Source organism: Streptomyces sp. NPDC002566 (genome assembly GCF_042889585.1).
GTDB lineage: Bacteria > Actinomycetota > Actinomycetes > Streptomycetales > Streptomycetaceae > Streptomyces.
In genome coordinates, this window is record NZ_JBIARD010000008.1 from 197976 (window position 1) to 253072 (window position 55097).

The 55097-nt window shown below is 70.8% G+C and carries 53 protein-coding genes, 3 tRNA genes and 1 pseudogene (1 of these 57 only partly in view); 18 read left to right on the forward strand and 39 right to left on the reverse strand.

All coding sequences use genetic code 11. The features are described from left to right. Window positions 1-140 precede the first annotated feature (140 nt). Window positions 141-443, reverse strand: coding sequence for a co-chaperone GroES (locus tag ACFYXA_RS29795; protein ID WP_207228680.1), 303 nt, complete (start codon window positions 441-443; stop codon window positions 141-143). Window positions 444-541: 98 nt separating this feature from the next. Continuing rightward, a complete protein-coding gene (locus ACFYXA_RS29800; RefSeq protein ID WP_130436569.1) occupies window positions 542-871 on the reverse strand; it encodes a DUF3618 domain-containing protein in 330 nt (109 codons plus the stop codon). A gap of 100 nt (window positions 872-971) precedes the next feature. On the opposite strand from ACFYXA_RS29800, the gene bcp reads away from it, so the two are divergent. From bcp to ACFYXA_RS29815, 3 genes are all read left to right on the forward strand, one after another. After that, window positions 972-1439 carry a thioredoxin-dependent thiol peroxidase gene (bcp, locus tag ACFYXA_RS29805; RefSeq protein ID WP_351098856.1) on the forward strand — a complete coding sequence of 156 codons (468 nt, stop codon included), beginning with the start codon at window positions 972-974 and terminating at the stop codon, window positions 1437-1439. A 125-nt stretch (window positions 1440-1564) separates the two neighbouring features. Then, entirely contained in the window at window positions 1565-2626 is a 1062-nt protein-coding gene (locus tag ACFYXA_RS29810) for an HNH endonuclease (RefSeq protein ID WP_389038669.1), read from the forward strand. Between the two features lie 13 nt (window positions 2627-2639). Beyond that, a tRNA-Leu gene (locus ACFYXA_RS29815) sits at window positions 2640-2727 on the forward strand. Window positions 2728-2766: 39 nt separating this feature from the next. Here ACFYXA_RS29815 and rdgB read toward each other — a convergent pair. The 4 genes from rdgB to ACFYXA_RS29835 form a co-directional block, all read right to left on the reverse strand. Beyond that, window positions 2767-3369 (reverse strand): RdgB/HAM1 family non-canonical purine NTP pyrophosphatase, encoded by a 603-nt coding sequence (rdgB, locus tag ACFYXA_RS29820; RefSeq protein ID WP_352253082.1) that lies wholly within the window; start codon window positions 3367-3369, stop codon window positions 2767-2769. Window positions 3370-3550: 181 nt separating this feature from the next. After that, window positions 3551-3955 (reverse strand): hypothetical protein, encoded by a 405-nt coding sequence (locus ACFYXA_RS29825; protein WP_352253080.1) that lies wholly within the window; start codon window positions 3953-3955, stop codon window positions 3551-3553. Window positions 3956-4129: 174 nt separating this feature from the next. Next, on the reverse strand, window positions 4130-4867 hold the full coding sequence (rph, locus tag ACFYXA_RS29830; RefSeq protein ID WP_130436564.1) for a ribonuclease PH: 738 nt from the start codon (window positions 4865-4867) through the stop codon (window positions 4130-4132). 84 nt (window positions 4868-4951) lie between these two features. Then, the gene (locus tag ACFYXA_RS29835) at window positions 4952-5185 is read right to left on the reverse strand and encodes a glucose PTS transporter subunit EIIB (protein ID WP_130436563.1); all 234 of its coding nucleotides are present in this window, start codon (window positions 5183-5185) and stop codon (window positions 4952-4954) included. A 163-nt stretch (window positions 5186-5348) separates the two neighbouring features. Between ACFYXA_RS29835 and ACFYXA_RS29840 the strand changes: the two genes are divergently transcribed. Beyond that, a complete protein-coding gene (locus tag ACFYXA_RS29840; RefSeq protein ID WP_389038674.1) occupies window positions 5349-6662 on the forward strand; it encodes a PTS transporter subunit EIIC in 1314 nt (437 codons plus the stop codon). Window positions 6663-6915: 253 nt separating this feature from the next. After that, window positions 6916-8181 carry a PTS transporter subunit EIIC gene (locus tag ACFYXA_RS29845; RefSeq protein WP_389038677.1) on the forward strand — a complete coding sequence of 422 codons (1266 nt, stop codon included), beginning with the start codon at window positions 6916-6918 and terminating at the stop codon, window positions 8179-8181. A 71-nt stretch (window positions 8182-8252) separates the two neighbouring features. Here the strand turns inward: ACFYXA_RS29845 and ACFYXA_RS29850 are convergent, their stop codons facing one another. Further along, window positions 8253-9005 carry an MBL fold metallo-hydrolase gene (locus ACFYXA_RS29850; RefSeq protein WP_351098849.1) on the reverse strand — a complete coding sequence of 251 codons (753 nt, stop codon included), beginning with the start codon at window positions 9003-9005 and terminating at the stop codon, window positions 8253-8255. A 273-nt stretch (window positions 9006-9278) separates the two neighbouring features. Here ACFYXA_RS29850 and ACFYXA_RS29855 point away from each other — a divergent pair, with 273 nt between their 5' ends. Further along, on the forward strand, window positions 9279-9737 hold the full coding sequence (locus tag ACFYXA_RS29855) for a type II toxin-antitoxin system PemK/MazF family toxin (RefSeq protein WP_352253075.1): 459 nt from the start codon (window positions 9279-9281) through the stop codon (window positions 9735-9737). 33 nt (window positions 9738-9770) lie between these two features. Here the strand turns inward: ACFYXA_RS29855 and ACFYXA_RS29860 are convergent, their stop codons facing one another. From ACFYXA_RS29860 to clpS, 7 genes are all read right to left on the reverse strand, one after another. After that, window positions 9771-10721 (reverse strand): PLP-dependent cysteine synthase family protein, encoded by a 951-nt coding sequence (locus ACFYXA_RS29860; RefSeq protein WP_389038682.1) that lies wholly within the window; start codon window positions 10719-10721, stop codon window positions 9771-9773. A 5-nt stretch (window positions 10722-10726) separates the two neighbouring features. Further along, complete coding sequence (locus ACFYXA_RS29865) at window positions 10727-11005, reverse strand: MoaD/ThiS family protein (RefSeq protein ID WP_130436557.1); 279 nt, start codon at window positions 11003-11005, stop codon at window positions 10727-10729. A gap of 112 nt (window positions 11006-11117) precedes the next feature. Continuing rightward, window positions 11118-11213, reverse strand: a complete 96-nt coding sequence (locus ACFYXA_RS29870; RefSeq protein ID WP_389038686.1) for a putative leader peptide — start codon at window positions 11211-11213, stop codon at window positions 11118-11120. Between the two features lie 118 nt (window positions 11214-11331). Beyond that, on the reverse strand, window positions 11332-11754 hold the full coding sequence (locus ACFYXA_RS29875; RefSeq protein WP_389038689.1) for a Mov34/MPN/PAD-1 family protein: 423 nt from the start codon (window positions 11752-11754) through the stop codon (window positions 11332-11334). 154 nt (window positions 11755-11908) lie between these two features. After that, on the reverse strand, window positions 11909-13339 hold the full coding sequence (locus tag ACFYXA_RS29880) for an amino acid permease (RefSeq protein ID WP_351098844.1): 1431 nt from the start codon (window positions 13337-13339) through the stop codon (window positions 11909-11911). A 366-nt stretch (window positions 13340-13705) separates the two neighbouring features. Further along, on the reverse strand, window positions 13706-14308 hold the full coding sequence (locus ACFYXA_RS29885; RefSeq protein WP_389038693.1) for a DUF2017 domain-containing protein: 603 nt from the start codon (window positions 14306-14308) through the stop codon (window positions 13706-13708). An 11-nt stretch (window positions 14309-14319) separates the two neighbouring features. Then, the gene (gene clpS / locus ACFYXA_RS29890; protein WP_058925046.1) at window positions 14320-14637 is read right to left on the reverse strand and encodes an ATP-dependent Clp protease adapter ClpS; all 318 of its coding nucleotides are present in this window, start codon (window positions 14635-14637) and stop codon (window positions 14320-14322) included. Window positions 14638-14693: 56 nt separating this feature from the next. Here clpS and ACFYXA_RS29895 point away from each other — a divergent pair, with 56 nt between their 5' ends. Continuing rightward, window positions 14694-16040 carry a nicotinate phosphoribosyltransferase gene (locus ACFYXA_RS29895; protein WP_389038697.1) on the forward strand — a complete coding sequence of 449 codons (1347 nt, stop codon included), beginning with the start codon at window positions 14694-14696 and terminating at the stop codon, window positions 16038-16040. 124 nt (window positions 16041-16164) lie between these two features. Then, window positions 16165-16752: an isochorismatase family protein gene (locus ACFYXA_RS29900; protein ID WP_356688086.1), complete on the forward strand. Its 588-nt coding sequence runs from the start codon at window positions 16165-16167 to the stop codon at window positions 16750-16752. Between the two features lie 10 nt (window positions 16753-16762). On the opposite strand, the gene ACFYXA_RS29905 is transcribed toward ACFYXA_RS29900, so the two are convergent. Then, a complete protein-coding gene (locus ACFYXA_RS29905; RefSeq protein WP_352253064.1) occupies window positions 16763-17104 on the reverse strand; it encodes a hypothetical protein in 342 nt (113 codons plus the stop codon). A 157-nt stretch (window positions 17105-17261) separates the two neighbouring features. Next, entirely contained in the window at window positions 17262-19610 is a 2349-nt protein-coding gene (locus ACFYXA_RS29910; RefSeq protein WP_389038702.1) for an immune inhibitor A domain-containing protein, read from the reverse strand. 353 nt (window positions 19611-19963) lie between these two features. Between ACFYXA_RS29910 and ACFYXA_RS29915 the strand changes: the two genes are divergently transcribed. After that, a complete protein-coding gene (locus tag ACFYXA_RS29915; protein WP_130436547.1) occupies window positions 19964-20239 on the forward strand; it encodes a hypothetical protein in 276 nt (91 codons plus the stop codon). 37 nt (window positions 20240-20276) lie between these two features. Here ACFYXA_RS29915 and ACFYXA_RS29920 read toward each other — a convergent pair whose 3' ends face one another. Both ACFYXA_RS29920 and ACFYXA_RS29925 read right to left on the reverse strand, forming a co-directional pair. Continuing rightward, on the reverse strand, window positions 20277-21062 hold the full coding sequence (locus ACFYXA_RS29920) for an RDD family protein (RefSeq protein WP_389038705.1): 786 nt from the start codon (window positions 21060-21062) through the stop codon (window positions 20277-20279). Window positions 21063-21168: 106 nt separating this feature from the next. After that, the gene (locus ACFYXA_RS29925; RefSeq protein WP_389038708.1) at window positions 21169-22905 is read right to left on the reverse strand and encodes an RDD family protein; all 1737 of its coding nucleotides are present in this window, start codon (window positions 22903-22905) and stop codon (window positions 21169-21171) included. Between the two features lie 226 nt (window positions 22906-23131). Here ACFYXA_RS29925 and ACFYXA_RS29930 point away from each other — a divergent pair, with 226 nt between their 5' ends. Further along, entirely contained in the window at window positions 23132-23641 is a 510-nt protein-coding gene (locus tag ACFYXA_RS29930) for an SsgA family sporulation/cell division regulator (protein WP_389038711.1), read from the forward strand. A 39-nt stretch (window positions 23642-23680) separates the two neighbouring features. Here the strand turns inward: ACFYXA_RS29930 and ACFYXA_RS29935 are convergent, their stop codons facing one another. Further along, a complete protein-coding gene (locus tag ACFYXA_RS29935) occupies window positions 23681-25087 on the reverse strand; it encodes an FAD-binding oxidoreductase (protein ID WP_389038714.1) in 1407 nt (468 codons plus the stop codon). A 92-nt stretch (window positions 25088-25179) separates the two neighbouring features. On the opposite strand from ACFYXA_RS29935, the gene ACFYXA_RS29940 reads away from it, so the two are divergent. Then, window positions 25180-26715 carry a tetratricopeptide repeat protein gene (locus tag ACFYXA_RS29940; RefSeq protein WP_389038717.1) on the forward strand — a complete coding sequence of 512 codons (1536 nt, stop codon included), beginning with the start codon at window positions 25180-25182 and terminating at the stop codon, window positions 26713-26715. A gap of 20 nt (window positions 26716-26735) precedes the next feature. On the opposite strand, the gene hppD is transcribed toward ACFYXA_RS29940, so the two are convergent. Beyond that, window positions 26736-27881: a 4-hydroxyphenylpyruvate dioxygenase gene (gene hppD, locus ACFYXA_RS29945; RefSeq protein ID WP_130436542.1), complete on the reverse strand. Its 1146-nt coding sequence runs from the start codon at window positions 27879-27881 to the stop codon at window positions 26736-26738. Window positions 27882-28003: 122 nt separating this feature from the next. Between hppD and ACFYXA_RS29950 the strand changes: the two genes are divergently transcribed. After that, complete coding sequence (locus ACFYXA_RS29950) at window positions 28004-28480, forward strand: Lrp/AsnC family transcriptional regulator (protein WP_351098829.1); 477 nt, start codon at window positions 28004-28006, stop codon at window positions 28478-28480. 14 nt (window positions 28481-28494) lie between these two features. Here ACFYXA_RS29950 and ACFYXA_RS29955 read toward each other — a convergent pair whose 3' ends face one another. The 6 genes from ACFYXA_RS29955 to ACFYXA_RS29980 all read right to left on the reverse strand — a co-directional run bounded on the left by ACFYXA_RS29955 (window position 28495) and on the right by ACFYXA_RS29980 (window position 34554). Further along, window positions 28495-29286 carry a PDZ domain-containing protein gene (locus ACFYXA_RS29955; protein WP_389038721.1) on the reverse strand — a complete coding sequence of 264 codons (792 nt, stop codon included), beginning with the start codon at window positions 29284-29286 and terminating at the stop codon, window positions 28495-28497. A gap of 291 nt (window positions 29287-29577) precedes the next feature. After that, window positions 29578-30225: a helix-turn-helix domain-containing protein gene (locus ACFYXA_RS29960; protein WP_352252624.1), complete on the reverse strand. Its 648-nt coding sequence runs from the start codon at window positions 30223-30225 to the stop codon at window positions 29578-29580. Between the two features lie 290 nt (window positions 30226-30515). Continuing rightward, entirely contained in the window at window positions 30516-32312 is a 1797-nt protein-coding gene (locus ACFYXA_RS29965) for a DEAD/DEAH box helicase (protein WP_352252626.1), read from the reverse strand. Window positions 32313-32505: 193 nt separating this feature from the next. Then, window positions 32506-32886, reverse strand: a complete 381-nt coding sequence (locus tag ACFYXA_RS29970) for a type II toxin-antitoxin system death-on-curing family toxin (RefSeq protein WP_389038724.1) — start codon at window positions 32884-32886, stop codon at window positions 32506-32508. Then, entirely contained in the window at window positions 32883-33083 is a 201-nt protein-coding gene (locus ACFYXA_RS29975) for a ribbon-helix-helix protein, CopG family (protein ID WP_389038727.1), read from the reverse strand. The genes ACFYXA_RS29970 and ACFYXA_RS29975 overlap by 4 nt, the downstream gene beginning before the upstream one ends. A 40-nt stretch (window positions 33084-33123) precedes the next feature. Further along, a complete protein-coding gene (locus tag ACFYXA_RS29980; RefSeq protein ID WP_389038730.1) occupies window positions 33124-34554 on the reverse strand; it encodes an MFS transporter in 1431 nt (476 codons plus the stop codon). 212 nt (window positions 34555-34766) lie between these two features. Here ACFYXA_RS29980 and ACFYXA_RS29985 point away from each other — a divergent pair. Continuing rightward, window positions 34767-34865: transfer RNA gene (locus tag ACFYXA_RS29985), tRNA-OTHER, on the forward strand. A 22-nt stretch (window positions 34866-34887) separates the two neighbouring features. Further along, a tRNA-Cys gene (locus ACFYXA_RS29990) sits at window positions 34888-34959 on the forward strand. Between the two features lie 148 nt (window positions 34960-35107). On the opposite strand, the gene ACFYXA_RS29995 is transcribed toward ACFYXA_RS29990, so the two are convergent. After that, a complete protein-coding gene (locus tag ACFYXA_RS29995) occupies window positions 35108-35281 on the reverse strand; it encodes a hypothetical protein (protein WP_389038733.1) in 174 nt (57 codons plus the stop codon). Between the two features lie 374 nt (window positions 35282-35655). Here ACFYXA_RS29995 and ACFYXA_RS30000 point away from each other — a divergent pair, with 374 nt between their 5' ends. Both ACFYXA_RS30000 and ACFYXA_RS30005 read left to right on the forward strand, forming a co-directional pair. Then, a complete protein-coding gene (locus ACFYXA_RS30000; protein WP_389038915.1) occupies window positions 35656-36246 on the forward strand; it encodes a sigma-70 family RNA polymerase sigma factor in 591 nt (196 codons plus the stop codon). A gap of 2 nt (window positions 36247-36248) precedes the next feature. After that, window positions 36249-37055: a hypothetical protein gene (locus ACFYXA_RS30005; RefSeq protein WP_389038735.1), complete on the forward strand. Its 807-nt coding sequence runs from the start codon at window positions 36249-36251 to the stop codon at window positions 37053-37055. A gap of 883 nt (window positions 37056-37938) precedes the next feature. Here the strand turns inward: ACFYXA_RS30005 and ACFYXA_RS30010 are convergent. The 3 genes from ACFYXA_RS30010 to ACFYXA_RS30020 all read right to left on the reverse strand — a co-directional run bounded on the left by ACFYXA_RS30010 (window position 37939) and on the right by ACFYXA_RS30020 (window position 41865). After that, window positions 37939-38478 carry a hypothetical protein gene (locus ACFYXA_RS30010; protein WP_389038738.1) on the reverse strand — a complete coding sequence of 180 codons (540 nt, stop codon included), beginning with the start codon at window positions 38476-38478 and terminating at the stop codon, window positions 37939-37941. 578 nt (window positions 38479-39056) lie between these two features. After that, the gene (locus ACFYXA_RS30015) at window positions 39057-40766 is read right to left on the reverse strand and encodes a hypothetical protein (RefSeq protein ID WP_389038741.1); all 1710 of its coding nucleotides are present in this window, start codon (window positions 40764-40766) and stop codon (window positions 39057-39059) included. Between the two features lie 445 nt (window positions 40767-41211). Beyond that, window positions 41212-41865, reverse strand: coding sequence for a tetratricopeptide repeat protein (locus tag ACFYXA_RS30020; RefSeq protein ID WP_389038744.1), 654 nt, complete (start codon window positions 41863-41865; stop codon window positions 41212-41214). Between the two features lie 108 nt (window positions 41866-41973). Here ACFYXA_RS30020 and ACFYXA_RS30025 point away from each other — a divergent pair. Continuing rightward, window positions 41974-42135, forward strand: a pseudogene (locus ACFYXA_RS30025) (TipAS antibiotic-recognition domain-containing protein); the annotation flags it as partial. A gap of 6 nt (window positions 42136-42141) precedes the next feature. Here the strand turns inward: ACFYXA_RS30025 and ACFYXA_RS30030 are convergent. The 6 genes from ACFYXA_RS30030 to ACFYXA_RS30055 form a co-directional block, all read right to left on the reverse strand. Continuing rightward, on the reverse strand, window positions 42142-43332 hold the full coding sequence (locus ACFYXA_RS30030; protein WP_389038747.1) for an SUKH-4 family immunity protein: 1191 nt from the start codon (window positions 43330-43332) through the stop codon (window positions 42142-42144). Between the two features lie 291 nt (window positions 43333-43623). Continuing rightward, entirely contained in the window at window positions 43624-45933 is a 2310-nt protein-coding gene (locus ACFYXA_RS30035; RefSeq protein ID WP_356680916.1) for a molybdopterin cofactor-binding domain-containing protein, read from the reverse strand. Then, on the reverse strand, window positions 45930-47747 hold the full coding sequence (locus tag ACFYXA_RS30040; protein WP_389038751.1) for a 2Fe-2S iron-sulfur cluster-binding protein: 1818 nt from the start codon (window positions 47745-47747) through the stop codon (window positions 45930-45932). The genes ACFYXA_RS30035 and ACFYXA_RS30040 overlap by 4 nt, the downstream gene beginning before the upstream one ends. After that, window positions 47744-48637, reverse strand: a complete 894-nt coding sequence (locus ACFYXA_RS30045) for a xanthine dehydrogenase family protein subunit M (RefSeq protein WP_130436532.1) — start codon at window positions 48635-48637, stop codon at window positions 47744-47746. The genes ACFYXA_RS30040 and ACFYXA_RS30045 overlap by 4 nt, the downstream gene beginning before the upstream one ends. A gap of 434 nt (window positions 48638-49071) precedes the next feature. Then, window positions 49072-49356 carry a DUF3039 domain-containing protein gene (locus ACFYXA_RS30050; RefSeq protein WP_130436531.1) on the reverse strand — a complete coding sequence of 95 codons (285 nt, stop codon included), beginning with the start codon at window positions 49354-49356 and terminating at the stop codon, window positions 49072-49074. Window positions 49357-49385: 29 nt separating this feature from the next. Continuing rightward, window positions 49386-49958 (reverse strand): YqgE/AlgH family protein, encoded by a 573-nt coding sequence (locus ACFYXA_RS30055; RefSeq protein WP_352252648.1) that lies wholly within the window; start codon window positions 49956-49958, stop codon window positions 49386-49388. Window positions 49959-50223: 265 nt separating this feature from the next. Between ACFYXA_RS30055 and murA the strand changes: the two genes are divergently transcribed. Next, on the forward strand, window positions 50224-51564 hold the full coding sequence (murA, locus tag ACFYXA_RS30060) for a UDP-N-acetylglucosamine 1-carboxyvinyltransferase (protein ID WP_352252650.1): 1341 nt from the start codon (window positions 50224-50226) through the stop codon (window positions 51562-51564). 353 nt (window positions 51565-51917) lie between these two features. On the opposite strand, the gene ACFYXA_RS30065 is transcribed toward murA, so the two are convergent. The 3 genes from ACFYXA_RS30065 to ACFYXA_RS30075 form a co-directional block, all read right to left on the reverse strand. Continuing rightward, complete coding sequence (locus ACFYXA_RS30065; protein ID WP_004000874.1) at window positions 51918-52199, reverse strand: HU family DNA-binding protein; 282 nt, start codon at window positions 52197-52199, stop codon at window positions 51918-51920. 306 nt (window positions 52200-52505) lie between these two features. Beyond that, entirely contained in the window at window positions 52506-53933 is a 1428-nt protein-coding gene (locus tag ACFYXA_RS30070) for an NAD-dependent malic enzyme (protein ID WP_351098796.1), read from the reverse strand. A 348-nt stretch (window positions 53934-54281) separates the two neighbouring features. Further along, a protein-coding gene (locus tag ACFYXA_RS30075; RefSeq protein WP_389038759.1) for a HelD family protein crosses the window boundary here: on the reverse strand, window positions 54282-55097 show its 3' portion. 1572 nt of this gene lie beyond the right edge of the window; 816 of the gene's 2388 nt are visible here — the last part of the coding sequence; its start codon lies beyond the right edge, outside the window; the stop codon is at window positions 54282-54284.

Here is a 55097-nt window from a genome sequence, read left to right on the forward strand (position 1 = left end):
GGTTTTGGGGGGGGCGGGGTGGTGGGCGGGCTCCCCCCGGGGGGGGGGGGGGGGGGGGGGGCCCCCCCCCCCCCGCCCGCCCGGGGGGGGGGGGGGGGGCCCCCCGGCCCCCCCCCCCCCTCCCGTCCGTCAGTTCCGCCTCAGAGGTACAGGCCCGTCGAGTCCTCCGAGCCCTCGAAGCGGTCCGCGGCCACCGCGTGCAGGTCGCGCTCACGCATCAGCGAGTACGCGATGCCCCGCACCTCCACCTCGGCCCGGTCCTCCGGGTCGAACAGGACCCGGTCGCCCGGCTCCACCGTGCGTACGTTCTGACCCACCGCGACGACCTCGGCCCACGCCAGCCGACGGCCCACCGCCGCCGTCGCCGGGATCAGGATCCCGCCGCCGGACCGGCGCTCGCCCTCGCCGGCGTCCTGCCGGACGAGGACACGGTCGTGCAGCATCCGGATGGGGAGCTTGTCGTGCTGGGTGCTGTGCTCGCTTCTGTTACCGCTCACGCCTTCGAACCTACCTGCCTCGGCCGGACGGGGACGCCCTCGGGTCAGCCCTTACGACGCCGGGTGCTCAGGGCCAGCAGCCCCACCACGCCGACCACGACCAGGGCGAGGGGCACGACCCGCTCCAGCCGCGGGGCGCCCTCCTCGTCCACCAACTGCGCCCGCACATCGCTCACAGCCCGGTTGACCTGCACATAGGCCCTTCCGAGCGTGTGGTCGACGTTGGCGACGACCTTGGCCTTGGCGTCCCCGACGATCGTCTTGGGATGCACCCGCACCCCGATCTCGTCGAGTGTCTCGGCCAGCGTTTCACGGCGGCGCCTGATGTCCGCCTCGATCTGCGCCGGGGTTCTGGTGTCCGACGTGTCCGCCACGGTGGGGCCTCCGAAGTGAGCCGACGTTCGTACGTGTCCTGGACAGTCTGTCAGCTCCGTCCACGGCCGCACGGTCAGGACCCCCGGTTACGCTGGTCCGATGAGCGAGCGACTCCAGCCCGGGGATGTGGCCCCCGCCTTCACCCTCCCCGACGCCGACGGCAACGAGGTGTCCCTGTCGGACCACAAGGGCCGCAAGGTCATCGTCTACTTCTACCCGGCCGCGCTGACGCCCGGCTGCACCAAGCAGGCCTGCGACTTCACCGACAACCTCGACGTGCTGGCCGGCGCGGGGTACGACGTCATCGGCGTCTCCCCGGACAGCCCCGAGAAGCTGGGCAAGTTCCGCGACAAGGAATCCCTCCGGGTCACCCTGCTGGCCGACCCCGAGAAGAAGGTCCTCGACGCGTACGGCGCCTACGGCGAGAAGAAGAACTACGGCAAGACGTACCTGGGCGTCATCCGCTCCACGATCGTGGTGGACGAGGAGGGCAAGGTGGAACGGGCCCTGTACAACGTCCGCGCCACGGGCCACGTCGCCAAGATCATCAAGGACCTCGGCATCTGATCCCCCCACCCCCGGCCCGCCCCGACACCCCCGGCGCGGGCCCCACCCCTCCCACGTGACCGTCCGACAATCGGTTCGTTACTCCGTACGAGACCACGAACAGGTGGCCGGGGACGGAGGGGGCCATGGGGGTGCGGAACGCGTCGCAACGATCGGACGTGTACAGCCGGGAACGGCTCGCGTCAGAGGTTGCCGAAGCTCGTAACTGGGCGGACTTGATGCGGCGGCTCGGTCTCCCCCCGAGTGGCGGCCGGCGGCGGGTGCTGCAAAGGGAAGTCACCCGCCACGGACTCGACACCAGCCACTTCGTCAAGCGCAACCCTTGGCGCAAGTACCCCGATGCCGCCATCACGGAGGCTGCCGCCTCGTCGTCGTCGCTCCGGGAAGTGGCTCTGAAGCTGGGTGCCGTCCCCGCGACGGGGACTCTCTCCCACATCCGACGCCGCATCGCCGCGGCGGGCATCGACATCAGTCATTTCCCCGGCATCGACCGCCCCGAGCCGGACCTGCCTTTCACAGCCGACGAACTCCGGGTCGCCGCGGCCGAGGCCACCAGCGTGCGTGGCGCAGCGCGCGCACTGGGCGTTCCCGACGACAGCCGCTCCCGGGCGGCGCTGGGCCGCATGCTGGCTGCCCACCGCATCGACGTCAGCCACTTCTCTCACCGGCGAACGGCCATCGACGAAGACGCGCTGCGCAGCCTGGTGGCGGATGCCGCCAGTTACGCGGACGTCATGCGTGGTCTCGGCATGGAGGTCAACGACACCAATCACCGTCGCGTGAGGCGGGCCGTTGCACGCCTCGACCTCGACACCAGCCACTTCAGGCGCAGGTCCTGGGGGCAGCCGGAACGCCCGGCTCCCGCACCGACCGCGCATCGAGTGCTGGTCATGCTGCCGGAGCAGGCCGGGCGGACGAACAGGACCCGCCTGCATCAGGCTCTGACCGAGATCGGGGTGCCGTACGCGTGTGCGGAGTGCGGCAACACCGGAGAGTGGCGAGGACGCCCGATCACCTTGCAGATCGACCACGTCGACGGGAACTGGCGGGACAATCGCCCGGCGAACCTGCGCTATCTCTGCCCCAACTGCCACGCGTTGACGGACACGTGGTGCCGCCGCAAAACTGGTGCGCCCTCGCCGGACGACACGACAGGCCCGTACACTGAGTGCCGCGGTCGAGCGTGATGACCGTTTTTGAGCGGCCGTGATGGAATTTGGCAGTCATGCTGGTTTTAGGTACCAGTGGGTTCACACCCGTGTGGGTTCGAGTCCCACCGGCCGCACCACAGAGGGGCCGCCCCAGGCGGCCCCTTCTTCGTGTCCGCTCAGCCCAGCAGCTCCCGTACCGCAGGTACCAGGGCTCGGAAGGCCTTTCCTCGGTGGCTGATCGCGTTTTTTTCGGCCGGGGACAGTTCCGCGCAGGTGCGGGTCTCGCCCTCGGGGGCGAGGATCGGGTCGTAGCCGAAGCCGTTCGTGCCGGTGGGGGTGTGGCGCAGGGTGCCCGTCAACCGGCCTTCCACCACTCGTTCCGTGCCGTCCGGCAGGGCCAGGGCCGCCGCGCAGGCGAAGTGGGCGCCGCGGTGCTCCTCGGCGATGTCGGAGAGCTGGGCCAGGAGGAGGTCCAGGTTGGCCTTGTCGTCGCCGTGGCGGCCGGACCAGCGGGCCGAGAAGATGCCGGGGGCGCCGCCCAGGACGTCGACGCAGAGGCCGGAGTCGTCGGCGACGGCGGGCAGGCCGGTGGCGCGGGCGAGGGCGTGGGCCTTGAGGAGGGCGTTCTCGGCGAAGGTGACGCCGGTCTCCTTGACGTCGGGGACGTCGGGGTAGGCCTCCGCGCCGACGAGGTCGTGGGGCAGTCCTGCGTCGGCGAGGATCGACCTGAGTTCGGTGATCTTTCCGGCGTTGCGGGTGGCGAGGATCAGGCGGGTCATGGCCCCCAGTATCGCGGGGCCGCCGCCCGGCGTGCGCGGCGGTGACCGGCCCGGCGTGCGCGGCCCTAACCGGCCGGGCGTGCGCGGCCCTAACCGGCCGGGCGTGCGCGGCCCTAACCGGCCGGGCGTGCGCGGCCCTAACCGGCCGGGCGTGCGCGGCCCTGACCGGCCCGGCCGGCTGCTAAGGCGTGCAGACCTTCGTCAGTTCGCCCGCCGCGTCGGTGACGGGGCTGAGGTCGGGTGTCGCGTCGCCGTTCTTGACGGAGGTGCGGACGTTGCGGACGGCCGTGGTCAGGTCGTCCACCGCCTTGTCGACGTCGGCGTCGTCGGTGGTGTCGCCGATCTTGGTGAGGTTCTTGTCGATGGAGTCGAGGGACTCCTCGAGCCGGGTGGGGTCGTCGGAGGCGTTCTGCACGGCCTGCTGGAGCTCGGTGACGCTGTCGGCGATGGCGTCGGCGGTCTGGACGCAGTCCAGCGCCTTGTTGACGGCGTCGCAGCCGGTGGTGAACGCGGCCGTGAGCCCGAAGGCCGCCACGGCGGCGGCGGTTGCGGCGATACGGCGACGGCGGCGTCGTCTCTCGGCCATGGTGTTGGTCCTCCCCTTGCACAGCCCCCGAGGGCCCCCGTGCGCTGACTGGCCGGGCGTGCGGCGTCGAGCCGTGCGCCCTTACCCCTAGACGCGAGCGCGGGCGGCCTGGTTGCCCGCCCCCGGCCGCCCGTCCCGGCCTGTCCTTCCCGGTGCGCCCCTGTGCGGGCCGCCCTACCGTTCGAGGACGGCGTCGAGTGCGGTGCGCTGGAGGGCGGTGAGTTCCTTGCAGCCCGAAACGGCGAGGTCGAGAAGGGAGTTGAGCTCGTCGCGGGCGAACGGCTCGGCTTCGGCGGTGCCCTGGACCTCGACGAAGCGGCCGTCGCCGGTGCAGACGACGTTCATGTCGGTCTCGGCGCGGACGTCCTCCTCGTAGCAGAGGTCGAGGAGGGGGATCTGGCCGACGATGCCGACGGAGACGGCGGAGACGGTGCCGGTGAGGGGCCGGCGGCCAGCCTTGATGAGCTTCTTGCCCTGGGCCCAGGTGATGGCGTCGGCGAGGGCGACGTACGCGCCGGTGATGGCGGCGGTGCGGGTGCCGCCGTCGGCCTGGAGGACGTCGCAGTCGAGGACGATGGTGTTCTCGCCGAGGGCCTTGTAGTCGATGACGGCGCGCAGGGAGCGGCCGATGAGGCGGCTGATCTCGTGGGTGCGGCCGCCGATCTTGCCGCGGACGGATTCGCGGTCGCCGCGGGTGTTGGTGGCGCGGGGCAGCATGGAGTATTCGGCGGTGACCCAGCCTTCGCCGCTTCCCTTGCGCCAGCGGGGAACGCCTTCGGTGACGGAGGCGGTGCAGAAGACCTTGGTGTCGCCGAAGGAGATGAGGACGGAGCCCTCGGCGTGCTTGCTCCAGCCGCGTTCGATGGTGACCGGGCGGAGCTGATCGGGCGTGCGGCCGTCGATTCGAGACATGGCGTCGAGCCTATCGGGAGGCGGGGAACGCCAAGGGCCCCTCCCCGTGGATGGGAGGGGCCCGTCAGCGGTGGACGGCGGGGTTCACATCATGTCTTCGATCTCGGTCGCGATCGGGTCGGCGTCGGTGCCGATGACGACCTGGATGGCGGTGCCCATCTTGACGACGCCGTGGGCGCCGGCGGCCTTGAGGGCGGCGTCGTCGACCAGAGAGGGGTCGGAGACCTCGGTGCGCAGGCGCGTGATGCAGCCTTCGATCTCCTCGATGTTGTCGATGCCGCCGAGCCCGGCGACGATCTTCTCAGCCTTGCTGGCCATGTTCGGTCTCCCTGAATTCCCTGGTGTGCGAACCGGTTTGTCGCAGTAACCCACAGTTGGCCCAACTTCGCGAGCGATCGCGTCGTGGATGCCGAAGGATGGCGGCACAGTGACGTAATCGTCGGTAGTTGGTCTACACCACCTGACAGGCGGTCGCCAAACCATGAGTGCCGAGAGTGCCGGAAGCGCCGCGCCGGGGCAGGTGAGCCCCGCGCGCGCTCGCTGGAACGGCGCGTTCCAGGGGCTGCAGAAGATGGGCCGCAGCCTTCAGCTGCCCATCGCGGTGCTGCCGGCCGCCGGCATCCTCAACCGGCTGGGGCAGCCGGACGTGTTCGGGGACGAGGGGCTGGGGTGGACGAACGTCTCCAAGGTGATGGTGGGGGCGGGCGGGGCGCTGCTGGACGGGCAGTTGGGGCTGCCGCTGCTGTTCTGCGTGGGTGTGGCGATCGGGATGGCGAGGAAGGCCGACGGTTCGACGGCGCTCGCGGCGGTGGTGGGTTTCCTCGTCTACTACAACGTGCTGCGGCAGTTCCCGGAGGACTGTCCCGGGGGGTCGAAGGCGGTGCCGGGGATCGGCTGCCAGGCGACGCTCGACGGGACGGTGACGGCGTTCACCTATCAGAACCCGGGCGTGTTCGGCGGCATCGTGATGGGTCTGACGGCCGCGTACTTCTGGCAGCGGTTCCATCGGACGCGGCTGGTGGACTGGCTGGGCTTCTTCAACGGGCGGCGGCTGGTGCCGATCATCATGGCGTTCGTGGCGATCGCGTTCGCGGCGCTGTGTCTGTGGGTGTGGCCGCCGATCGGCAGCGGGCTGGAGAGTTTCAGCGACTGGCTGGACGGTCTGGACGCCTGGGGTGCGGGCATCTTCGGTGTGGCGAACCGGGCGCTGCTGGTGATCGGGCTGCACCAGTTCCTGAACGTGCCCATCTGGTTCCAGTTCGGCAGTTACACCAAGCCGGACGGGACGGTGGTGCACGGTGACATCAACATGTTCCTTGCGGGGGATCCGGACGCGGGTCAGTTCACCTCGGGGTTCTTCCCGATCATGATGTTCGCGCTGCCGGCGGCGGCTCTGGCGATCACGCACACCGCGCGTCCCGAGCGTCGCAAGGAGGTCGGCGGGCTGATGCTGTCGGTGGCGCTGACGTCGTTCGTCACGGGGATCACGGAGCCGATCGAGTACTCGTTCCTGTTCGTGGCGCCGCTGCTGTACGCGCTGCACGCGGTGCTGACGGGTGTGTCGATGGCGGTGACCTGGGGGCTTGGGGTGCACGACGGGTTCAGTTTCTCGGCGGGTCTCATCGACTACGTCATCAACTGGAACCTGGCGACGAAGCCGTGGGCGATCGTCCCGATCGGTCTGTGCTTCGCGGCCGTGTACTACGTCGTCTTCCGGTTCGCGATCACGAGGTTCGACCTGAAGACTCCTGGGCGCGAGGCGGAGGAGGAGCGGGAGGACACCACCAAGGCCTGACGCGGCGCCTGCGCGGGGCCCCTGGACCGTCGGTCCGGGGGCCTTTTCGCGTGCCCGGCGGGGAGGGTCGGGGCGGGTGCCGGGCGTAGCGCTTCTGTGATGGTTCCGGCGGTTCCTTATCCCGCCTTCATCGTGCTACAACAGGTCTACACCACCCAGTGGTTTAGACCAGAGACGCTGCCGTCCCTTCCCCCCTTTCCCCGGACGGCGCCATGCCCTCCCGGCCTGCGTCCGGGGGTCTCAGGAGGAAAATGTGACCACGGCCAGCGCCGCTCCCGCGGCTGACAAGAACAAGGGCGCCGGTGTGATGGCCGTGCTCCAGCGCATCGGGCGCAGCCTCATGCTGCCCGTGGCCGTGCTGCCCGCCGCCGCCCTTCTGGTGCGCCTGGGCAACGACGACATGCTCGGGCGTTCGTCGTTCCCCACCTTCCTCACAAAGATCGCCGGGTTCATGGCGGCGGGCGGCAACGCGATCCTCGACAACATGGCGCTGCTGTTCGCCGTGGGCATCGCGATCGGCTTCGCCAAGAAGTCGGACGGCTCCACGGCGCTCGCCGCGGTCGTCGGCTACCTGGTCTTCAAGAACGTGCTCGCCACGTTCACCGACAAGAACCTGCCGAAGGTGGCGAAGGCCGTCGACGGCAAGGTCGTCATGGTGGACGCGCCGGTCGACGCGAAGGTGCTCGGCGGTGTGGTGATGGGCCTCGTGGTCGCGCTGCTGTACCAGCGGTTCTACCGTACGAAGCTGCCGGACTGGGCGGGCTTCTTCGGCGGCCGCCGGCTGGTGCCGATCCTGTCGGCGTTCGCGGGCCTGGTCATCGGCATCGTCTTCGGCTACATATGGCCCGTGCTGGGCACCGGTCTGCACAACTTCGGTGAGTGGCTGGTCGGTTCGGGCGCCGTGGGCGCCGGCGTCTTCGGTGTCGCCAACCGTGCGCTGATCCCGATCGGGATGCACCACCTGCTGAACTCGTTCCCGTGGTTCCAGGCGGGCGAGTACGAGGGCAAGAGCGGTGACATCGGGCGGTTCCTGGCCGGTGACCCGACGGCGGGCCAGTTCATGACGGGCTTCTTCCCGATCATGATGTTCGGTCTCCCGGCGGCCTGCCTCGCCATCTGGCACTGCGCGCGTCCGGAGCGCCGCAAGGTGGTCGGCGGCATGATGTTCTCGATCGCGCTGACGTCGTTCGTCACGGGTGTGACCGAGCCGATCGAGTTCACGTTCATGTTCATCGCGCCCGTGCTGTACGCCATCCACGCGGTGCTCACCGGTGTGTCGCTCGCGCTGACCTGGGCGCTGGGCATGAAGGACGGCTTCGGTTTCTCGGCCGGCGCGGTGGACTTCTTCCTGAACCTGGGCATCGCGACGAACCCGTGGGGTCTGATGCTGGTGGGCCTGTGCTTCGGCGCGGTCTACTACGCGGTCTTCCGCTTCGCGATCATCAAGTTCAACCTGCCCACTCCGGGCCGTGAGTCCGACGAGGAGCTGGCGGAGATCCAGAAGGCAGAAGCCAAGTAGGAGGCCTTCCGGCACCGGCCCGGCCCGCGCGCCCGTCCCGCAGGACGGACCTCGCGCGGGCCGGGCCTTCGTCAGATCTCGTACGACACCCTGGGCACGGCCAGTTCCACCGGGCCGGTGAAGGTCTCGCGGGCGTCGGCGAGGTTGGCCTCGGGGTCGGTCCACGGGGGGATGTGGGTGAGGACCAGGCGGCGGGCGCCCGCCCGGGTCGCCGTCTCTCCCGCCTCGCGGCCGTTGAGGTGCAGGTCCGGGATGCTTTCCTTGCCGTGCGTGAAGGCGGCCTCGCACAGGAACAGGTCGGCGTCGCGGGCCAGTTCGTCCAGGGCCGGGCTGACTCCCGTGTCGCCGGAGTAGGTCAGCGCCTTGCCGCCGTGTTCGACGCGGATGCCGTAGGCCTCCACCGGGTGGGCCACGCGTTCGGTGTGCACCGTGAAGGGGCCGATGTCGAAGGTGGACGGCTTGACCGTGTGGAAGTCGAACACCTCGCTCATGGAGGACGCGGAGGGGGTGTCGGCGTAGGCCGTGGTGAGGCGGTGCTCGGTGCCCTCCGGGCCGTAGACGGGGAGGGGGTCGCAGCGTCCGCCGTCGTGGCGGTAGTAGCGCGCCACGAAGTACGCGCACATGTCGATGCAGTGGTCGGCGTGCAGATGGCTCAGGAAGATCGCGTCGAGGTCGTACAGACCGCAGTGGCGCTGCAGCTCGCCCAGGGCGCCGTTGCCCATGTCGAGGAGCAGCCGGAAGCCGTCGGCCTCGACGAGGTAGCTCGAGCAGGCCGATTCCGCGGACGGGAACGACCCTGAGCAGCCGACGACGGTGAGCTTCATAAAGCAGAAACCTCCGCTGGCGGGGATCCGGGGATACGGGGACGGAAAGGGGCGCGCCGGGGTGGCGACAGGGGTTGTGCGGTCCGTCGAGCGTAAGGCGCGAAACCCTCGGTCGCTCCTCCGCCAGGGGCCGTTGTGGGCGAACTCACCTGTGCTGTCACCGGTATGGCTGGACGCCGGGCGCGTGAAGCGCGCGCGAAGGGGATCTTGCGCTATGGGCGTCCGGTCGGGGCGCGTGGTCCGGTGGCGTGCGCCCCGGTAACGTTCGTGTGCATGGACACGTCCTGGTGGCTGGCGCTCGCGGCGGTGGTACTGCTGGCGCTCGTCGCCACGCTCGTCGACGGCTGGGGGCGCGGGCGGCGGCCCGCGGGGCGGCGGACCCGGCCGCCGGGGCGGCCGGAGCGGGGGCGCGCCACGGCGGGGCGGCCGCAGCCGGCGGAGATCTGGTGGGCGAACGTGCCCTTCGAGGACGGGCCTGGCGCGAAGGACCGGCCGTGTCTGGTGCTGGTGGTGCGCGGGAACCGGGTGACCGTGGCGAAGATCACCAGCAAGTACCGCGACGAGCGGCCCGGGGTGATCCCGCTGCCGCCGGGCGCGGTGGGGGACGCCCAGGGCCGGCCGAGCTACCTGGAGACGGGCGAGCTGCGTCAGGTCCGGTTGTCGGACTTCAGGCGACGCGTCGGCGTCGTGGACCCGGCCCTGTGGGACCAGGTCCGTCATCTGACGAGTTAGCAGACACATCGCCCCGTATCCGCATCGTGTGGCTCACGCCCAGAGTTGGCCCTGGAGCGTCTTGATGGCTTCTTCCGTCGTCGCGGCGGTGTAGACGCCGGTGGAGAGGTACTTCCAGCCGCCGTCGGCCACCACGAACACGATGTCCGCGCTCTCGCCGGCCTTGAGCGCCTTCTTGCCGACGCCGATCGCGGCGTGCAGCGCGGCGCCGGTGGAGACGCCGGCGAAGATGCCTTCCTGCTGGAGCAGTTCGCGGGTGCGGGTGACGGCGTCGGCGGAGCCGACGGAGAAGCGGGTGGTCAGGACGGAGGCGTCGTACAGCTCGGGCACGAAGCCCTCGTCGAGGTTGCGCAGGCCGTAGACCAGGTCGTCGTAGCGCGGCTCGGCGGCGACGATCCGGACGTCGGGCTTGTGCTCGCGCAGGTAGCGGCCGACGCCCATGAGCGTCCCCGTGGTGCCGAGGCCTGCGACGAAGTGGGTGACGGAGGGGAGGTCGGCGAGGATCTCCGGGCCGGTGGTGGCGTAGTGGGCGCCCGCGTTGTCGGGGTTGCCGTACTGGTAGAGCATCACCCAGTCGGGGTGCTCGGCGGAGAGTTCCTTGGCGACGCGTACGGCGGTGTTGGAGCCGCCCGCGGCCGGGGAGGAGATGATCTCCGCGCCCCACATGGCGAGCAGGTCGCGGCGCTCCTGCGAGGTGTTCTCGGGCATCACGCAGACGATGCGGTAGCCCTTGAGCTTGGCCGCCATGGCGAGGGAGATGCCGGTGTTGCCGCTGGTCGGCTCCAGGATGGTGCAGCCGGGGGTGAGGCGGCCGTCCTTCTCCGCCTGCTCGATCATGTGCAGGGCGGGGCGGTCCTTGACGGAGCCGGTGGGGTTTCTGTCCTCCAGCTTCGCCCAGATGCGGACGTCGGCGGACGGCGACAGCCGCGGCAGGCGCACCAGAGGGGTGTTGCCCACCGCGGCCAGCGGGGAGTCGTAACGCATGCCCGTCAGGCCATGCCGCCGGCCACGGCCGGCAGGATCGTCACGGTGTCGCCGTCGGCGAGCTTGGTGTTGATGCCGTCGACGAAGCGGACGTCCTCGTCGTTGAGGTACACGTTGACGAAGCGGCGCAGCTGGCCGTCGTCCACGATGCGGGCCCGGATGCCCGAGTGCCGGCTCTCGAGGTCGGTGAACAGGTCGGCGAGGGTGTCACCGCTGCCCTCCACCGCCTTCTGACCGTCGGTGTACTGGCGGAGGATGGTGGGGATGCGGACCTCGATGGCCATGATGCGGCTCCTGTCGGAAGTGGTCGGGTCGGTGGGCGCACGGCAGCGCGGGGTACGGCAGGGTGATGCGTCGCGCCGCGGGCTCACGGGCCGTACGGCGGCAGGGCGTGCGTCAACAGATGGCGCTGGCGAGCCTGCACAGGTCGACGTGCAGCCGCGCCACGAGCGGCGCTCCGGGCGTCCTGTCGCTCACGTCGTTCACAACCATGGGCTCATCGTATCGATTCCCGGCCCGCCCCCCGGAGGGTGATCCCACATCGTGGACCGAATCGGGTCGGTGAGTGAGACCACCTCCGTCTTTCGGCCGGTGGGCGGGGCGGCGCCGGTCAGTACGCCTCGACGATCCGGACCTCTTCCTCGGTCACCTGGCCCTCGACGATGCGGAAGGAGCGGAACTGGAACTCGCCGGCGCCGTCGGTGTCGGCGGTGGAGACGAGGACGTAGTGGGCGCCGGGTTCGCCCGCGTAGGAGATGTCGGTGCGGGAGGGGTAGGCCTCGGTCGCGGTGTGGGAGTGGTAGACGATCACCGGCTCCTCGTCGCGGTCGTCCATCTCGCGGTAGAGCTTGAGCAGGTCCCCCGAGTCGAACTCGTAGAACGTGGGCGACATGGCCGCGTTGAGCATCGGGATGAACCGCTCGGGGCGGTCGGATCCGGCCGGCCCGGCGACGACGCCGCACGCCTCGTCGGGGTGGTCCTTGCGCGCGTGCGCGACGATCTTGTCGACGAGGTCCTGGGTGAGGGTCAGCATGTTCGCCAGGATAGACAAAGGGGCCTCCCCGTACCGAGGTGCGGTACGGGGAGGCCCACATGGTGGACGTCCCTCAGGGGTCCGGAGGGAGCGCCACGAGCGTTCCCTGCGGCCGGACGTCCTCTGCGGTGACCGGACGGCGGTCAGACGGTGGTCAGCCCACCTTCTCCGGCTCCGGGGCGCGGTCGGCGATCTGCGGGTTGCGCGACTTCAGCACGGCCCAGCCGATGCCGAGGGCGGCGGCCCAGCCGGCCATGACGTAGAGGCAGATGCGGGAGTCGGCGTCGAGGGCGATCAGGCCGGTGACGAAGAGGAGGAACGCGATGGCGACGTAGGAGCACTTCGCGCCGCCCGGCGCCGGGAAGGACGAGGCGGGCAGGCGGCCCGCGTCGACGGCGCGGCGGTACAGGACGTGGCTGACGAGGATCATCAGCCAGGTCCAGATGCCGGCGGCGGTGGCGACGGAGGTGACGTAGCCGAAGGCCTTCTCCGGGACGACGTAGTTCAGGACCACGCCGATGCCCATGAAGAGGACCGAGACGGTGATGCCGAAGGCCGGGGTCTTCGTCGAGGACAGCTTCTTGAAGGCCCGCGGGGCCTCACCGCTCTCGGCCAGGTTCCGCAGCATGCGGCCGGTGGAGTACATGCCCGAGTTGCAGGAGGACAGGGCGGCGGTGAGCACGACGAAGTTGACGATGCCGGCGCCGGCCGGGATGCCGATCTTGGCGAAGGCGGCGACGAACGGGCTGACGCCCTCGGCGAACTCGGTCCACTTCACCACGCACAGGATGACGGTGAGCGCGCCGACGTAGAACAGCGCGATACGCCACGGCAGGGTGTTGATCGCCTTGGGCAGGGTCTTCTCCGGGTCCTCCGACTCGCCGGCGGTGACGCCGACCAGCTCGACCGCGAGGTAGGCGAACATGACGCCCTGCAGGGTCATCAGGGACGAGCCGATGCCCTTGGGGAAGAAGCCGTCGAAGGCCCACAGGTTGGAGACGGCGGCGGTGTCGCCGGCGGAGCTGAAGCCGAAGGTCAGGACGCCGAGGCCGATGACGATCATGCCGATGAGGGCGGTGACCTTGACCATCGAGAACCAGAACTCCAGCTCACCGAAGAGCTTGACGGAGATCAGGTTGACTCCGAAGAGGACCACCAGGAAGACCAGGGCGGTCACCCATTGGGGGATCTGCGGGAACCAGTAGTTGACGTAGATCGCGGCCGCCGTGAGCTCGGCCATGCCGGTGACGACCCACATCAGCCAGTACGTCCAGCCGGTGAAGTAGCCGAAGAACGGGCCGAGGAACTCACGGGAGTACTCGGCGAAGGAGCCCGAGACGGGGCGGTAGAGCAGCAGCTCGCCGAGCGCCCGCATGATGAAGAAGATGATCACGCCTGCGAGGGCGTACATGAGGATGAGGCTCGGGCCCGCCTTGGCGATGTTCGCCCCGGCTCCCAGGAACAGGCCGACGCCGATGGCACCGCCGATGGCGATCATCTGGACCTGGCGGCTGCCGAGGCCGCGCTCGTACCCCTCTTCGGCCCCCTGCGGGGCCTTGTCCGTGCCGACCTGCGTGGAGGTCATGTGTGGTGCGCCTTTCTCCATGCCGACCCGGGCCTCTCGTCGGCCTCGGATCGGGTTTCGATCCCCCCGGATTGATGGAGTCTGGGCGGGGCCCGGAGGCCTGCCCGTGCCTGGCCGGCGATCAACCGGCTCGGTGGCGCACCCGGCGGAACATAAGGGTGGTGTTCGCCGGGCGGTCGTGAAGATTTATCACGGCCGCAACAGTGATCGCCCGAGGCGGCTGTGGCGCATCACACAAGAAGAAGCGGCCAAACAGGGCACAAAAGGGACACACTCGGCTGCGCCGGTAACGCGATCGTTATCCGGATTTGAGCGTCCGCTGAGCGAACACGGAATCGTCACATCGGCGGCGAAACCGCCACATGTTCAGGGCATGAGCGTGGAGACGAGGGTCTCCTGGAGCCCGCCCAGCCACAGATAGGCCATCACCATCGGCTTACGGGGATCGTCGTCCGGCAGCCGGTAGAGCAGATCGGTGTCGTCCTCGTCGGCGATGTCCAGCCGGGAGCCGATGGCGAGGCGCAGGTCGTTGAGCGCGCCGAGCCACTGCCGGGACATGTCGGGCGACAGCTGGAGCACCGCGCCGCCCTCGCTCCCGGCCGCCAGCTCGTCCAGCGAGCGCACCACCGCGAGGGCGTTCTCCCGCTTGCCGGCCCGCAGGTCGTTCTCGGTGTAGCGGCGGAACTCGGAGGAGTGGGCGCGCTGCTCCTCCGACTCGCGCGGCCCCGGGGTGGCCTCGGGGTCGGTGTAGGCGTCGGGGAAGAGCCGCCTGAGCACCGGGTCGGCGGGGGGCTCGCTCGGCCCTTCGGCGAACAGCTCGGCGAGCGGGTCGTCCGGGGTGTCCTCCGCGGGGCCGGGGCCGATCAGCTCCAGGAGCTGCACGGCCAGCGACCGGATGATGGAGATCTCGACGTCGTCGAGGGCGACGGCCGCGCCGCCGCCGGGGAGCGGTTCGAAGTGTCCTGGCATCAGTGAGGTGACTACTTCCGGTCCTGCTGGAGGGTGGCCCACAGACCGTAGCCGTGCATCGCCTGCACGTCGCGTTCCATCTCCTCGCGAGTGCCGCTGGAGACGACCGCCCGGCCCTTGTGGTGGACGTCGAGCATGAGCTTGGTGGCCTTGTCCTTGGAGTAGCCGAAGTACGTCTGGAAGACGTACGTCACGTAGCTCATCAGGTTGACCGGGTCGTTGTGGACGATCGTGACCCAGGGGACGTCCGGCTCGGGGACGGCGAAGACCTCCTCCGCCGACTCGGTGCGTTCGATCTCTACGGGCGCGGGTGACGTCACAGGGCCCATGCTGCCACGCCCCGCTGAAATCGTCACACCGACGAAAAGGGGGTACGATGCGCTTCATGAACACAGCGGACCTTGGGCTGCCGGTGGATGTTCCCTCGACGGCGCTTTTCACGGACCAGTACGAGTTGACGATGCTGCAGGCCGCGCTGAAGGCGGGCACCGCCGGGCGGCGCAGCGTGTTCGAGGTCTTCACCCGGCGACTGCCGGAGGGGCGGCGCTACGGCGTGGTCGCCGGCACCGGGCGGGTCCTGGACGCCGTCGAGAACTTCCGTTTCGATCCCGGCGTCCTCGGCTTCCTGCGCCAGCGGGGGATCGTCGACGAGGCGACCCTGGAATGGCTCTCCTCGTACCGCTTCTCGGGTGACGTGTGGGGCTACCCCGAGGGCGAGGTGTACTTCCCGGGCTCGCCGATCCTGCGGGTCGAGGGCACCTTCGCCGAGTGCGTGCTGCTGGAGACCGTGATCCTCTCCATCCTCAACCACGACTCCGCGATCGCGGCCGCCGCCTCCCGGATGGCCTCGGCCGCCGGGGGCCGCCCGCTGATCGAGATGGGCGCCCGCCGCACCCACGAGCTGGCCGCCGTCGCCGCCTCCCGCGCCGCCTACATCGGCGGCTTCGCCACCACCTCCGACCTCGCCGCCGGCTTCCGCTACGGCATCCCCACCGTGGGCACCAGCGCCCACGCCTTCACCCTGCTGCACGACACCGAGCGCGACGCCTTCCGGGCCCAGGTGGACACCCTGGGCCGGGGCACCACGCTCCTGGTGGACACCTACGACGTCACCGAGGCCGTCCGCACGGCGGTGGAGGTCGCCGGGCCCGAGCTGGGCGCGGTGCGCATCGACTCCGGCGACCTGCTGCTCGTCGCGCACCGGGTGCGCCAGCAGCTGGACGAGCTGGGCGCCACCCACACCAAGATCGTCGTGACCTCCGACCTAGACGAGTACGCCATCGCCTCGCTGGCGGCGGCCCCCGTGGACGCGTACGGCGTCGGCACCCAGCTGGTGACCGGGTCCGGGCACCCCACGGCCTCGATGGTCTACAAGCTGGTCGCCCGCGCGGAGTCCGACGACCCCGGGGCGCCGCTGGTGGCGGTGGCGAAGAAGTCCACCGGCGGCAAGACCTCGGTCGGCGGCCGCAAGTGGGCCGCGCGGCGCGTGGACGCGCACGGGGTGGCGGAGGCGGAGGTCGTCGGCACCGGCGCCGTGCCCGCGGAGCTGGCCGACCGGCAGCTGCTGGTGGAGCTGATCAAGGGCGGCGAGGTCGTCGGCCGCGAGCCGCTGGACGCCGTCCGCGACCGCCACGCGGCCGCCCGCTCCCGGCTCCCGCTGTCCGCGGCCCAGCTCTCGCGCGGGGAACCCGTCCTCGCGACGGAGTACGTCCAAGGACCCTCGGGTAGCTAAACCGCGGGACGGCCCGTGCGGGGCCGGCCCGCCGGCTCCCGCACCGGGGCGTCCACGCCCCCTCCCCTACCGCCGCCGAAGTCTCTAGGCTCATGACTTCACCGACAGTCGAAGGACACCCATCATGCGCCGCGCCTTGATCGTCGTCGACGTGCAGAACGACTTCTGCGAAGGGGGCAGCCTCGCCGTGGCCGGGGGCGCCGACGTGGCCGCCGCGATCACCGAGCTGATCGGGCAGGCCCCCGCCGGGTACCGGCACGTCGTGGCCACCCGGGACCACCACATCGCGCCCGGCGGCCACTTCGCCGACAACCCCGACTACGTCGAATCCTGGCCGGCGCACTGCGTCGCCGGCACCGAGGGCGTGGGCTTCCACCCGAACTTCGCCCCGGCGGTCGCCTCCGGCTCCATCGACGCCGTGTTCGACAAGGGCGCCTACTCGGCCGCGTACAGCGGTTTCGAGGGGACCGACGAGAACGGCGTGACGCTGGGCGACTGGCTGCGGGCGCGGGAGATCGACGAGGTGGACGTCGTCGGGATCGCCGCCGACCACTGTGTGAAGGCCACCGCGCTGGACGCGGCGCGTGAGGGTTTCCGCACCCAGGTGCTGCTGGACCTGACCGCCGGGGTGGCCCAGGAGACCACCGAGCGGGCGATCGAGGAGCTGCGGGCGGCGGGCGTGGAGCTGACCGGCAAGCCGGTGGTCCAGTAGCCCGCCGGCCTCACGGCTGCGCCGCCGGCCGCCTCAGCAGGGACCTGATCGGACGCCACGGCTCGGGGACCCCGGCCACGGCGTGGACGGTGTGGTCGGGGGCCGTGCGCCACACGAGGCCGTCGGGGTGGTGCAGTACGGCGGTGATCTCGTCCGGGGTCGGCGGGGCCGCGTTGCCCCGCAGGTAGACGGCGCGCAGGCCCAGGTTGCGCAGCCTGGTCAGGGCGCGGGCGCGGTTCTGGGCGAGGACGAGGACGCGCACGCCCTCGGCGGCCTGGGCGGTGGGGCTGGGCAGGTTCAGCGCCACCACCACGCTGCCGTTCGGCAGCTTGCAGAACCCTCCTGCGGCCATGCGGTCACACCCCCGTACGGATCGGCGTCGCCGGGACCGGCGCCGGGGCCGTCTCGGGGACCGTCAATAAGAGAAGCACAGGACGCACCTAAACACGATCGGCGGCGACCCGCCAGTGGGTCGCCGCCGAAACGCTTCTGACCTGCTAAAACTCCGCTTACTTCGCGGACGGTCCGACGCGGACCGTGATCGTCTGGCCGTTCGCGGGCTCGCTGACGATCCGGATCGAGGTGTTGGTGTCAGTGACCTTGACGCCGGCCTGCGGGGTCGACGCGTCGTAGTAGCTCGACTTGCCGTCGTCGAAGACCGGGACGCCCGGGCGGGACGGGATCGTCGTGGCGACGTCGGCGTTGTGCAGCGTGATCGCGTCGGTCGGGAAGGTGCTGAAGGTGGCGTCGAAGGACTGGACGCGGTTGCGCATCAGCGTGCCGTCGGTCCACTTCAGCGGGGTCGGGTGGGAGTCGATCGGGAGGATGAGGCCCTCACCCGGGTGCTGGCTGGTGTTGTCGTCGGCCTGGGAGGTGTCCCACTTCCAGATCAGCAGACCGTTCTGGTACGCGTAGTGCTCGACCCACTCCGGGCGGGTCTTGGAGAAGCCGTAGTTGTACGGGCCGACCTTGAGGGTCGTGTCGTACGAGACGTACTGGCGGTTCTCCGCGATGTAGTACTGGGCGTAGTCGTCCGTGATGGCCGAGCCGATGCGGCTGAAGCCGCCCGCGGTCCAGGCGGCGTCGGCTGCCTCGGCGTTGTCGGAGAACAGGGTCGCGCCGTCGGCGGTCACCGTGATCTGGTCGGCCGTGAAGCCCTTCTGGGCCACGCCGCCGTCGGTGGCGTAGCGGAAGCGCAGGCCGATCTTCTTGCCGGCGTAGGCGTCCAGCGGGAACGTCAGCTTCTGGTAGGCGTCGACCGTGCCGGTGAGGGCGGGCTTGCCGCTGCCGTCACGCGGGATGGCGGTGCCGTCGGCCAGCTTGCCGTCGATCGGCGTCCAGTTGGCGCCGTCGGTGGAGACCTCGACGTAGGCGAAGTCGTAGTCCTTCTCGGTGTCCCACCAGGCGTCCAGGGACAGGGAGGCGGAGGACTTGCCGGTGAGGTCGACCGAGCGGGTCAGGGTGTTGCGCAGGTCGTTGCCGCTGCCGCTCCACCACTGGCGCGTGCCCTGGGCGGGCGCGACCACGGGGGTGGTGACCGTCTTGTTCGGCAGTTCGACGATCAGGGCCTGGGCGTTCTTGGTGTTGTACTCCGCGACGCCCAGCTTGTGGCGGGACTTGACGCCCGCCTTGGCGACCTCGTAGTCCAGCCAGCCGAGCTGGAGCTTGTCCCAGGCGTTCATGTCGCCGGGCAGGTCGCCGATGGAGTTCTTGCCGGTGCCGAGCCAGGAACCGGAGGACATCAGCGTCCAGAAACCGGTGGAGTTCTCACCGGAACCGGAGGTGTCGTACTCGTCGGGCAGGCCGAGGTCGTGGCCGTACTCGTGGGCGAAGACGCCCAGTCCGCCGTTCTCCGGCTGGATGGTGTAGTCGCCGACCCAGACGCCGGTGTCACCGATCTCGGTGCCGCCGAGCTTGTTGGTGTCGGGGCCGCTGGAGCCGGCGTCGGTGCCGAAGGCGTACCAGCGGTGGGCCCAGATGGCGTCCTCGCCCTGGGCGCCGCCGCCCGCGGACTCGTCCTCGCCGGCGTGCACGATCTGGAAGTGGTCGATGTAGCCGTCGGACTCGTTGAAGTCGCCGTCGCCGTCGAAGTCGTAGCGGTCCCACTGGTCGTACTCGGCGAGCTCGGCCTTGATCTCGGCGGCGGTGTCGCCGGCGGCCTCACGCTGGGCGACCCAGGCGTTGACGCCGTCCTGCACCGCGTACCAGGCGCCGGTGGTGGCGGCGTTGGAGCCGTAACGGGCCTCGTTGTAGGGGACCTTGACCCAGTCGGTGACCTCGCCGTCGACCGAGTAGCGGCCCGAGGACTGCTTCTCGTAGTACTTCTTCAGCGACTCGGTGCCCGGGCCGGTGCCGAAGTACAGGTCCTGGAAGTGCTTGCGGTCGTAGTCCGCCTGCCAGGCCGTGCTGTTGTTCTTGGCCGGGTCCGGCTTCGCGATCTTGTTGTGCAGCGGGCCGGGGGTGCCGCCGTAGCGGCTGTCGACCTGGTCGCCGAACTCGACGAGGATGGTGAAGATCTTGTCGGTCTTCTCGCGGCCCAGCTCGACGTACTTGGGGTCGCCCTTGCGGCTCGCCAGCTGCACGACCTTCGAGCCGTCGCGGTCCTTGACCGCGGCCTCGCCGGATATGACCTGCTCCAGGGCCTCCTTGCGCTGGGCCTCCTGCCTCGCGCTCAGCGGCCCGTCGAAGTCGTGCTCGTGAGCCTTGGCCGGCTGCGGGTCCTTGCGGTCCGCCACCGGGGCCTTCGCCGGCGCGCCGTCGGCGGCCTGGGCCACGGCGAACGTCGAGAACGTCGCCGAGGCCGCCGCGAGGGCGACGACCGTGGCGGCCGTCCTGAACGTCCAGGATCTGCTAGTCACTTGATTCCTCCCACTCACGCGTCCGGCAGCGCGGAAGGGGGTTCCATGTCAAGGGAAGTCCGCGCGCGGTTATACGCGTGTAGTCAAGTGACGTCATTTGACTACTGGTTCACCAGAAAAGACAGACCTTGACTTGGACAGGTCAACTGCATTATTAGGAGACGGGGTTCGCATTGCGGACACGTGACTGTCACATGACGGGCGCGTAGGCCCGTCCGCGGGCCGGACGTCATGACTCCGTGCGCCCCCTGTGCACCGGCACCGTGGGTCAGCTCACGCTTACCGCCCGTTCCGCTCGGGCATGCAGGCGAATAGAGTCGAGATCGCCCCCGCCTTCCGAGGACACGATTGCCATGCCTCGTCCGACTGTCGCACAGCTCACGTACGGTTCCTGCACCGTCGTCTTCTCGACGCTCGCCATGTTGCTGCTGTCGCAGACGAGTTCGGGCCCGGCCGTCGCGGTCATCGCCGTCGCCGCGGTCGCGCTCGGCGTGCTCGTCGCGATGACGGTACCGGCGCCCCGGCGCACCCCCGTGATCGTGGCACGCTCCGCGGCGGAGCAGCCGGCGGTCGCGTCGGTCGCCGCCGCGGCGCCGCACGAGGCCGTCCGGGAACCGTCGGCACGCTGACCGTCACGTTGGTGACGACGCATCAAGTGCCGTCGCGTCAGGTGACGTTCACCACGACCGTCTTGGCGGCCTTGTCGTGCAGGCCCTGCTTGTACGGCTTGTCGAAGTAGCTCCAGCCGCCGCAGATCGCCGTCCACAGACAGGCGCAGCAGAACGCGAACGGCAGCCACAGCACCAGCGCGCGGATCAGCGAGGTCTGCACGGAGGGCGTGGAGCCGTTGTCGAGGTTGGCCACGCGCATCCCCAGCCACTTCTTGCCGAGGGTCTGCCCGGACCTGGCGATCATGAAGGTGTCGTAGGCGACGTAGAGGACGGCGGCCACCAGGGACTGCGCGAGCGACTTGCCGACCTCGACGCGCGAGCTGTCCACGTCGTACTCGCTGACGCCGAAGCCCCAGGTCAGCAGCCAGACGACGATGGCCACGAGGATCATGTCGATGATCCGGGCGAGGGTGCGCTTGCCGCTCTCGGCGAGCGGGGGCATACCGGCGAGGGGGTCGGCGGGGTAGCCGCCGTAGGGGTCGCCCGGGCCTCCCCCGTAAGGGCCACCGCCGTGAGGACCGCCGCCGTAGGGGCCACCGGGGCCTCCCCCGTACGGGCCGCCGCCATGGGGGTCTCCCCCGTAGGGTCCGCCCGGGCCGCCCGCGCCGTACGGCGGAGGCTGCCGGCCTCCGGGAGGCGGGGGCTGGCCGCCCTGGCCGCCCTGTGCGTCCTGCCCGCCGCCCTGCCCCTGACCGTACGGGGGCTGCTGCGGGGGCTGCTTCCTGAACGGGTCGTCCTCCGGCGGCTCGCCGCCGGAACCGGGGGGCGGTTCGGTCGTCATGGCCCGAGTCGACCGCGAACCCCGCCACTTCGCATCCGGCGAGCGGCCGTCCGGAGTACGGGACTCCCCGGGCGGCGTAGCGACCCTGAGGGTCCCTCAGGACCCCTCAGCCCGCCACGAAGGTGTGCGCCGCCTTGTCGTGCCAGCACTGCCGCCACGGGCGGTCGAACACGCACCACAGGACGCCCAGGACACCGACGGCGAGCAGACCGGGCACGCTGTAGACGAGCCAGCGGCGCAGGGCCGCCCCGAAGGACGGCGGCTCGCCGCCCTCGATGTCCCGCACTTCGAGGCCGAGCAGCTTCTTGCCCAGTGTCCGGCCCCACTTGGCGGTCGGCAGCGCCTCGTACAGGACGCCGAAGACCAGCAGCACGGCCAGGACGATGCCGAGGTACACCGACGTGGTGCCGTCCAGGAGCCAGACGGTGACCGTCTCCCCGGACTGCTTCGCCGCGTCGATCTTGTCGTCGACGTGCTCGACGGCCTTCGTACTCAGCGGGACGGCGGCCGCCGCGGTGACACCGCCCACGACGAGCGTGTCGACGAACCGGGCGACCAGCCGCTTGCCGAGCCCGGCGGGGCGCGCGGACGCCTGGCGCCGGGCGGCCGCCTGGAACACGTCGTCGACCGGCGGCTTCCAGGGCGCGACGGGCTGGTCCTCCCCGCCGCCGGCCAGCTGGTGCACCTGCTGCGCCCAGGACTGCTGGCCACCGCCGGGACCGGCGCCGACGGGAGCGGCTGGGGCCACGGCGGCGGGCTGGGGCTGGGGTGGCTGCGGACCGGGTTGGGCGGGGACGCCGGGGGCGGGGGCCGCCTGGGGGACGGGAGCGGGCGGGGTGGGGGCGGGCACCGAGGGCTGAGGCGTCTGGAGCGCCGCGGCTTGGGGCGCGGGGGCGGCGGGAGTGGCGGGCGCGGCGGGCCCGGTCGGCTGGACGGGTGCCGGCAGGCCGGGGATCTGGCCCTGGGCCGCCGGAGCCGCGCCGACGCCGGGCGTCCCGGCGGAGGCGGGCGTTGCGGCGGAGGCCGGTGCGGGTGCCGCGGAGGCGGGCGTTGCGGCGGAGGCCGGTGCGGGTGCCGCGGAGGCGGGCGTTGCGGCGGAGGCCGGTGCGGGTGCCGCCGCCACGCCTCCGGCACCCGCGGGCCCACCGTTTCCGGCCGCGCCGACGGGGCCCTGGAGGCCGGGGACGGAAGGCCCGGCCGCCGCCGGCGAGGTCGTGCTCCCCGGTCGCGCGCCGGGTGCCCCGGACGCGTCGGACGTGCGCGGGGACGGCGCACGGAACGTCATGGTGCCGGGGTCCCCGCCAGGGACGCCGGCGTCGGACGGGGCGGTCCCGGAAGGCGGCCCGCCGGCCGGACGGCGGAAGACGAACGTGCCGTCGGACACGACGTCACCGGAACCGGAACCGGAGTCGGGGCCGGGCGGGCCCACGGGCTCGGCCTCCCCCACCCTCGGGTCGGGCCCCTGCGGGGAGCCCCAGGACACCTTGCGGTCCTGATCCCCGCCGAACCCCGACTGGTGGGAGCGGTCGGCGCCCCACGCGGACGAAGGCTCGCTCCGGCCGCCGTACTGCTGGTCCGCCGGCACCGGGTCCTCGTCGAAGAAGTGCGGCCCGGTCTCCTCGACCGAGGCGACCGACGTGGCGGGCGCGCCGGGAGCCGGCGGGGACCCGGGCCCGGACCCGGACGGGGGCATGAGCGGTTCACCGCCGGAGGGCGCCGGCCTGCTGGTGCCGGGCACCCAGGAGGAGCCGTTCCAGTACCGGACGTAGCCAGGGATGGACGGGTCCGGGTAGTACCCCTCGCGGGGCCTGTCGTCGCCGGGTGCCGGGGAGGGGGCGCTCATGTCCGTCGTCCGGTATCTGCTCGGGGGTGTGATGGGGGCCTCCACATCTATCAGACGAGCGCAAGCCCCACCGGCAGTCCCGCCGGACCCACTCCTATCCGGGCAACCCCGTGCACGGGCTTCACACGTTCGGACCGTCGGCGAAAGAACTTCTCCGATCCGGCGTAATGCCGCCGTCGCAAGCCGCTCTCCCTTCCGTACGGATGCGTACCGAGAGGAGAACGACATGCGACCCACCGTGGTGGAACGCGAGCTGGAGCTCGTACTCGTGCTGTCGCCGGAGCTCAGCGTCCCGGTGCCGGCCCGGCTCGGCTACCGCAGCGACGATCCCTTCGCCGTGCACGTCACCTTCCACATCCACTCCGAGCGCCCCGTGCACTGGACGTTCGCCCGCGAGCTCCTCGTCGAGGGCGTGTTCCGGCCGTGCGGGCAGGCGGACGTACGGGTGTGGCCGACGAAGGCGGACGGGCGGGGCGTCGTGATGATGGCGTTGAGCTCGCCCGCCGGGGACGCCCTGCTGGAGGCACCCGCCGAGCAGGTGACGGCCTGGCTGGAGCGGACGCTGCGGGCGGTGCCGCCGGGGACGGAGGCCGCTCGGCTCTGCCTCGACGACGAGCTGACCGAGCTGTTCTCCCCGGCGGCGGAGGACCTGTGGCTGTGCGACCAGTGGCTGAGCGAGCCCGGGCCGGGCTCCGGGGCGGGGCCGTCGACGGACGAGCCGCGGGACGGGAGGTGAAGCGGCGGACCGGAATCCGGGCCGCCGTACAGGCGTACGTCAGAACAGTTTGCCGGGGTTGAGGATGCCCAGCGGGTCGAAGACCTGTTTGACGGCCCGCTGCATCTCCAGGCCCACGGGGCCGATCTCGCGCGCCAGCCACTCCTTCTTCAGCACGCCCACCCCGTGTTCGCCGGTGATGGTGCCGCCCAGTTCCAGCCCCAGGGCCATGATCTCGTCGAAGGACTCGCGGGCGCGCCGGCACTCGTCGGGGTCCTGGGCGTCGAAGCAGACCGTCGGATGGGTGTTGCCGTCGCCCGCGTGGGCGACGACGCCGATGGTCAGCGCGTACTTCTCGGCGATGCGCTCGACGCCGTCGATCATCTCGCCGAGCCGGGAGCGGGGCACGCACACGTCGTCGATCATCGTGGTGCCCTTGACCGCCTCCAGGGCGACGAGGGCGGAGCGGCGCGCCTGGAGGAGCAGTTCGGACTCGGCGGCGTCCTCGGCCGGGACGACGGAGGTGGCGCCCGCGGCCTCGCACAGCGCTCCGAGGGCGGCGAGGTCGGCGGCCGGGTCGGGGGTGTCGAACGCGGCGAGCAGGAGGGCCTCGGTGGTCTGCGGGAGACCCATACGGGTGAGCTCGTTGACGGCCTGGACGGTCGTACGGTCCATCAGTTCGAGGAGGGAGGGGAGGTGGCCGCCGGCCATGATCCGGCAGACGGCGTCGCAGGCGGCGGCCCCCGAGGGGAACTCGGCGGCGAGGACGAGCTGCCGGGGCGGCCGCGGCTTCAGCGCGAGGACGGCGCGGACGACGACGCCGAGCGAGCCCTCGGAGCCGACGAAGAGGCGGGTGAGGTCGTAGCCGGCGACGCCCTTGGCGGTGCGCCGGCCGGTGGTCATCAGCCGGCCGTCGGCGAGTACGACGTCGAGGCCGATGACGTACTCGGCGGTCACGCCGTACTTCACGCAGCACAGGCCGCCGGAGGCGGTGCCGATGTTGCCGCCGATCGTGCAGGTCTCCCAGCTGGAGGGGTCGGGCGGGTAGTACAGGCCGTGCTCGCCGACGGCGCGGGAGAGCACGGCGTTGACGACGCCCGGTTCGACGACGGCGATCCGGTCGACGGGGTCGACCTCCAGGATGCGGTCCATCTTGACGAGGGAGAGCACGACGCAGCCGTCCGAGGCGTTGGCGGCGCCGGACAGCCCGGTGCGGGCGCCCTGCGGGACGACGGGGACGCGCAGCTCGGTGGCGGTGCGCAGGACGTGCTGGACCTGCTCGACGGTGCGCGGCAGCACGACGACGGCCGGGGCGCCGGCCGGGCAGAAGCTCGCCATGTCGTGGGCGTACGAGGCCATGACGTCCGGGTCGGCGAGGACCGCCTCGGCGGGCAGGCCGTCCAGAAGCCGGTCGAGGAGGTTGCCGGTCGCTTCGTCGCGAGGAGCTTCGATACGGCTCATGATCACAGCGTCGCACCCGGGGCCATCGGTGTGAACCCCGGCTGCGGCACCCGGCGGATGCCCCGGCCGCGCGCCGGCCCTGACGCACAGTGAGCGCCATGGACGAACGCGCCAGGGAGACGACGACACCGAGGACGACGGGAACGACGACGGCGGGGCCGGGGGACGTGCGCTCGGAGGCCGATGGGGCGGCGGAGGGCGGGGGCGCCGCACCGCGCGGGCGGCACGCGCGGGGGTGGCGGCGGCGGTTGGCCTGGGGGCTGGCCGTGGGCGCGGCCGTGGGGGGCGCCGGAGTCGGCGGGGCGATGATGTGGTCGCATGGGGAGGCGCCGCGGGGGCCGGCGGTCCTGCCGGCGCCGGGCGCGCGGGCGCAGGCGGCGGTGCGCGGCGGGGTCACCGCGGCGCTGCCCGAGCTGGCCGAGCTGATCGACGAGCACGAGGCCCGCGTACGGAGCCGTCCGCACGACGCCCGCGGCTGGGCGGTCCTCGGCGCGGCCTACGTGGAGCAGGGCCGGCGCACCGCCGACGCCGCGGTGCTGTACCCCAAGGCCGACCGTGCCCTGCGCGCCTCGCTGAAGGCGCGGCCCCGCGGCAACGCCGAGGCCCTCGTCGGCCTGGCCGCCCTCGCCAACGCACGCCGTGACTTCCGTACCGCCCTGGAGCAGGGCGAGGCCGCGCGCAAGGCGGCGCCGAAGCAGTGGACGGCGTACCCGCAGCTCATCGACGCCTACACCGGCCTGGGCGAGTACAAGAAGGCGCAGGCCACGCTGGACCGGTTGAAGAAGCTGCACTCCGGGCCGGCGGTGAAGGCGTGGGCGGCGGGCGTCTACCGGGACCGCGGCTGGCGTGAGGACGCGGCGGCCGCGCTGTCCGACGCGGTGGCCGGGGCGGCCTCGCCCGCCGAGCAGGCGGCCTGGCTGGAGCGGGCGGGGCAGCTGTCCTGGGAGCGCGGTGACCGCGAGGCGGCGCTGCGGCAGTTCCAGGAGGCGGTGCGGCTCGACCCGGACCAGCGGGCCGCGCAGGCCGGGCAGGGCCGGGCGCTCGCCGCGCTGGGCCGGGTGTCGGAGGCGCTGAGCGCCTACCGGGTGGCGCTCGAAAAGCAGCCGCTGCCGGGTTACGCGCTGGAGCTGGGCGAGTTGTACGAGTCGCTGGGGCTCACCGATGCGGCCCGGGTGCAGTACGACCTGCTGCGCGCACGTGTGTCGAGGGACGAGGCGGGTGGCGTCGACCAGCAGCTGGTGCTGGGCCAGTTCGAGGCGGATCACGGGGACCCGGCGGCGGCGGTGGCCCGGCTGCGCGCCGAGTGGCGGCGGCAGCCGGGGATCGCGGTGGCCGACGCGCTGGGCTGGGCGCTGCACCGCGCCGGCGACGACCGTGAGGCCCTGCGGTACGCGATGACGGCGACCGACAGGGTGCACGGCGGTGCGATGCGCAGCGCGCCGTACACCTACCACCTGGCCATGATCGAGCGCTCGCTGGGACGCCAGGGCGCCGCCCGCCGTCATCTGACGGAGGCCTTGCGGATCAACCCGTACTTCTCCCCGTTGCACGCCCCTGCGGCCAGGGCGGCCCTCGCCGCCCTGGGCGAGCCGTCGATGGAGGACGTACCGGACTTCCGTCCCCCACGCGGCTGAGGGATGCCCCTGTCAGGGCCTCACAGGTTGCCCCGCTTCGCCTGCTCCCGCTCGATCGCCTCGAACAAAGCCTTGAAGTTGCCCTTGCCGAAGCCCATGGAGCCGTGGCGTTCGATGAGTTCGAAGAACACGGTCGGCCGGTCCTGGACCGGCTTGGTGAAGATCTGCAGCAGGTAGCCGTCCTCGTCGCGGTCGGCGAGGATCTTCAGCTCGCGCAGGGTGTCCACGGGGACGCGGGTGTCGCCTACCCACTCGCCGAGGGTGTCGTAGTAGGAGTCGGGGGTGTCCAGGAACTGGACGCCGGCCGCGCGCATGGTCCGGACGGTGGCGACGATGTCGTTGGTGTTCAGCGCGATGTGCTGGACGCCGGCGCCGCCGTAGAACTCCAGGTACTCGTCGATCTGGGACTTCTTCTTGGCGACGGCGGGCTCGTTGATCGGGAACTTGACCTTGAGGGTGCCGTCCGCGACGACCTTCGACATCAGGGCGCTGTACTCGGTCGCGATGTCGTCGCCCACGAACTCCTTCATGTTTGTGAAGCCCATGACGTCGTTGTAGAACGACACCCACTCGTTCATCCGGCCGAGTTCGACGTTGCCGACGCAGTGGTCGATGGCCTGGAAGGTCCGCTGGGCGGGCGGCTCGACGATCGGGGCGGCGGCGGTGAAGCCGGGCAGGTACGGGCCGTCGTAGCCGGAGCGGTCGACGAGCGTGTGCCGGGTCTCGCCGTAGGTGGCGATCGCGGCCAGCACCACGGTGCCGTGCTCGTCCTTGAGCTCGTACGGCTCGGCGACCGAGCGGGCGCCGTGTTCGAGGGCGTACGCGTACGCGGCGCGCGCGTCGGGGACCTCGATGGCGAGGTCGACGACGCCGTCGCCGTGCTCGGCCACGTGCCGGGCGAGGAAGTGGCCCCACTCGGTGGCGGGCTTGATCACCGAGGTGAGGACGAAACGGGCCGAGCCGTTCTCCAGGACGTAACTCGCGGTCTCGCGGCTGCCGTTCTCCGGTCCGGAGTACGCGACCAGCTTCATGCCAAAGGCGGTGGAGTAGTAGTGCGCCGCCTGCTTGGCGTTGCCCACGGCGAAGACGACCGCGTCCATTCCCTTCACCGGGAAGGGGTCGGCCTGCCGGGCGGTGTCGGGAGTGTGAGATGTGGTCTGCGTCATAGCCGAAGCGTGGCCCCGTCGGGCAAGGTGCGCAACACTTTCCCTGCCGGCCGGGCAATGTGCACAGCGTCGCACCGGCTTCGGCGGGCTTTCTGTACAGGATGACCATCTCGGAGGCGGGCATGGCGATCGATCGTCTGGACGGCCGGATCATCGGGCTGCTGGCGCGCGAGCCGAGGATCGGCGTCCTGGAGATGTCGCGCCGGCTGGGGGTCGCCCGGGGCACCGTGCAGGCCCGGCTGGACCGGCTCCAGTCGAACGGAGTCATCCGCGGGTTCGGTCCCGAGGTGGATCCCGCGGCCCTCGGCTACCCGGTCACCGCGTTCGCCACGCTCCAGATCCGGCAGGGTCAAGGCACCGACGTGCGGGCGCACTTGGCGGGTGTCCCGGAGGTGCTGGAGCTGCACACCACCACCGGCAGCGGGGACATGCTGTGCCGGCTGGTGGCCCGCTCCAACGCCGATCTCCAGCGGGTCATCGACCGGGTCGTCGGCTTCGACGGGATCGTGCGGGCCTCCACCGCGATCGTGATGGAGAACGCGGTTCCGCTGCGGATCATCCCGCTCGTGGAGCAGGCGGCACGGGACCGGGAGGGCTGAGCCGCGGCGCCCTGTCAGCAGGAGGGCACCTGCCCCTTGCCCTTCTCCAGGGAGACGAGGGAGTCGACGGCGCCCTTGAGCGTCGTCACCGGGATCAGCCGCAGGCCCTCGGGCAGTTCGCTCTTGGCCTGGGAGCACTCGTCCTTCGGCACGAGGAAGACGGTGGCGCCGTCCCGGCGGGCGGCCTGCGTCTTCAGCGCGACCCCGCCGACCGCGCCGACGCGTCCCTCGGCGTCGATGGTGCCGGTGCCGGCGACCGTGCGGCCGCCGGTGAGGTCGCCGCCGCTGCCGTCGCCGTTCAGCTTGTCGACGATCCCCAGGGAGAACAGCAGACCGGCGCTCGGGCCGCCGACGTCGGCGAGCTTCAGGGTGACGGTGACGTCGTCGTCGGCGCGGTGCAGATAGGTGAGCGCGGCCTCGGTCGCGGCGTCCTGGGACGCCTTCATCTGCTCGGTGTTGTGCCGCTCGATCTCCTTGGTGCTCTCCCCGCTGGGGTAGACGGCGTCGCGCGGCATCACCGCCTGGTCGGCGCGGAACCAGCCGTCGATGACGTCACCGAGGGAGACGTGCGTGTCCGGGCTGGTCGCCTCGATGGTGGTCATCCGCAGCTGCCCGGTGGTCCGCCGGGTGGGCGCCCCCGAGATCGTGATCACCGGGGTTCCCTTGTTCTCGCCCAGGACGTTCGCCGTCATCCCCGGCTGCGCCACCGAGAACGGCAACGGCACGAACACGGCGACCGCGATCAGCCCGACGAGGGGCACGGCACAGCCGACGAGAACCTGAACCCGCGAAACCCGAGAAAACACAGCCCCAATCTAACGTCCCACCCCAGCAAGCCCACCCGCGGCATGGACGCCGCCCTCCCCCACGCAACTGCGGGCACTCGCGCCGCAGAGCACCCTGTCCCCACGCAGCTGCGGGCAGTCGCGCCGCAGCGCGCGTCCGCAGGTAGCTGCGGGCAGTCGTGCCGCAGGGCGGCACGGGTGGGCGCAGCGGCACCCCCCAGCGCCGGGCGCGTCCCCTCCCCCGGCCCACACCGACCCGGGGCCACGCTCACGCAACGCTCACCGCACCCCCGTACAACCAGCGGCCAGCGGTCAGCGCAACGCCTCCGCCACCTCCCGCGCCGCATCCATCACCCGCTGCCCCACCCGCTCAGGCACCGCATCCGTCAACATCACCACCCCCACACTCCCCTCGACCCCCGTGACCCCCAGCAGCGGAGCCGCGGCCCCGCTGGCCCCCGCCTCCAACTCCCCGTGCGTCAAGGTGTATCCGGGCCCCGCCCCGCCCCCCGCCCGCTGCCGCGCCGCGAGAATCGCCTTCCCGGCCGCCCCCCGGTCCAACGGGTGCCGGAACCCGGCCCGGTACGCCACGTGGTAGTCCGTCCACGTCGGCTCGACCACCGCGACGGCCAGCGCCTCCGCCCCGTCGACGAGCGTGAGATGCGCCGTCGCGCCGATGTCCTCGGCCAGTGCCCGCAGCGCCGGCAGCGCTGCCTCCCGTACCAGCGGATGCACCTGCCGGCCGAGCCGCAGCACCCCGAGGCCCACGCGGGCCCGTCCGCCCAGATCACGTCGTACGAGCGCGTGCTGCTCCAGCGTGGCCAGCAACCGGTACACGACGGTCCGGTTCACGCCCAGCTTGTTGGACAGCTCGGTGACGGTGAGCCCGTGGTCGGTGTCGGCCAGCAGCTTGAGGACTTTCAGCCCTCTGTCGAGTGTCTGGGAGGTCTCCGCGGTCACGACGCCCACTCCTTAAGTGGTGAGGTCGGCAACCCCCGTCGCGGCGGATGCGTCACCGAGTCCCGTCAGTGACGCGCGTCAGAGGCCGCCGATCGACAGACGGGCCCGGCGTGTCCGGGACCGGTCGCTTCACGGCTGCGCTCCGCGGCGGCGCTGCCACGGGGCGTGTGCGTAGCGGGACATTAGCGAAGCGGGTTCGCTCAGCGGAAGACTTTGTCCAGAATCCGGTCAATGGCCGGTATGGATCTCCCGCGGTTTGTCCTGATAAGACGCACGCCGGTGACGCGGCGTCACCTCATCCGCGTCGCCCACTCCTGCACCTTGGCGATCCGCTGCCGCAGCTGCCCCGCCGTCGCCTCGGCGCTCGCCGGCCCCCCGCACACCCGCCGCAGCTCGGTGTGGATCACGCCGTGCGGCTTGCCGCTCTGGTGGACGTACGCGCCGACCAGGTTGTTGAGCTGCCGGCGCAGCTCCATCATCTCCTTGTGCGAGACCACCGGCCGCCGCTCGGCCGGCAGCTCCAGCAGGTCGGCCTCGTCGTCCGGCTTCTTCTTGCTGTGCGCGATCTGCTTGGCCTGCCGCTTCTGGAGCAGCAGTTGCACCTGCTCGGGCTCCAGCAGCCCCGGGATGCCGAGGTAGTCCTGCTCCTCCTCGCTGCCCGGGTGGGCCTGCATGCCGAACTCGGCCCCGTTGTACATGACCCGGTCGAAGACGGCCTCGGACTCCAGCGCCTCGAAGGAGAACTGCTCCTGCTCGCCGGTGTCCTCGTCCTGCTCCCGGTTCGCCTCGTCCATCTCCTTCTCGGACTCGGCGTACGGGTCCTCGTCCTCGCCGCCCTTCTTGGGCTTGTCGAGGACGTGGTCGCGCTCGCGTTCCATCTCGTTGGCGAAGCCGAGCAGGTCGGGCACGGTGGGCAGGAACACCGAGGCGGTCTCGCCGCGCCGCCGGGACCGTACGAAACGGCCCACGGCCTGGGCGAAGAACAGCGGCGTCGAGATCGTCGTGGCATACACGCCGACGGCGAGGCGCGGCACGTCGACGCCCTCGGACACCATGCGCACCGCGACCATCCACCGGTCGGTGCCGGCGCTGAACTCGTCGATCCGGTTGGACGCGCCCGCGTCGTCGGACAGGACGAGGGTCGCCTTGTGCCCGGTGATCTCGCGGATGAGCTTGGCGTAGGCGCGCGCCGAGTCCTGGTCGGAGGCGATGACGAGGGCGCCGGCGTCCGGGATGGCCTTGCGGACCTCGGTGAGCCGCTGGTCGGCGGCGCGCAGCACGCTCGGCATCCACTCGCCGCGCGGGTCCAGCGCCGTGCGCCAGGCCTGGCTGACGGCGTCCTTGGTCATCGGCTCGCCGAGCCGGGCGGCGATCTCGTCGCCGGCCTTGGTGCGCCAGCGCATGTTGCCGCTGTACGACATGAAGATCACGGGGCGGACGACGTGGTCGGCGAGCGCGTTGCCGTAGCCGTAGGTGTAGTCGGCGGCCGAGCGGCGGATGCCGTCGTTGCCCTCCTCGTACGTGACGAAGGGGATGGGGTTGGTGTCGGAGCGGAACGGGGTTCCGGTGAGCGCGAGACGACGGGTGGCCGGCTCGAACGCCTCCAGGCAGGCCTCGCCCCAGGACTTGGAGTCGCCGGCGTGGTGGATCTCGTCGAGGATGACGAGCGTCTTGCGCTGCTCGCTGCGGTTGCGGTGCAGCATGGGCCGTACGCCGACGCCCGCGTAGGTGACGGCGACGCCGTGGTAGTCCTTGCTGAGCGGGCCGGCGCTGTACTCGGGGTCCAGCCGGATGCCTATCCGCGCGGCGGCCTCCGCCCACTGCTTCTTCAGGTGCTCGGTCGGCGCGACCACGGTCACCTGCTGCACGACGTGGTGGTGCAGCAGCCAGGAGGCGAGGGTGAGCGCGAAGGTCGTCTTGCCGGCGCCGGGGGTGGCGACGGCGAGGAAGTCGCGGGGCTGCTCCTGGATGTACTTGTCCATCGCCCCCTGCTGCCAGGCACGCAGCTTGCCGGCGGTGCCCCAGGGGGCGCGGCCGGGGAAGGCGGGAGAGAGGTGATGCGAGGTGGAGGCGGCGGTGGTAGTCACGGTCTCCGGTTCGTGGCTCGGGCGGCTCGGCTGCTTCGCTTGCGTCGGCTGTGTCTGTGCGTCGGCGGTGTCCGTGCGTCCGCTGCCTCGAAGCGGGGCAGCGGCTGACGACCGGGCCACCCTACCGGCGGCCCCGCGCCGCCGACGCGCGGACTGCGCCGGGGCGGGCGCGGGTGGGACACACCTCACACGGTCACTCGGCGAGCTCCCGCAGCACCTTCGAGACGGCGTCGATCTCGTCCACGTCGCCGGTGGCCACGTCGATCACCAGCCGTTCGGCGAGGTCGATGTCCGGACGCAACTGCACGTCGTTGAGCGCCAGGAACACCACGCACGACGTCCACGCGGTGCGCTTGTTCCCGTCGACGAACGGACGGTTGACGGCGAGCGACTGCAGGAGGGCGGCCGCCTTGTCGAACAGGTCCGGGTAGGCCTCCTGCCCGAACATGGCGGCCGAGGGCCGGTGCACGGCCGACTCCAGCAGACCCACGTCCCGTACGACGACCTTCTGGTCGTCCTCGGCGAGTTCGGCGATGGCGAGCACGTCCTCCGCCGACAGGAAGACGCACGTCACTTGAGCCGCTCCAGCAGTTCGGCCCACTTGGCGGTCTGCTCCTTGGCGGCGTTGCGGACCAGCGCCTGGTGCGCCGTGCGGGCGAGGTAGTCGTCCACGGCCCGCAGCAGTATGGCGTGCATGCTGGTGCCCTCCTCCTCGGCCCGCAGCCGCAGCGCTTCGGTCTGGTCGTCACGGAGTCGCACGTTCATAGCCATACCAAAACGGTACCAAGGTGTGGGGCCAGAGTGGTACCACTTACTGAACCCGCAGCCGCGTCGTCACCCACGCCCCCACCAGCGCCACCCCCGCCATCGGCAGGAACACGGCGGCGAACGCGGCCGGGTGCGAGCCGGAGACCTCGGTGGCCGCGTGCGTGACGGTCCCGCCGCCGAGCGCCGCGAAGGCCGCCCCGCCCGCCGACAGCAGCACCACGTTGGACAGCCCGTCCGAGATCTGGAGCGCGGCGGAGTTGGTGCCGGCCTCCTCCGGGGCGGACAGCTTGAGCAGCAGCACACTGCTGGAGGAGATCACCAGCCCCATCCCGAAGCAGCCGAAGGCCCAGGCGACCGCGACGGACCAGGCCGGCACGCCGTCGACGAGCACGCTCGGCGCGGCGGCTATCGCGGCCGCCACCAGCACCATCCCCACGGTCATCAGCCGCTCCCGGTACGGCTCCACCCGCGGGCGTGACTGCACCCAGGACCCCAGCGCCCAGGTCCCGCCGCCGGCGGCGAGCGAGAACCCGGCGAGGGTGGGGCTCAGGCCCCGCTGGGTGACCAGCATCAGCGGCACGAACGACTCGGCGGCGATGAACGACCCCGCGGCGACCCCGCGCAGCAGCACGACGGACGGCAGGCCGCGGGCCGCACGGTAGGTGCCGCGCGGCAGCAGCCCGAGGACGGCCGGCACGAGCAGCGCGACGCCCGCGAGGGCGGGCAGCACGGACAGGGGACGCAGATCCTGCGCGGCGTACTGGAGCAGTCCGGCGCCGAGGGAGATGCCGAGGGCGAGCCGGATACGGCGGCGGTCGAAGGAGGCGCCCGCAGCGCCGTCGACCGGGCCGGCGGCGCGTCGCCGTATCTGGGGCAGGGCGAGGGCCAGCGGGAAGACGACGAGGAGGGGGATGCCGACGAACACCCACCGCCAGCCGAGGTGCTCGGTCACCGCGCCTGAGGCGAGCGGTCCGACGATCGACGGCACGACCCAGCTCGCCGCGAACGCCGCCATGATCGCCGGCCGCAGCCGCTCGGGGTAGGCCCGGCCGACGACGACGTACAGGGCGACGATGACCAGCCCGCCGCCGAACCCCTGCACGGCCCGCCCGAGGATGAACAGCCACATGACCCCGGCGGTGCCGGACACCATGAGCCCGGCGGCGAAGGCGGCGATGCCCGAGGTCAGCGCGCCCAGCGGCCCGCGCCGGTCGGACCACTGCCCGGCCAGCACCATCGCGAACAGGCTGGTGGTGAAGTACCCGGAGAACGCGAACGCGTAGAGCCCGACCCCGTCCAACTCCCGCGCCGCGACCGGCATCGCGGTCCCCACGGCGGTCGCCTCGAAGGCGATCAGCAACACGACGGAGACGACCCCGACACTGAGCGCCCGATACGACCGCCCGAGCACGGTCTCACCGCCGCCCTGCAAGTGGTCGGCGACATCGGTGTCATGGGGTTCGAGGAGGGCCATGCCCGCCAGAGTAAGGCCCACAACGACTGTTGACCCCTGTCGTGAGACCGTCCCGCCCCTGGTCCCTTGGTCCTACGCCCTCCGCCCCTTCCATGAACAGCACATGGCAACCTCATTGCAGCCCACCCGAACTCCTTGAGCCCACCTCCCGCGGCCACCTACGGTCATGACACGCAGTCCGAAAGGGGCAACCCCCCGAACGAACTGCGGACCGGCCGTGTGCCCGAGTGGTTCAGGGGCTCGCCTGCGCAGCACCCAACAGCGAGCTCCGCTCGCGGGGAGTTACGCGGGTCCGAATCCCGCCACGGCAGGAAGAAACAGCAGTACCCGTACGGCCGTGTGCCCGAGTGGTTCAGGGGCTCGCCTGCAAAGCGAGTTACGTGGGTTCGAATCCCGCCACGGCCTCTATCGCCTGAACAGGCAAAACGAAAGGGCGGCACCCTCGGAGGGTGCCGCCCTCTTGGTCGTCCGTCTCAGTTCCCGTCTCAGTTAGCTCTCACGTCGTCGTCGCCAGACCGGTTGACGAAGGCTCTCGGCGGGTTGACGGCGGGGTTCAAGGCCACAGAAGGACGATGATGGCCATCCCCAGCATGGCGGCCCCAAACAGCCCGAGGCCGGACATCGCCATGGCATCTGTGGGGTTGCGTGTCCAGGCATATGCACCAATGCCGAAGATCAGCCCTACCGCAACCGCGATAGCGATGACCGCGACGATCTTGCTGCTCACTTCTGTTTCCTTCCGGCTTCTTCATCGGAAGGGGCAACTGGCCAAGAACGTGCGCGGGGCAGCTCTCAACCGAGCTGCCCCACTGTTTACATGGGTTGCTTCGGCTGAGACCTGCCCGGTGGTGACAGAACTCGTACAAGAACTCGTCGGCAGCCTGGCGGGCGCACTCAGAGACGCACTAATCAAGCGGGGTAGCGCTGCCAACGCCCACTCGTGAGAGCTGTCCCGCATCCGCCGCGAGGCCATCGAAGAGGCGCAGGCGTCCGGCATGACCCAGGCCGAGATCGCATCGAAACTGGGGGTGAGTCGCGGGCGGGTCGGGCAACTGGCGTCTGCCGGGCCGCCGCCGGAGCGAGCGTTCTTCGGTACGGACTGTGGTCACTGTCTCGCTGGGAGGCAAGCCCGAGGCAGGCAAGGGGCCCGACCAGAACCCGAGCGCAGTCGTGGTCCGGGAAGACCTCGACAATTTCGAGCATCTGCGCAAGCTTCTGGGGGGCATGAAGCTTGAGGCGCAGTACGAGGTGATCCCGCCTACCGGCATCGTCAACCTCAACCGTGACAACCACGTGGTCATCTGCGGCCCACGCTTGTCACCCATCGTTGCCCAGGTGCTGGAGGGGGACGACAACCTGCGGTTTGAGAAGGACCGTGCCTGGCACCTGGTCGACCAGAGGACGGGCGAGGAGTATCGGTCCCCGATGGATGAGGACGGATCAGCCGGCGACTTCGGCTACCTCGGACGGCTCCCGCGTCTGGACGGCCGTGGGACGTTCCTGTACATCGCCGGGGTCCACGCCATCGGCGCGAACGGAGTCGTGCACTACTTGGAGCACAACTTGGCAGAGTTGTACCGAGAGGTTCGTACGCGGCGCTTCTCCACACTGATCTCGTGCCGCTATGACCCTGAGACGCTGGAAGTGCTGGAGAGTCGTCGCGTCACCCCGCTGTACCGACACGAGAACTGATCATGCGCATCTGTTTTGAAACGCAAGCTGGCGCAGCCAACCCGAACGAAGATTGGGTGGCTGGCACCCCCACGCTCGCCGTGGTGCTGGATGGGCTTAGTACGGCTGGACTGACCACGGGATGCCGTCACGGCGTCTCGTGGTACGTCGCCCACCTCGGCGATCACCTGGTGGCCGCTCTGGCAGATCTCGACCGGCCGCTCACAGACGGCCTGGCGGATGCTCTCCAACGCGTGGCGGCGGCACACCCCGAATGCGACCTCGGCAACCCTGGGACACCATCGGCCACAGTGGCGATCCTGCGGCATAGGTACGGGGTTCTTGATCACCTCGTTCTAGCTGATTCGCCCATCGTCCTCGATGGCCCCGACGGGCACACCGTGATCACTGACGTTCGCGTGGATGCAGTTCTGCCAAACCTGCGGGATGAGGTAGAGCGCCACGAGACCCACACTCCAGGGCACAGGGAGGCTCTTCAGCGCCTCGTGCTCGCACAGCGGCAGGCGCGGAACACGCCAGAGGGTTACTGGGTCGCCTCATCCAGTCCGGAAGCGGCACAGCACGCGCTGACCGGCACGACGCCACTGGCCGGCATCCGCTCTGCGGCAGTCATGTCGGACGGCGTATCGAGGCTGGTGACGGAGTACGGCATGGCGACGTGGTCTGATGTCTTCACGACGCTTCAGACTGGCGGGCCACGTGAGCTGATTGAGACCGTGCGCAAGGTCGAGGCCATGGACCCCACCAGGATTCGGTGGCCACGCTACAAGTCGGGTGATGACGCGGCCGTGGCCTACTGCCGCTGGTGAGCTTGCCATGCCGCACTACCTGCTGCCCGTCTGCCCCGAGCCCGAATCTGGCCGCCGCCTGTTTCATAGGCGGTCCGGGACGAACCGAGGGCCCGCGCCGACGATGACGCGGGCCCTCGGGCTGTGCTGCTACTCGTCGTCAGGAGTCGTCTGGCTGTTGCTCCGACGCAGGGTCCATCGCCGCCGGGGGGCTGGGGGCAGTTCTAGCGCGGGCCGCAGGGCCTCGTGGAACGCCTCCAAGGCCCGGGTCATCCGTTCCTCGTCTGCGTAGTGCTCTACCGCCGCTGTGAACACTCCCTCGGCTGCTGCCGCAAGTCCCGGATCCTGGCGCCGGAGCAGGGGTGCGGCTGCCGCTCCGAGTCGGCTCAGGGGTGCCGCCAGCCCGGCCGCCGACATCGCGCTCCCACGGTCCCAGCGACCGATGACGCTAGCAGCATCGCCGTAACCGGCCATGACTGCCGGGAACCCCTTCTGCCCAGACCGGGCGTATGCCGCCCCGCCCTGGACCGCCGCGCGCAGAAGGACGGGCAATCTCGCCCGCCATCCGCCCCAGAGATGGTCATGAGCGTTGCCCGCCACCCGCAGGGCCAGCACGGCCGCCACAAGTTCGTCAGCCTGCGCCTCAAGCGCTGCCCGGTCGGAGGCAGCTTCCTTCCGGGCCTCTGTCCGCCGGGTTCGTCTGTCGCTCTCCCACGCCCCGAGGAAGAGCAGGAAGATGGCGCCGGCGGCACTGGCGGCCGCACTGAGAAGAACATCCATGTACACCGGGACATGGAGAGGGTCCTACGAGGTTCCAGGCAAGAACGAGAGCCCGCGCCGATCATGGGCCGAAGGACCGAGGTGGGGCCCCTTCGATGCGGGGTTAACGGGGCGGCCGAACAGTCTACGAGCGGTTGTCGTGATTCCAGATGTAGACACCAAGGGTTGCTGAGCCGTACCAACTCTCCGGCCCGACCTCGGCCGTGAGAGACGGGTACTCGCTGATGAGCTCATGAACCTCGGCCGGGTCCACCGGGTTGTACGGCTGGTTGAAGACCAGTGCGGGCCTGCCGGTGGTCCGGGAAAGCCACGTGGTCGTGTGGTCGTAGAACCCCGGCCTGTCGTGGCACTCCCTCTTGGCACAGCGGCCCTTGTCGAGCCAGTGGAGCCCAGATGAACACCCCGTGCTGCCACTCTTCAGGTCGTGCTGGTCCGCCCAGTCCAGCAGGTCCGCGCGCATTCGGACATAGATGTTCGGACCGTACGACCATTCCACACCGTCGGTATCACGGGCGAGCACGCCCCGGGAGCGGTCATCCAGGGAGCTGACCAACTCCTTCTGGTCGGCGCTCTGGCACCGCGAACACCACCACTTCGCTTCGCTTCCGGAGCCAAAGAACAGCCCCTCCCGGCGGCGACGGCCGCATCCCTCGCAGTCATACATGATCTTGCTCCCTCGCTTCTCCTCGGGCCGGTTCGGCGCCATGGGGAACGGCTCTGACCGCCTGGAATCACCGGGTATGACATGGACTTTTGCCCGAACTGCCCCCAGTCCTGCGCTTATCATCGCGCAGGACCCGGCTTCAGCGGGCCCGAACCACAGAGCTGATCGAGTCGCCGTAGCGAGACTGGCTCTTTCCGCGCTGTTCCTTGTCCTGTTCTTTGTCCAGTGCACTGACGGTCGCCACCGTTCACCGCCGTACGCGAACCCCATCTGACCTGCCACGCGAACCCCCGCGAACGCCCCCGTACGGCCGCGCGGACAGTTAGGAAGCGTGTTGGAGGCCGGCTCTTCCCAGTGCAAGCCGAGCGCTTCGTCTTGACGGAGTTAAAAGCCAAGATCACGGGCTAGGCGACTGCATCACCTTGTCCTAGCTGATTCGCCCATCTTCGATGGCCCCGACGGGCACCCCGTGATCATTGACGGGGCCTACTGCCGCTGGTGACGCGGGTGGCCTGCCCTTTGTCCCGAGCACGTGGACGTAACGCCCGGGCGGGATGAGCGTGGTGCGGGAACCTCCATCAAATTTTGTTGGGCATTACAGCGGAGGGCCCGACCATTCGCATCACGGCTTTCGATCCATCCATAGGTTCGACGAGCGCTTTGCCGCCCTCGACTGCAATCTTTCCGTCTTTCCGTCTCACTTGTACGGCAGGGGACCAAAATTGGCACAACCCAAGGTCATAGTCGACGCCTGAAACACGTACAGTCAGAGGGTGCCTTATGAGTAGAGCGCCAGGAAATTTCTCGTTCACCTCATCTTCGTGACCCTGCTTAACTGACACTTCAAGTTCGTTCCAAGTGACATCCACGGCCTCACCGCGAACCAGGCGCGCCGCGCGCGCCCAGTCCAGAGCGTCTTCCACTCTGACCATCGAGAAATCAGGTACGGGAATTCGACGTTTGGCTGCGCTTTGAAGCGCAAGCAAGTCCTCCACACATTTAACAATCCCTTCCGCGTCACCGACGGTTCCAATTCCTAGAGTTCCGAGCGCCGCCTGCACTCCTGTGAATGGGTCGAATATCCGCAACTGGTTGGGGTTGCAACAGTTAGCAAGGAAGCGAAGTCCGGGAAGCACCGTTTCGAGCTTCCGGCCCGAAAAGTCCTTCACCTGAATATTGAAATGCGATAGCTGATTCGGGAAGATCAGACGCAGCACAATGTCGAATACGCCACCCTCCTCGGTACCGTACAGCTCCGCACCAGTCCGGCCACGCGTAGAAGCACGGAGGACGATTTCCGTATCCGCCAGCAGATCACCTGACGGATCCAGGATGGAGAATTGCAGAGGGACAGCCGCATTGGGCCTCGGCGAGAGGATCGAGAATTCGCCCGAGGTATCGGATACGCCGAGACCCCCAGGGAGGTCCAGAGAAAATTCGACGTTGTCAGGCGGAATGGTCACCGGTGTCCCGAAGGCCCCAAATTCCTCCAACGCAGTCTCTAGCTCGCTACCCTGCTCAGCACGAATCATGACACTCAGAGGAATAGGGCGTACGTGCACCGCATCTGAGAATCTCGCAATCACCTTTACAGTGACGCGCGATTTTCCGTCCGACTGCTGAACTGTGCAGACGAGACCGGGGATATCAGACTGAGTCGCATCTGTTGCATCAGATTCCACGGATACGTCATAACGATAGTGCGGGTCGTATCTATTGATTTCCTCGTGGAGTGCATGCAAGGTCGCCATAGAATCAGTCGCCTGATAGTTATTCGACGTTGCACCCTTGCTCGTGTGAAAACGCAGGAGGGAGCTCAGGCTAGAAACAGCTGATTCGAGTCGGTCTTTGCCATCGTTCAAATAGTAATCGATAACCTCAGGGTACTTTGACGCCAGCCCTTCCACATACGGCAAGCCGCGCCAATCGACAGCGAAATCGGCTGCTTCCGTAATGGACTCCAGCCACTCCACATTTTCCTTCGTGCGGTCCAGTGGCGTCACAAGCGACCAGTTCGACACCCGCATTTCACGAGACGCAGCATACGCCACAAGCCGACTGAAGGACTTCTCGATTTGAGTTTTCTGGGACGCGGTGAGATTCTGTGTGAATTTCTTGACCTGAAGAACCTTAATCGTTCCGTCGCCAAGAGGAATGAGTACATCAATTCCACCGTCCCCTCGTGAGGGGCGGATCCTCTCAGCCCTAGGATGTTCTCGCGATACAAGAATCGCCACAACTTCCTCAACCTCATCGCCGCTCAGGCGGGTCCAGGGAACTCTGCCCATAAATTCATCCTTAGTGACGATTGGCCACTTGTGCTGCCCACCCCATGAGCCAGGCACCCCTAGTCGATCAACCAAGTATCCATACCTGTGTGTAGACCGACAACGAGAACGGACATCTATCCCGCCCGCTACCGGCGGCGGAGGCTCTCCTCCGCGACGCCGCGCCCGGGGCGCGCTGCCCACCGTGTCGGCGCACGGATCCCGGCCGCTTGCGGCGCGTGGTTGACCTCGGCCGGCGGGGTCGGCGTCCGTCTCAGTTTCCGTCTCGTTCGTCGTCGTCCACGATCGTACGGAGCCGTTCACCTACCCTGTGCGTGCCTGAGGTTCGTACGGTAATGAACGTCCCTGAACCCGCCGGGATCAAGCCCTGACCAGCCAGGACAAACCTGCAAAGCGAGTTACGTGGGTTCGAATCCCGCCACGGCCTCCAAGTCAAGGGCGGCGATCAGGGCTCGGAGTGGATGATCGTGCGAGCTTGCTCGATCCACTCGGTGACGGCCTTGGCATCGCAGCTTTCTGCGACCGACTGGGCCTCTTCGAGGTGGCGGGCCGCCTCTGATGAGGCGCCGGTCTCGGACGCGAGGTAGGCCAGTGCCACCAGGCCCGCCGCTTCTCCGGCCCTGAAGCCGATCTCCCGGCGCAGTGTCACCGATTCGGTCAGCCGCTCGCGGGCCTGGTCGAAGTGGCCCGCGTCCCTGTCCGCGAAGCCGAGATGCCGAACCGCGTAAGACATCGTCATCCGGTCGTCGACGGACTTCGCCAGCGCGTACGACCGCTCGAAGTACGGTCTGCCGGTGATGCCGTCGCCCTTGACGACCTGATGCCAGCAGCCGATCCAGAACAACGCCTCCGCCTCCCCCGACGGCTCCCCGAGACGCTCGTACAACTCGGCCGCGCGCTCGAACAGCACGAGTTCCTCGCTGTTCTCCTCGCGGTCATTGAGGAAGCGGACGTGCAGCACCTTGCCCCGCGCCATGCACAGCGGCGCCTCGACCGCGTCCAGCACGTCGTCGGACCGCTCCAGCGCGGACCTGTCCCCGCCGAACATCGCCGCTTCGAACAGCGCTCCTGCCCGTTCGATCCAGTCCTGCCCTTGCATGCTTGTGCCCCTCCCCGTCGAACGATGGCAGCGCCGAGGCTACCTCCGCGCCCGGGAGGAGGTCCGGCTTGACCCTCACGTCGCGTGAGGGATCAAGGTGGGGGCATCCGGCAGATGCAGGTCTGCCTCGCCCGCATGTACGAGGCCGACCCCGGGATCGCCGCCCACTACGACGGCGTCCGCGCCGGTCTCGCCGCCTGGTTCCGCCAGATCGTCGACGCCAGTGCGCGCGCCCACGGCATCGACCCGGACACCGCCACCTGGGATCAGGGGCCTTCAGACCGCGCTCCGCAGGCCCCCGCCCGCTTCGTCCGCGAACACGCTCGGCCAGTAGCACCGGCTGTCGTCCTCCTGTGCCGCCGCAGGCGTGCGCGCGCAGGCCAGCGGGTCGAGGGTGGCGAGGGTCCGGGTGAGGGTGGTGGCGAGCTGGTCGTAGGCCTCGGTGAGGTCGTGATCGGCGTCCAGGGTCTTCGCTCGGTGGATCAGCCAGAGGGTGACGGCGAGGGTGGAGACGTCGGCGTTCAGGGGCCGCAGCGCCGACGTCGCCCCGGACCACGTCAGGACCGCGCCCGTGGTGCCGTCCAGGACCAGGCTGACGCCGTCGGACAGCGCGCCGAGGCGTATCAAGTGGGCGGCTTCGGCGGGGAGTCGGGTGTGGCCGTCGTCCGCGTGGTGGTCGGCGAGGGTGGGCAGCGGGGCGTCCGTGTCCAGGGCGAACCAGACGCACTCCTCCGGCAGGCCCACCTCCGCCAGGAAACGGCGGGTCGGCTCATGGGTGAGGGCGGACGGGAAGTCGACGTCCTCGAAGCGGACGACGGCGCGGGAGCCGAACTCGTCGTCCAGGAGGCGGGGCGGGAGGTCCAGGGCCAGGTCCGAGCGGGTGCCCGGGCCCGCGATCAGGGCGAGGGGGCGTATCACCGCGATCAGGCGCCAGAACGGCGGCACCTCGCCGTGCGCCCCCGCCTCGTACAGCGCGAGGAGCTGGGCGGAGGCCTGCGCCACCGCCTCGGGGCCGTAGCGGCCCGCGTAGGCGGCGAACTGGCCGCGCAGCGCCGCCAGTTCGTCGGCCGCCGTCGCGAAGCGCACGAGCGTCTCCAGGGACGGCGCGAGCGGGCGGCGGTCCATCAGGTGGGGGCGGTCGTGGAGGAAGTACGTCGTCGTGATCTCGCCGGTGGAGCCGTCGAGCAGGACCGACTCCCCGCGCGGGCCGCCGGACCCGGTGAGCCCTCCTATGACGAGCTGTTCGCTCAGGCCGGCCGCCATGCCGCCGTCCGCTTCGCCCGTGGAGTCGCCCACGGTGCGCAGTCCGTCCGCGCGGAGCGCGTCGAAGGTCAGCAGGCCGCCGACGCCCGGCAGTCCGGGCCCGGTCAGCCAGCGGCGCGTCGGCGCGTGCGTGACGTACGGGTCCAGCTCGGAGTCGGTGAAGGTGATCACCGCCGTGCCGGCGGCGGTACCGGTCGTGCCCATGTGGTTCCCCCGTGCGTGAAGTGTGCCGTCCCGGCGGCGGCCCGCGTCGCCGCGCACGCCGCCGTCCCACTTCCCCGAACACTACGCGGCACCACTGACAACGGCCCTCGCCTGGGAAGACGTCACCGCGCCCGAGTTCGTTCCCGTCTCACGGCACCTCACGGGAATCACCCCGGCCGTCTCCGCGGCCCGCCCGGCGGGCACCGGGAGGGTTCACGTCAAGCAGACCCCGCACGGCGGACGCCGGGAGGCCTCACGTGAAGCAGACCCCACCCGGAACCACCGGGTCGCTCACTGCCCCGTCACCACCGCCGCCTGCGGCCTTATCGGGAGGCGGTTGACGGGACGTCCGGTGGCGGCGCGCACCGCCGAGGCGATGGCCGCGGGGGACGTCACCACCGGGACCGCGCTGGCCGCCTTCGCGCCGAAGGGGGCGACCACGTCGCGCTCCTCGACCAGTTTGACGATCCGGATGTCGGGCGCGTCCAGGGCGGTCGGCAGGGCGTAGCCGGTGAGGTCGGGGTGGCGGACGAGACCGCGCGGGGTGCGCAGGTTCTCGGTGAGCGCGATGCCGACGCCCTGGGTGACGCCCGCCTCGATGCGGGCGGTCAGCTGCGCCGGGTTCAGAACCCGGCCGACGTCCTGGGCGACCGCCAGCTCCACCACCCGCACCGAGCCCAGCTCGATGTCGACGTCGACCACCGCGCGGACCGCGCAGAAGGCGAGCCCGACGAAGGCGTCGCCCTGGCCGGCCGCGTCGAGCGGCTCGGTCGGGTGGGGGCGGCACTGGGCCGTCGCCCACAACTCCTTGCCGTGCAGCTCCTCGGCGACCGTGGTCGACAGGACGCCGTCGTACGAGGTGATCTTGCCGTCGGTGATCTGGAGCAGCTCGGTGGACATGCCGAACTTGTGCGCGAGGGGCTGGAGCAGCTGGGTGCGGACCATCTTGGCCGCGCGTTCCACCGCGCCGCCGGACACCCACGTGTGCCGGCCGTGGCAGCTCGCGCCGGCGGGCGGCTGGTCGGTGTCGACGGGCGCCACGTGCACCTCGTCGACGCCCAGGGTCTCCTGGACGATCTGGCGGGCGAGGGTGGTGAAGCCCTGCCCGGTCTCCACCGCCGCGCACAGCACGGTCGCGACGCCGTCCAGGACCTTGACGGTGGCGGTGGACACCTCGTCCGCGCCCTCGGCGCCGAGCATGTGCACCATGCCCAGGCCGTAGCCGACGCCCCGGCGCACCGCGCCGGGTTCGCCCGCGCCCTCGGGGCCGCCGGGCAGCAGCCAGTCCTCCTCGGGGGTGTCCTTCGGCAGCGGCGGCAGGGGGAACTCCTGCACCGCTTGGAGGAGTTCGGCGACGGGCGCGGGGCAGGTCACCGTCTGGCCGGTCGGCAGCACGTCCCCGGTCGCCATGACGTTGCGCAGGCGCAGCTCCGCCGGGTCGACGCCGAGCTTCTTGGCCAGCTTGTCCATCTGCGCCTCGTAGGCGGCGCAGACCTGCATCGCGCCCTCGCCCCGGACGTGCCCGGAAGGCGGGTTGTTGGTGCGCACGGCCCAGCCCTCGATGAAGGCGTTCGGGACGACGTAGGGGCCGCAGGCGAAGGAGACGGCGGCGGCCAGGGCCTCGGCGGAGGTGTCGGCGTAGGCGCCGGCGTCGAGCAGGATCTGCGCCTCGACCTTGACGAGCCGGCCCTCGGCGTCGGCGTGGTGGCGGTATCTGAGCAGGGTGGGGTGGCGGTGGGCGTGGCCGAGGAAGGACTCCTCGCGGGTCGCCGTGAGCTTCACCGGGCAGCCCGTGCGCAGGGCGAGCAGGCCGAGCGGGAGCTGGAAGCCCTGGTCCTCGCGGTCGGCGGTGGCGCCGGGCACACCGGTGACCACGATCTTCACCCGATCGGGTGTCAGCCCGAAGCAGGCGGCGGCGGTGTCGCGGTCGCTGTGCGGGTCGGTGGAGGCGAGGTACAGCTCCACGCCGCCGTCGGGGCGGGGCACCGCGAGGCCGGCCTCGGCGCCGATGGGGGCGGGGTCGGCGCGGCCGATGCGGTACTGGCCCTCGACGACGACCTCGCCGGCCGCGGAGGGGTCTCCGTGGTGCAGCGGGATGTGCCGGATGAGGTTGCCGTCGGGGTGCAGCGACTCCGCCTCGAAGGCGAGTTCGGGGTCGACGACCGGGTCGAGGACCTCGTACTCGACGATGACGGCCGCGGCGGCCATGCGCGCGGTGTCGGGGTGGTCGGCGGCGACGGCGGCGATGGGCTCGCCGTGGTGGCGCACGACCTCGGAGGCGAACACCGGGCGGTCGGCCGTGCCCCGGCCGTGCAGCGCCCTGCCGGGGACGTCCTCGTGGGTGACGACGGCCCGCACGCCGGGCATCTCGCGCGCGTGGGAGGTGTCGATCGAGACGATGCGCGCGTGCGCGTGCGGGGAGCGCAGGACGGCCGCCCAGAGCAGGCCCTCGGCCCACAGGTCGGCCGCGTAGGGGAAGGTGCCCTCCGTCTTGGCGCGCGTGTCGGCGGGCGGCAGTGAGACGCCCAGGCCGTGCGGGATCGGCTCGGGGGCCGGGGCGGCCTCCGCGGGGCTCGTCGCGGTGGCTGCTTCGTTGGTCACGCCTGGCCTCCGTCCTGGCCCTGTCCGTACACCGGGTCGTGCGGATGGGGCTGTGCCGGGTTCTCGAACGCCGACGGGTGGACGCCGCCCGCGCCCGGACCCGCCTGGTGCGGGATACGTGCCTCGTCGCCGTCCGTCTCAGCGTCCGCGGCGGCGTGCGCCTCGCGTTCGTCGACGACGTCCTGGACGGCCCGCAGGACGCCCCGGTAGCCGGAGCAGCGGCACAGGTTGCCGCAGAGCGCCTGGCGGGTCTCCAGCTCGGTGGGGGCGGGGTTGCCCTCCAGCAGGTCGTGCACGGTCATCGCCATGCCGGGCACGCAGAATCCGCACTGCACCGCCCCGCACCGGGCGAGCGCCCGCTGCACGTCGGAGGGCTGTCCGTCGACGGCGAGGCCCTCCACGGTGCGGACCTCGCTGCCGGCGGTGGTGACGGCGGGGACCAGGCAGGAGGCGACGAGGCGGCCGTCCACCTGGACGTTGCAGGCCCCGCACTCGCCCTGCGAGCAGCCGTCCTTGGCGCCCGCGAGTCCGAGCCGCTCACGCAGGACGTAGAGCAGGGACTCGCCGATCCAGGCGTCGGTGACCGGGCGGTCGGAGCCGTTCACGCGCAGCACGTAGGAGGCGAGGGGGTGTTCCTCGTGGAAGGGCGGCCGGCCGGCGTCGGTGTCTTCCTGCGGGTGGACGCCGTGGTCGTCCACGCGCGTGGACGACGCGGTGTCGTCTCCGGCGTCGGGCGCGTCGGCCGCGGACCGTGGAGCGGCGGATTCCGTCTCCGCGTCGTCGGCGGACGGCTCGGAGTGCGGGTGGCCCGCGTCCGAGGCCCGCGGGTCCTCCGGGGCGTCCGCCTCCGGTGCGGTTTCCGCGTCGCGTACGGCGTCCGGGTCGCGTGGGCCGTCCTCGTCCCGCACGGCGTCGACGTCACGTCCGGACTCCGGGTCGTGCGCGCCTTCCGCGGCCGTGCCGGACTCGGTGTCGGCGTAGGGCTCGTGCGGGCCGCTGTACGGGCCCTCAGGGCCCCTGTAGGCCTCTTCCTCGCCCCGGGGGGCCTCGGGCGTCCCGTAGGCGGTCTCGTGGCGCTCCACGGGGTGCTCGCCGCCCTCGTCGCCGGCCCGGGAGGCGGGCGAGAACAGGGAGACGTCGTCGGCGTGCCGCTCGGGCGCCGCCGCACGGCCGGAACGGTCGCCGCTGTCCGGCTGCTGATCCCACGGCTGCGCCGACGGGCCGGGCGTGTCCTGCGCCGGTGTCGTCGCCCAGGGCGCGGGCGCGCCCCCGGGCAGGGTGGCCGGGGGCGCGCTGCCCCACTGTTCGACCAGGGCCGAGGTGGTGAACTCGCCCGACTCGTCGGGGAGGTCGCCGCCCGCGACGGGAATGGACCACTGCCCGGTCACGTCATGGCCGGGCGCGGGGGCCGCGGGGGTCTCCTCGAACGTCCACTGTCCGGTCGAGCCCGGGTTGTACGTGAACCGGTCGTCGCCCACGCTCGCCCCGCTCGCGGGGGCCGGCCACTCGGCGCCGCCGACCGGGGACGGCCACGCGCCCGTGCCGCCCGCGTCGGTGTCGGGCCGGTCGGGCGCCGCCGTGATCCGCGGCGGGACATAGCCGTGTCCGGGAGCCGCCAGCGGGCTTTCCCCGCGCGCGGCGAGGAGGGCGTCCACGCCGCCCTCGGGGAGCTTCACGAAGGCGGTGGCGCCGTCGTCGTAGTCGCCCTGGGGCAGCGGGTCCCAGCGGCCCGCACCCTGGGGCGAGCCCTGGCCCTGTCCGTGGTCCTGTCCGTGCTGGTGCCCGTGGTCCTGTCCGTGCTGGTCGTCGGTCACGACAGCGCCCTCCCCAGTGCTCGTCGGGCCAGCGCGGCGACGGTGCGCCGCAGGTGCAGTACGGCGGGCGGCAGCGGCTGCACGGAGCCGTCCTCGGCCGGGACCGGGTCGGGGATGCAGGCGGCCGCCACGTACTCCCCGAAGGCGGTCAGGGCCTCGGGGACGATCGTGCGGCTGTTGTCCCAGTCGATGAGCTGGGCGACCCACTGCTCGGCCTCGAGCGGCCGCAGCGGCATCGGCGCTATCGCGCCGACGGCGCACCTGACGCCGCGCCGGGCGGGGTCGAGGACGAGGGCGACGGACGCGACGGCGCGCCCGGGCCCGGTGCGTCCGGTCGCCTTCAGGAAGACCTGGGGGGCGTGCAGCAGCGGCACGCGCACGTAGCCGATGAGTTCGCCGCCGCGCAGCATCTCCATGCCGGCCAGCAGATGCGACACCGGGATCTCGCGGCGGGCTCCGCCCTGGCCCGCGACGATCAGCGTCGCCTCCAGCGCGGCCAGCACGGGCAGCGCGTCGCCCGTGGGCGCGGCCGAGGCGATGTTGCCGCCCAGGGTTCCCGCGTTGCGGATGTGCGGGGGCCCGGCGGCGCGGGAGGCGGCGGCGAGCGCGGGGATGAGGGCGGCGAAGTCGGGGCGTCCCATGCGCGCGTGCGTGAGTCCGGCGCCGAGCAGCGCGTGGCCGTCCTGGTACTGCCAGCCGCGGATCTCGCTGATCCGGCCGAGGCCCACCAGGGCGGCGGGCCTGAGCTGCCCGGAGTTGACGGCGGCCATGAGGTCGGTGCCGCCGGCCACCGGTACGGCCGCGGGGTTCGCCGTGAGGGCCGCGACGGCCTCGTCCAACGACGTGGGCAGCGTGACGGCGTGCGCCGCCTGCGGTGCGTGCGTGCTCAAAACCGGCTGCCCCTTCCCGCTGCCCCACCTGGTCCCACCTGTGTTGCCGTACGGTACGTGCTGACAGGGCGGACGTGGCAACTCTGGCACATCTTCGCAAGGCCCGGACGCGGGGGTCCGCTAGGAGGCATTCGCCCATCTCATCGGGGAGATGAGCCGTTTTCGCACGGCATCACCGGTGCGACTCGAATTGCCACTCTTCGGTGACCCCGCGGGGTTTCTCCCGTGCGCGCGCAGCCACTTGGCGAAGCGGCGGACGAACCACTCTCACAGCGCAGCCTCGGCGATCCTCGGGCGCTTCACGGCCCCACCCACCCCTGATCGCCCGTCAGAACACGGACAGCGGTCCGCGCCATGATCTTGGCCGGATCCCGATCCGGGGTCGACGGCGCGCCGGGGCGCGGGAGCCGCGCCCGCCGGCGCGCGTCAGGCGGTCACTTGTCGCCCTTGCCGCCGTTGTCGTCGCCGCCGGAGCCCATGGACTCGTAGATCTCCTTGCACATGGGGCACACGGGGTACTTCTTCGGGTCGCGACCGGGCACCCAGACCTTGCCGCACAGCGCCACGACGGGGGTCCCGTCGAGAGCGCTCGCCATGATCTTGTCCTTCTGGACGTAGTGCGCGAAGCGCTCGTGGTCACCGTCACCGGACGACACCTGCGGCGTCGGCTCTACGAGGGTCCCCGTACCGGTGCCGCGCTCGGGCTCAAGAGTGCTCATGGGCCCAAGGGTACTGAAGCTCACACCCATCAGTTGAGCGACGGGTCGTCCGGATAGGTGGCCACCATCGCCAGTTCGTTGCGCTGGCGGCGCAGCACCTCGCGCCAGAGTCTCTCCGGCTCCGGCGAGGAGACGTCGCCCGGCTCCGACTCGACGACGTACCAGGCGCCCTCCACCAGCTCGTCCTCCAGCTGGCCGGGGCCCCAGCCGGCGTACCCGGCGAAGATCCTCAGGGAGCCGAGGGCCGAGGCGAGCAGTTCGGGCGGGGCCTCCAGGTCGACGAGGCCGATCGCGCCGTGCACCCGCCGCCAGCCGAGGGGGGCGCCGTCGACGCCGGTGCCGCCGGGGATCACGGCCACGCCGAGCGCCGAGTCCAGGGAGACGGGGCCGCCCTGGAAGACGACGCCCGGTTCGCCGGTGAGGTCCGCCCAGCCCTCGAGGATGTCGCCCACGCCCACCGGCGTCGGACGGTTGAGGACGACGCCGAGCGAGCCCTCCTCGTCGTGGTCGAGGAGGAGCACCACCGCACGGTCGAAGTTCGGGTCCGCCAGGGCGGGGGTTGCCACGAGCAGCCGCCCTGTGAGCGAGGACACCTCGGTCATGCCAGACATGATCCCGCATCTTCCCCCGGAGTGGGGAGGCAATGCGGCGTCGGGGGTGAGGGGCAGGTGGGGGGCGTGGAGGCGGGCCGGGCACACGCGCGTGGCGGCGGTCTCACGGTGACCTTGCGTGGCCGGTGGGAAACGGTTCGTGTTGTGACAGAGCCATGACCTTCCTGAGCGCCTCCTGGGCTTACGGGACAAGGGCACTCGGCGATTACCCTGTCTCTCTCCAGCCCTGCTCCACCTTCCATGGAACGCGAGATACATGACCGTCAACGACGATGTCCTCCTTGTCCACGGCGGAACCCCGCTCGAGGGCGAGATCCGTGTCCGCGGCGCGAAGAACCTCGTGCCCAAGGCCATGGTCGCCGCCCTGCTGGGCAGTGAGCCGAGTCGACTGCGCAACGTTCCGGACATCCGTGACGTGCGAGTCGTACGCGGCCTGCTGCAACTGCACGGCGTGACGGTCCGGCCGGGCGAGGAGCCGGGCGAGCTGGTGATGGACCCGACGTACGTCGAGAGCGCGAACGTCGCCGACATCGACGCGCACGCGGGCTCCAGCCGCATCCCGATCCTGTTCTGCGGCCCCCTGCTGCACCGTCTCGGCCACGCTTTCATCCCCGGCCTCGGCGGCTGCGACATCGGCGGCCGGCCGATCGACTTCCACTTCGACGTGCTGCGGCAGTTCGGCGCCAAGATCGAGAAGCGTGACGACGGTCAGTACCTGGAGGCCCCGCAGCGGCTGCGCGGCACGAAGATCCGGCTGCCGTACCCGTCCGTGGGCGCGACCGAGCAGGTGCTGCTGACGGCAGTGCTCGCCGAGGGCGTCACGGAGCTCTCGAACGCGGCCGTGGAGCCGGAGATCGAGGACCTGATCTGCGTCCTGCAGAAGATGGGCGCCATCATCGCGATGGACACCGACCGGACGATCCGCATCACCGGTGTGGACAAGCTCGGCGGCTACGACCACCGCGCCCTCTCGGACCGCCTGGAGGCCGCCTCGTGGGCGTCCGCCGCGCTGGCGACCGAGGGCAACATCTACGTCCGCGGCGCGCAGCAGCGGTCGATGATGACGTTCCTGAACACCTACCGCAAGGTGGGCGGCGCCTTCCGCATCGACGACGAGGGCATCCGCTTCTGGCACCCCGGCGGCCAGCTGAAGTCCATCGCGCTGGAGACGGACGTCCACCCCGGCTTCCAGACCGACTGGCAGCAGCCGCTGGTCGTGGCGCTGACGCAGGCCACGGGTCTGTCGATCATCCACGAGACGGTGTACGAGTCGCGTCTCGGCTTCACCTCGGCGCTCAACCAGATGGGCGCGCACATCCAGCTCTACCGCGAGTGCCTGGGCGGCTCCGACTGCCGCTTCGGCCAGCGCAACTTCCTGCACTCCGCGGTCGTCTCCGGCCCCACCAAGCTCCAGGGCGCCGATCTGGTCATCCCGGACCTCCGCGGCGGCTTCTCCTACCTGATCGCCGCCCTCGCGGCCCAGGGCACGTCCCGCGTCCACGGAATCGACCTGATCAACCGGGGCTACGAGAACTTCATGGAGAAGCTGGTGGAACTCGGCGCGAAGGTCGAACTCCCGGGCAAGGCGCTCGGCTGACCCACAGGGCCTCGCCACGCCGACCGGGGCGACACCCCCGACTGCCGGGGGTCCGGGGGTCGCCCCCCCCCGGGCAGGCACAGCATGGAGAAGCTGGTGGAACTGGGCGCGAAGGTCGAACTCCCGGGCAAGGCGCTCGGCTGACCCACCCGGCCTCACCACGCCGACCGGGGCGACATAGTCGCTGATACGCCGATGGGGCGGCCGCCCGTGTGAACGGGTGGCCGCCCCATCGGCGTGTTGTCGCTTCCGGCGGATGCGCCCCCGAAGGGGCGCGGGGAACTGCGCGACCAGCCAAGGCCGACCCGCAGTCACCCACGGCGCCCGCTGCTCACGGCGCGTCCGGCGGAGCCTTACTTGCCCTTGGCCGCTTCCTTGAGCTTCGAGCCCGCGGAGACCTTGACGCTGTAGCCGGCCGGGATCTGGATCGGGTCGCCGGTCTGCGGGTTGCGCGCGGTGCGAGCGGCACGGTGGGTGCGCTCGAAGGTCAGGAAGCCGGGAATGGTGACCTTCTCGTCGCCCTTGGAGACGATGTCGCCGACGACCTCGGCGAACGCGGCCAGGACGGCGTCGGCGTCCTTGCGGGTCACCTCGGCACGGTCGGCCAGCGCGGCCACCAGCTCACTGCGGTTCATGTTGTTACTCCCGTGTTCTTCTTGCCATTGAGGCGTGCCACGCGGCGGAGCCGCATGGGGGACAGCGAAGTCGATGCCCACGCGCCCAGGAACGCATCCTGCCCCTACCTGCGGCGGGAAAGCCAATCCGGCACCCCTAGGAGTCGTGAGAACACCCTTGGGAGTCACACGAAGAGCGCCTGACCCGGCCGTCACAGTAGAGGCCTGCCCCGTGAGGCGGGTTCCACGACGCGCCGGGGGCCGGTCGTGGCGATCCTCACAGGCCCCCGTGCGCCGCCTGCTCGCGGCTGTACTACCCGCTCGCGGCTACGGCTGCGTGAGGGCCGAGGCGCCCGCCGCCTTCGCGGCCTCGCGGACCGCGCCGGCGACCGCGCCCGCGACCTTGTCGTTGAAGACGCTCGGAATGATGTAGTTCGGGTTCAGCTCGTCCTCGGTCACCACGTCGGCCAGCGCCTTCGCGGCAGCGATCATCATCTCGGTGTTGACCGTGCGGGACTGCGCGTCCAGCAGGCCGCGGAAGACGCCCGGGAAGACCAGCACGTTGTTGATCTGGTTCGGGAAGTCGGAGCGGCCCGTGGCCACGACGGCGGCGGTCTGCCGGGCGATCGCCGGGTCCACCTCGGGGTCGGGGTTCGCGAGCGCGAACACGATCGCCTCGTCGGCCATGGCGGCCACGTCGTCGCCGTCGAGGACGTTCGGGGCGGAGACGCCGATGAACACGTCGGCGTCGCGCACGGCCTCCTTGAGGGTGCCCGTGAGGTTCTCGGGGTTGGTGTTGTCGGCGATCCAGCGCAGCGCCGACCCGGGGGCGGCGTCGACGAGGTCCTCGCGGCCGGCGTGCACGACGCCGTGGATGTCGGCGACGACGGCGTTCTTCACGCCCGCGGCGATCAGCAGCTTGAGGATGGCCGTGCCGGCCGCGCCGGCGCCGGACATGACGACCCGGATGTTCTCGATCGCCTTGCCGGCGACGCGCAGGGCGTTGGTGAGCGCGGCGAGGACGACGATCGCGGTGCCGTGCTGGTCGTCGTGGAAGACGGGGATGTCGAGGGCCTCGCGCAGCCGGGCCTCGATCTCGAAGCAGCGGGGCGCGGAGATGTCCTCCAGGTTGATGCCGGCGAAGCCGGGGGCGATCGCCTTGACGATCTCGACGATGGCGTCGGTGTCCTGGGTGTCGAGGCAGATCGGCCAGGCGTCGATGCCGGCGAACCGCTTGAAGAGGGCCGCCTTGCCCTCCATGACGGGCAGCGCGGCCTTGGGGCCGATGTTGCCGAGGCCCAGCACGGCGGAGCCGTCCGTCACGACCGCGACGGAGTTGCGCTTGATGGTGAGGCGGCGCGCGTCCTCGGGGTTCTCGGCGATCGCCATGCAGACGCGGGCGACGCCCGGCGTGTAGACCATGGACAGGTCGTCGCGGTTGCGGATGGGGTGCTTGGACGCCATCTCGATCTTGCCGCCGAGGTGCATCAGGAACGTACGGTCGGAGACCTTGCCGAGCGTGACGCCCTCGATGCCGCGCAGCTGTTCGACGATCTCGTCGGCGTGGGCGGTCGAGGTGGCCGCGATGGTGACGTCGATGCGGAGCTTCTCGTGGCCGGAAGCAGTGACGTCGAGGCCGGTGACCGAGCCTCCGTGGGACTCGACGGCCGTGGTGAGTTGTGAGACCGCGGTTCCGCCCGCGGGCACCTCCAGCCGGACCGTCATCGAGTAGGAGACGCTGGGCGCCGTTGCCATGGCCGACTTCCTCTGCTTTCACCGGTGACGCGGATTGCGGTCCGATCGTCGCACCTACTGTCGAGTAGGAGTTAGCCACGTGGGGTTACGAACGTTTTGTTCACGACGAAAGAGGCCCACGTCACATCTGACGTGGGCCTCTCCCTTACGGAGATGACACCGACCCGCCATGCTCGCCTCGCGGCAAGTGGTCGCTCGTAGCGACGAAGGTTGGGCCCGGGGGCTTGGATCGGGCCGGTGTCACATCCAGGCTAACAAACGGAAGCGGGAAGACCATTCCCGTGCGGCGAGTTCACAGAAAGCCTTCTCCGCGAGGCCCCGCCGGACAGGTCCCACGGACTCACGGGGTCACTCGCGCAGCAGGTCCGGCAGCCCGTCGGCGTCGGGTTCGTCGCGCTCGCCCGAGACGACCGTGAGCTGCTGGGTCGCCCGGGTGAGGGCCACGTACAGCACCCGCAGGCCGGCCGGCGACTCGTCGGCGATCTCGGCCGGGGAGACCACGACCGTGGCGTCGTACTCCAGGCCCTTCGCCTCCAGGCTGCCGAGCGCCACGACACGGTCGCCGAGCCCAGCGAGCCAGCGGGCGGCCTCCTCGCGGCGGTTCATGGCGACGACGACGCCGACCGTGCCGTCGACCCGGTCCAGGAGGCGGGCGGCCTCGGCCCGCACGGTCTCGGCGAGGTCGCCGGAGACGGCCGTGAAACGGGGGACGACGCCGGTGGAGCGGACCGCGGTCGGGGACTCGGCGCCGGGCATGGCCAGCGCCAGCACCTTCGCCGCCAGCTCGGCGATCTCGGCCGGGTTGCGGTAGTTGACCGTCAGCTGGAAGCGGCGGCGCGGGCGGGTGCCGAGGGCCTCGTCGCGGGCCTCGGCCGCCTCGTCGGGGTCGGACCACGACGACTGGGCGGGGTCGCCGACGACCGTCCAGGTGGCCTGCCGGCCGCGGCGGCCGACCATGCGCCACTGCATCGGCGTGAGGTCCTGCGCCTCGTCGACGATGACGTGGGCGTACTCGGTGCGCTCCTGCGCGAGCCGTTCGGCCCGCTCGCGCTGCGACTCCTCGCGCACCGGCATCAGCTCCTCCAGGCCGGTGAGCTGGTCCAGCGGGTCGAGCTCGCGGCGCTTCTTCGGGCGGGCGGGTGCGCCGAGGATCGCCTGGAGCTC

Excerpts from the sequence above, each read along its gene's own strand:
- ACFYXA_RS30015 (WP_389038741.1), bottom strand. The coding sequence starts at position 40,766 with ATGGGCAGAGTTCCCTGGACCCGCCTGAGCGGCGATGAGGTTGAGGAA.
- ACFYXA_RS29875 (WP_389038689.1), bottom strand. The coding sequence starts at position 11,754 with ATGCTGACCCTCACCCAGGACCTCGTCGACAAGATCGTCGCGCACGCG.
- ACFYXA_RS29865 (WP_130436557.1), bottom strand. The coding sequence starts at position 11,005 with ATGGCCATCGAGGTCCGCATCCCCACCATCCTCCGCCAGTACACCGAC.
- murA (WP_352252650.1), top strand. The coding sequence starts at position 50,224 with ATGACCGTCAACGACGATGTCCTCCTTGTCCACGGCGGAACCCCGCTC.
- ACFYXA_RS29860 (WP_389038682.1), bottom strand. The coding sequence starts at position 10,721 with ATGCGTTACGACTCCCCGCTGGCCGCGGTGGGCAACACCCCTCTGGTG.
- rdgB (WP_352253082.1), bottom strand. The coding sequence starts at position 3,369 with ATGACCCGCCTGATCCTCGCCACCCGCAACGCCGGAAAGATCACCGAA.
- ACFYXA_RS29810 (WP_389038669.1), top strand. The coding sequence starts at position 1,565 with ATGGGGGTGCGGAACGCGTCGCAACGATCGGACGTGTACAGCCGGGAA.
- ACFYXA_RS30055 (WP_352252648.1), bottom strand. The coding sequence starts at position 49,958 with ATGACCGAGGTGTCCTCGCTCACAGGGCGGCTGCTCGTGGCAACCCCC.
- ACFYXA_RS29870 (WP_389038686.1), bottom strand. The coding sequence starts at position 11,213 with ATGGTTGTGAACGACGTGAGCGACAGGACGCCCGGAGCGCCGCTCGTG.
- ACFYXA_RS30020 (WP_389038744.1), bottom strand. The coding sequence starts at position 41,865 with ATGCAAGGGCAGGACTGGATCGAACGGGCAGGAGCGCTGTTCGAAGCG.
- ACFYXA_RS29980 (WP_389038730.1), bottom strand. The coding sequence starts at position 34,554 with ATGGCCCTCCTCGAACCCCATGACACCGATGTCGCCGACCACTTGCAG.
- ACFYXA_RS29900 (WP_356688086.1), top strand. The coding sequence starts at position 16,165 with ATGCGCCGCGCCTTGATCGTCGTCGACGTGCAGAACGACTTCTGCGAA.
- ACFYXA_RS29825 (WP_352253080.1), bottom strand. The coding sequence starts at position 3,955 with ATGGCCGAGAGACGACGCCGCCGTCGCCGTATCGCCGCAACCGCCGCC.
- ACFYXA_RS29975 (WP_389038727.1), bottom strand. The coding sequence starts at position 33,083 with ATGGCTATGAACGTGCGACTCCGTGACGACCAGACCGAAGCGCTGCGG.
- ACFYXA_RS29930 (WP_389038711.1), top strand. The coding sequence starts at position 23,132 with ATGCGACCCACCGTGGTGGAACGCGAGCTGGAGCTCGTACTCGTGCTG.
- rph (WP_130436564.1), bottom strand. The coding sequence starts at position 4,867 with ATGTCTCGAATCGACGGCCGCACGCCCGATCAGCTCCGCCCGGTCACC.
- ACFYXA_RS30065 (WP_004000874.1), bottom strand. The coding sequence starts at position 52,199 with ATGAACCGCAGTGAGCTGGTGGCCGCGCTGGCCGACCGTGCCGAGGTG.
- ACFYXA_RS29840 (WP_389038674.1), top strand. The coding sequence starts at position 5,349 with ATGAGTGCCGAGAGTGCCGGAAGCGCCGCGCCGGGGCAGGTGAGCCCC.
- ACFYXA_RS30030 (WP_389038747.1), bottom strand. The coding sequence starts at position 43,332 with ATGGGCACGACCGGTACCGCCGCCGGCACGGCGGTGATCACCTTCACC.
- ACFYXA_RS29850 (WP_351098849.1), bottom strand. The coding sequence starts at position 9,005 with ATGAAGCTCACCGTCGTCGGCTGCTCAGGGTCGTTCCCGTCCGCGGAA.
- ACFYXA_RS30070 (WP_351098796.1), bottom strand. The coding sequence starts at position 53,933 with ATGGCAACGGCGCCCAGCGTCTCCTACTCGATGACGGTCCGGCTGGAG.
- ACFYXA_RS29895 (WP_389038697.1), top strand. The coding sequence starts at position 14,694 with ATGAACACAGCGGACCTTGGGCTGCCGGTGGATGTTCCCTCGACGGCG.
- ACFYXA_RS29925 (WP_389038708.1), bottom strand. The coding sequence starts at position 22,905 with ATGAGCGCCCCCTCCCCGGCACCCGGCGACGACAGGCCCCGCGAGGGG.
- ACFYXA_RS29905 (WP_352253064.1), bottom strand. The coding sequence starts at position 17,104 with ATGGCCGCAGGAGGGTTCTGCAAGCTGCCGAACGGCAGCGTGGTGGTG.
- ACFYXA_RS29835 (WP_130436563.1), bottom strand. The coding sequence starts at position 5,185 with ATGGCCAGCAAGGCTGAGAAGATCGTCGCCGGGCTCGGCGGCATCGAC.
- ACFYXA_RS30050 (WP_130436531.1), bottom strand. The coding sequence starts at position 49,356 with ATGAGCACTCTTGAGCCCGAGCGCGGCACCGGTACGGGGACCCTCGTA.
- clpS (WP_058925046.1), bottom strand. The coding sequence starts at position 14,637 with ATGGGCCCTGTGACGTCACCCGCGCCCGTAGAGATCGAACGCACCGAG.
- ACFYXA_RS29940 (WP_389038717.1), top strand. The coding sequence starts at position 25,180 with ATGGACGAACGCGCCAGGGAGACGACGACACCGAGGACGACGGGAACG.
- ACFYXA_RS29855 (WP_352253075.1), top strand. The coding sequence starts at position 9,279 with ATGGACACGTCCTGGTGGCTGGCGCTCGCGGCGGTGGTACTGCTGGCG.
- ACFYXA_RS30010 (WP_389038738.1), bottom strand. The coding sequence starts at position 38,478 with ATGTATGACTGCGAGGGATGCGGCCGTCGCCGCCGGGAGGGGCTGTTC.
- hppD (WP_130436542.1), bottom strand. The coding sequence starts at position 27,881 with ATGACGCAGACCACATCTCACACTCCCGACACCGCCCGGCAGGCCGAC.
- ACFYXA_RS29795 (WP_207228680.1), bottom strand. The coding sequence starts at position 443 with ATGCTGCACGACCGTGTCCTCGTCCGGCAGGACGCCGGCGAGGGCGAG.
- ACFYXA_RS29885 (WP_389038693.1), bottom strand. The coding sequence starts at position 14,308 with ATGCCAGGACACTTCGAACCGCTCCCCGGCGGCGGCGCGGCCGTCGCC.
- ACFYXA_RS29915 (WP_130436547.1), top strand. The coding sequence starts at position 19,964 with ATGCCTCGTCCGACTGTCGCACAGCTCACGTACGGTTCCTGCACCGTC.
- bcp (WP_351098856.1), top strand. The coding sequence starts at position 972 with ATGAGCGAGCGACTCCAGCCCGGGGATGTGGCCCCCGCCTTCACCCTC.
- ACFYXA_RS30005 (WP_389038735.1), top strand. The coding sequence starts at position 36,249 with ATGCGCATCTGTTTTGAAACGCAAGCTGGCGCAGCCAACCCGAACGAA.
- ACFYXA_RS29920 (WP_389038705.1), bottom strand. The coding sequence starts at position 21,062 with ATGACGACCGAACCGCCCCCCGGTTCCGGCGGCGAGCCGCCGGAGGAC.
- ACFYXA_RS29880 (WP_351098844.1), bottom strand. The coding sequence starts at position 13,339 with ATGACCTCCACGCAGGTCGGCACGGACAAGGCCCCGCAGGGGGCCGAA.
- ACFYXA_RS29950 (WP_351098829.1), top strand. The coding sequence starts at position 28,004 with ATGGCGATCGATCGTCTGGACGGCCGGATCATCGGGCTGCTGGCGCGC.